The organism is Mesorhizobium sp. IMUNJ 23232 (assembly GCF_044326205.1).
Lineage (GTDB): Bacteria > Pseudomonadota > Alphaproteobacteria > Rhizobiales > Rhizobiaceae > Kumtagia.
On record NZ_JBIRCY010000010.1, the window covers coordinates 115,344 to 173,014 of the forward strand.

Sequence of the window (57,671 nt, forward strand, 5' to 3'; positions counted from 1 at the left end):
TCCGTTCCATCGGAAGCAAAAAATCTTCTTTTGGAAGCGGGCCTTCCGATTCCGATCGAGGCCGTCGGTGCGTCGTTGCAACTGTCCGTCTCGGTCTATTCGCAAGAGCGCCAGCATTTGCGGAAGGCCTTGGCGGAGATCGCCCTGTTCCGGGTGAACAAGGCGGGACGCCAGGCCCCGCTCTTACGTCTGTTCGACACCATTCTGCGCGAGGAGGGCGCGGATGAACTGAGGGTTGAGGCTGCGGTTTCCTGGCCGCTGCGAGAGGCCGAGCATATCGTGTCGCTCCGATTCAGGGCGGGCACGCCGGTTTTCACGATCTCGCGGATCGTCGTCTCGGTGGCATCGCTGCCCGTCGCGAAAACCACAGTGCCGGTGCGGCGTCCCTGGCCAAGCGGCGGATCGGCGCCCGCGCAACTGCGCGCGGCGGTCGTCACATGGGAAGTCGGCGACAATCCGTTCGGCCGTGCCCACACCCTCGCCGACATGATCGCGCGCCGGCATGGCGTGGAAATCCTCGGCTCGGCCTTCACCAGGCCGGGCCAGGGGATCTGGGCGCCGCTCCGGGACACGAACCTGCCGGTGCGCAGCCTGCCCGGCGCGCCCATGGGCGAGTTCCTGCCCGCCGTTCAGGCGTTCGTGGACAGCGCCACCTGCGACATCGTCCACCTCTCCAAATACCGCTTCCCCGGCATGCTGATGGCGTTGCTTCTGAAGCACCGCTTGGCGTGCCCTGTCGTGCTCGACCTCGACGACCGCGAAACCGCTTTCTTTCCCGAGGGAACCACGACGGCCCGTCTCGAAGAGCTGGCCGCCGCGGGGGAGGCGCCGGCCGATCTCGACGCTCCGAACGGCGCATTCTGGACGGGGATCGCGGAAGGGCTGATACCGACATTCGAGGATCGGACCGTCGCGAACAAGACGCTGGCTGATCGCTTCGGCGGTCTCCTGGTTCGGCATGCGCGCGACGAGACCGTTTTCTGCCCCGATCCGGCCCGCCGTCAGCGCGTTCGCTCCAAACTGCAGTTGGCGCACGAGGATCGTGTCGTCCTCTTCGCCGGCACGCCCCGGCGCCACAAGGGCCTGGGGCGTTTGCTCGCCGCGCTGGACAGGCTTGCCGATCCGCGCCTGCTGCTCGTCGTCGCCGGCACCATCCACGACCGCGGTTTTGCGCGCGAACTGAATGCCTTCACGAAGGCGCGGGTCAAATTCCTGCCCGACCTGCCGTTTTCGGAGTTGTCGGATCTGCTTCAATCGGCGGACGGTGTTTGCCTGCTGCAGGACAAGGAATCGCCGATCTCGGAGTTCCAGACGCCTGCGAAACTGTCCGACGCGCTGGCGCTTGGCATTCCGGTGGCGATGTCGCCGATTGCGTCGGTGGCGGACGCGATAGCGCAGGGGCTTGTCACGCCGGTTGCCGGCGACGACGACGTCGAGGCCTGGCTGCTCGCCGTCGCCGAAGGGCGGGACACCCCGGCAGATCGGCAGCGCCGCCTCGACGGATTCGACGCCGAGTTCAGCTACGGCGTGAACTGCGCTCGGATCGAGCGCGCCTTCTCGCGGGCGCTGTCGCGGCCGGTGACATGGAACGATGAGTGGACGCGCCTCTTCCGCGAGATCAATCGCCGTTTCGGTTCGGCGTTGCCGGAGGATCCTCCCGTCTGGGCGCGCAAAGGTGGCATTACGGCCCCGGCCGTGCGTCGGAGGCGACCGATCGATCTGGTCTGCTTCTGGAAGCAGAATGACACGGGCATCTATGGCCGGCGCCACGACATGTTGCTGAAATATCTGCGCCAGAGCGAACATGTCGGCACAATCGTCCAGTTCGATGCGCCGGTGCGGGTGGACCGCCTGCGCAACGAGGAGCGTGCGGGCGCCGAATCGGCCTACCACCACGGCAAGCTGATCGCCGACGCCACCGCCCGCCGCTTCCTCGAGATCGACGATGAGCCGGGTCTGGTGAAGCGGACCTTCGTCTACGGGCGGGAACCGGGCGTCAGCTATCTCGGGCGCGGCCTGCCGAGGAACGAGGATTACCAAAACTATGTCGCCGATACGATTGCCCGCCATTGCAGTGGCAACGTCGTCGGTTGGGCCTGGCCGGTTGCGCCGATGTATGCCGACATCGCCGAAGGTCTCGGCTTCGACCTCAGCGTGGTCGACCTAGTCGACGACCAGCGCGTGATGGCGCGCGACCAGGAGCGAGCCGATGAAGCGGAAGCTGTCTATCGCCAGACGCTGGCGCAGGCCGATCTCGTCTTCGCCAATTGCGGAGCGGTGGGGGAGGCGTTCACGCCGTTGAGCCCGGCGCAAATCCATGTCGTGCCGAACGCCTGCGAGTTCTATGCGGCAGGCGGCCGCCGCCCCCGCGAACTCGAAGGCATCGAGGGGCCGATCATCGGCTATGTCGGCAACCTGCGCTCGCGCGTGGACGTTACGCTGCTGGACGATCTTATCGGCCGGCGTTCGTCCTGGACCTTTGTCGTGATTGGTTCGGCACATGGCACCACCGACATTCTCAGCCTGCGCCGCCACCCGAACCTGCGACTGCTCGGGCCGAAGGTCTATGACGAGGCCGTGGCGTTCATGCGCTGCTTCGACGTGGCCATCATGCCGCACCTTCACAACGCCGTCAGCGAGCGGATGAATCCGCTGAAGCTTTATGTCTATGTGGCGCTCGGTTTGCCGGTGGTGGCGACCGATGTCGCCAATATGGACGACCTGCGGGGCCGCATCGACATCGCCGCTGATCCGGCGGACTTCCTTTCCAGGCTGGATTCGGCCGTGGCGCGGCGCGCCTTCACCGGACCGCACCAGCCGCGCTCGGTCGAGGAGCTTTGGCCCATCTCCTGGCCCAAGCGGGTGGCCGATATGCTCGATCTCTGCAAGCAGGCGCTGAAAATGTGATACCGACGGCCATGACGATCGACCGTTGTCGGCGTTGGTCTGATCCTGAAGTGGATGGATAAAACACCACGGCCTGCATCGCCAAGCGCATGGCGCAAGGCGTTCGAACCTCCAGGACCTTGAACCCGCATCCGGCGGTCACGACGTATCGATGCGACCCGCCGCGCGGAGGGCCATCACGCACCGCGCCGTCGCGAACTGGTCCCATCCGAGCATTGGCGCGTGTCGTGTTAGACGTCCGCCCGGCCCGCCGCGAAACAGCCACCCCGCGTGCAAGCCGGCGAAGACCAAGGCCAGCGCGCGCAGGCAGCGGGCAAGCCGCAAAGCCTGGGCGCAGTTGTCGCAATCCGGCCCCGGAAACGCTGCCGAAGGCATGGCCAGCGCGCCGCCGGCCATCTCGGCAGCCAAACTGCGTGCGACGGCCTCGCAATAGCGCATGAGCGGCAGCAGCAGAAAGCGGAGCGGGAGCGGCAGGACGCAGAGCAGTTCGGCCAGAATGGCCAGCCGAAGCAGCATCACCGCGATGCTCTTCAGCCTCTCCTGCTCGTCCTGGCGTTCGGTCCTGTCCACTCCAGCCTCCATTCGACGCGCATGATAGCAGAGACGAGAGAAAGATCAAGGTATTTTTTCCTATCCCCTGTCGGCGCGCATTGCATCGCATGAAAGAGGGGAAGCCCGCGGCTTGGAGCGAACGTCTCCGATATCCTATTGACGGTCGATCATTCCGGCCACCGGTAAGGCTCCCGGGTGGAGCCGACGCCAAGTCGGCGGCTCGTAAAGCTCCCGGGGCATTTTGGGCAACCGACGCCTCGGAACCGCCTCCTGCTGCAGCCATCAGCCTGACGGCGTATCCGGCGAAAAGGAACCGGTCAGTTCCCGGTGCAACGCGGGCGTGAGCGTCAGGGATTGCAGATTGGCCTCATAGAGCGTGCGCGCGTTATCGAACTCACCTTGCGCGGCAAGCAATCGGACCAGCCTGACCACGGGCCAGGGGTTACCGGGATGTTGCGCCTGCAGGCGGGCGAGGCGCGCACGGGCCGATGCCGCATCGCCCGAACGCTCCAGCCATTCGGCGTCAAGCAAGGCAAGCCGAAGGCTGTTCGGCCAGCGGGCCAGGGCGGCGGCGATGCGGGCGCCCAGATCGACGTCGACGGATACGCGCAAAGCGGCGGCGATCGATTGGGCTACCCGATCCGGATCGTCGGCCGCGGCCACGTCTTCGGTCAGCGCTTGATTCAGGCTGGTCCATTCCCCGAAGGGAGCATCGGCGGAGGAAACGGCGGAGCGCAGGGCGGCGCGGCCCTCGACGGCGGACGGCGCGGGCTGAGAGGTCATCAACCGACCGAGCCGAGTACCGTGATCGTCGATCAGCCCGTCGGCCGCGTCGAGCCTGTCGAGCAGCGGCGGCGGCAGGGGCTGGAGCAACGTCGTGGCCGCACGCTCTGCATCCTCCCAGCTTTCCTGCAAGCGGTAGGGTTCGCCGAACTGTTCGAGCAAGCCCAGGAACTTGACCATGCGCGTGCGGGCGATGGCGATTCCGGGCCGTCGATAGGCGAGCGCGGTGATCAGCCCGTGCATGGAGGAACCCACATAGGCCTGCGCGTGGGCGATGAGGCCGGCGATCTCCTTTAATCCGCGCGGCCGGTCGACCACCAGTACGTCGCCCTCGAACAGGGAGGATGCCTCGCGAGCCAGGGCATCGTCGCCGTGGCAAGGGCCGATGGCCGCCAGCACCGGCATGGCGCCGAGGGAGGCTGCGATGCGTCCCGCGACGGTGCAGGCGGCGGGGAGGCCGGAACCGATATAGCGGTCGTTGAGGTGAAAAACGATCCAGCGCTCCGGCACAGCCATGCCGCGGATTTCGAATGCGGTCCGCGCCTGATCCCGGAGCGCGGCCGCCGGCCACACCGCGCCGAGCTTCAGGACGGTGTCGGGCAGGACGTCAATATCGAACCTGCCGCCGCTGAGGTAGACCCGGCTCGCCTCGTCGCGGACCGAGAGGTAGTCGGCGGCGCCCAGAGCCAGGTCGCGCAGGCGGCGAGCCCACGCCCCTTCCAGAGGCGCGGGCACGCCCGGCGCATTCCAGGCGAGGGCCGCGCCGGTGCGCGCCGCGAGGATGGAGGCGCCGAGCCAGAGCGAGGCATAGGTGAAGCGGGGATCCGCGAAAGCGCCGGCGTAATCGGGCAGCGGCGTCGGGTTCGCATGGATGATGTTGCCGCCGCCGATCAGGCACAGCGACGGCGGCGGGTCTTGGCTGAACGCCGTGACGGCGCGGGCCACGACGGTGTCTTCCCAGTCCAGCGCGCCGCCGCGTGGGGAATAACAGCGCAGATCGCCGGGCGACATGCCGAGCAGATGGGCGGCGACGTGGGGGAAAAGCAGATCGCCATAGTTAGCGACGTCGAACGTTCCGAAAAGGGCGACGCCGTCCGTCGGTAAGCGGTTCATTACGCACTTCGTTTTCGGTACGCGCGGCGGTGCTCGCGCTTGGCGTAGCCGATGTCGAGCTTCGTATAGTCCTCGTCATGGTCCATGAAGAGATCGCAGATCAGCTGGACATGCGCGGTCTCGATCTGGTCTTCCGTGTAGAGTTCGAGAATGCCGGGATATACGGAGGGCCTCAGGGTCGGCGAGACGGCGAAGGACCAGTCGTAGTCGTCGAACAGGATGATGCCGCCCGGCTTGAGCAGTTCCTTCAGCAGCATCGCGGCCGGCGCGTCGTGGTGAAAGGCGTGGCCGCCATCGAGGAAGGCGAAATCGAAGACCGGCGCCGGCCCTCCGGAAGCACGGCGGGCCTGCAGCATCTTCGCCAGCGCCCAATTGTAGCTGTCGAGTTTTCGGCGCGTGTTGCCGTGATAGACGACGTTATGGAAACCGAGCCCGTCGAGATCGGGTTTCAGATCGTCCAGCCGGCTCGAATAGTCGAAAAGGTGGAACTCGCCTCGATTGTCGAGCAGCCGGCAGATCGCCGAGGTGGTGGCGCCGATGCCGATGCCGACCTCGCACAGAACCGGGTCGGGATTCTGCGCCAGAACCTGCGTCAGGAGATTGAGCGCGTGCTCGTTCGGCTTGGAAATGTGGAAATTGGCCGGGTCGGTAAGTTTCTCCAACATGATCTTCCAACCCGCCTGATCGCCGTGAATCCTTTCATTCGACTAAGGCAGCCGAAGAGAGGCTGTCAACCCGATGGGAAGCGGGGTAGTGGGTCAGTTTGAAATCACGCGGGGCGTATCCCAATCGGGCTGAACCAGCTTCCCGTCGATCATAACCGCAGCACCGGCTGTGTTTCCTGGATAAATTTGCAATCCGCCATCGAAGGGCTGGATGGTAAAAGGGACTCCCTCGGGGTCGGCCTCGATCATCATCTCTTCACCTGGTTTAAGAAGATAGCGATCGGGATTAATCTCCACCGAGATTTCCATAACCACATTGGTTGTATTGTAGATCACAAGAGGGGGAAGAGCGGTTTGTGCGGCCATGGGCCGTCATCCTATCAGGCCGTCCGCTTTTTGTAAGGACCGCGCATGGTCGGGTAGTGGGTCAGTTTGAAATTCCGCCCCGGCTAATCCTTAATCTTCGGCAAGTTCCAATCGAACGCGCTGCCATTCTTCCCAACAATTCTCCGGATCAATATCGAGGTAGCCTCGCGACTCGTCCACTCGCCGAGCGTCTTCCTGGGTGAGCGCGATCGCCGGACAGCTATCGCGAATTTGGATGACCTCCTCCTCTGTCAGCGGGCTTCCCTTGGCTCTCTCTCGATTGAGCAAAGTCGCGACAAGGCTTGGGCTGATGTAGATAATAAGCTCGCTCATCGTGGCCCCTTGGTTGGCAGTCCTCTTGCTGACATTTGCGCTATGGTACCAATACCGGAAGCGGCGGTCGTTTGCGATCCTTTCGATGGGTTCGCTCGCGTCGGCATCTTGCGTGCAGCGCCGATCGTCCGTAGCTGACTTGGCATGACTGAAATCACTTTGACCCGTCTGCAAGCGCCGTTTCGGATGAACGAACCGGAGCCCCTCGTTTCACCTTTGGGTCAGCTTCCGCTGCGATTGAGGACGTTCCGCTGGCTGCTCTCCGATGCCTGGCCGCAGGCTGAGGGAAGGCGCCTTGTCGATCTCGGCGCGGGTCCCGGCCTGTTCGCGCGGATCGCGAACCGCCACGGCTTTTCGGTGACGGCTGTTGACGCCAGGATGCCGTGGACGACGGCGGACATCGAGGCTGGCCAAAGTTCCTCTGGATCCGGACCCGGCTTCAAGGATGACGAGTTCGTCTTCATCCAGAAGGATTTGCGCGACGTCGATGACATGTCCGGCTTCGACGTCGTCGCCTGCATCGGCGTGCTCTATCATCTGCCCTTTGCGGACCAGCGGGATCTGCTCGCGCGCTGCGCCGGGCGCGCGATGGTGATCGACACCGAAATCTATGACGCTTCCCGCATTCCCGAAGTCGAGGCCGACCGCTTCCAGCCAACCACGGTCGAAGGGGGCTATTCGGGAGCCTTCTGCCGCGAACAAGGCCAGGTCTACTCATCCCACGGCGATGCGTTCAGCTTCTGGTTCGACCAGGACAGCATCCTGCGCTTCTTCGCGGATGCCGGCTGCTCGCGCGTCACGATGGTGGAGCCGCAGTATTTTTCGGCTTTCGGGCCCAGGCGCTGGTTTGTCCTGAACGGCTGATCGGACAACGACATGCAGCATTTCCGCCGAGGCGGAACCCGCCGGGGCGGCCGTCATATTCCGGAGCGTTGCGCGGTGTCAGCCTTCGATGAGTTGCCGCAGAAACAGGTCGAACGCTCCCGTCGCGATCAAATGCGACATGACGTAGTGATGATCGCAGCCGCTCACGCCATGACGCCGGAAATTGGGCAGGTCACGCAGGGTCTCCACGACCTGAGCGTCTATCTGATGGCCTTCGCCGTAGAAATGGTGGACCTCGGTTGCCGGAGACGCGGCGATCATGTCGACAAGGCTGGTTTCCACGTTGGTAAAGGCCGAATACATGGCGTTGCGCAGCCTGGAGCGGCTGACTTCGCTGTCGTCGTCGCCGGTCCCCGCCGCGCTCCATTGCAGAGGCCCGGCGAAGGACAAGGCAGCCTTGGCGCCGATAAGGGAGCCGAGCCGGACAGCGCTCGCACCGCCAAGCGATGCACCGAGCGTAATCGTGGGCACGCCACCGAGTTGCGCAAGCATGTCTTTCAGTGCCGCGACCGTCGCCGCCTCGTCCGGTCCGAGGCTCGCGACACCACCCGTGAAAGCGAGTTCGCGCCGGTCCTTGAGGTAGATGACATTGGCCGGCAGGGAAGTCACAAGCACGTCGGCATGCGAATAGGGGAGGTAGCCGAGGCCGCCCTGCACGCCGGCGAGCACGATCAGCGTCGCGCGCGCATCGGGGACGCGGCGAAGCTGCACGTCTTCGGCCGGATCGTTGGAAACGCCGCGCGGATTGCACCATGCCTCGTCCGGCCGCGAACCCAGCGCCGCCAGCAGTGGCTCCGACATATGCGCCACCGGGCTTTCCGGCCTGAGCCGCCGCAGGATCGCCAGGGCACGGCCGGTGTCTTTGTGCCGCAGGCAGGCCAGCGCAAACTGGAACATCCACCGGTCGTCCGCGGCAAGAGCGTCCGCATGCGTTCCGAGCTTCTGGAACAGGGCGTGGTCGAGATCGAAAGGGCAAAGGGCGCGGTTGTACCGGAACACCAGCAGCCAGTCGTTCGGCCAGCGCTCGAGCGCGTCTCGCAGCAATGGGACGAGGACATCTGTTCGCCGGGCGAGCCGCGCGGCGAGGATGGCCCGACGCGCCACGTCGAGGCGATCGGGGCGGGCGCGCAGGATCTCGAGTGCTGCCGCGAGCGCGTCGTTGGCGCGGCCGGACACCATCAGCAGTTCCAGGTGCAAGGGGCCGGCCTCGGCAGGGAGCGGCCCCAGCGCCGCGGCGGCGTCGAACAGGCGCGTCGCCTCCGCGCGGTCGCCTTCCCGGAAAGCGAGCGATCCGAGCTTGACCAGGACGAAGCGGTCGGAGGCGTTTTCGGCGAGAAGGCTCGTCAGAAAGGCCCGCCGCGCGGCGTAGCCTCGCAACGCCGACGCGATGTCTGACAGCGCGCCGACGGTTTCCGCCTCCGCAAGCGTCGAGTTCCAGACGCCGGCGACAAAGGTCGCGGCGGCCTCCTCTGTTTCACCCTTGGCGAGAAGAACGCGAACGATGCGCAACGCCACCCACGGGTTGGCCGGATGCGCCTCCTTCAACCCGCGCAACATCTCCAAAGCCTGATCGGTTCGGCCGGTCTTCGCCAGCAGGTCGCCCTGCGCGAATTTCAGCCTGATGTCACGCGGCCGCTGCCCGATGGCGTGGTTCAGCCGCTGCTCGATGTCGGGCGTGATCGGGCCACGGACCAGCTCGACGAGGGCGGCGGTTTCGTCTGGAGCAGAACTGGTCAAATTCATGATTCCATGTCGGCGCGGAATTTCATCGCTGGACGGTCTTGCTGGCCGGGTCGTACAGCCAGCCGAGCGTCCGCACCGCTGAAAAAGGCCGCCCCCGGATGCGAAAATATTCGCGGCTCATCGCCTTGCCAGCCTCCATCAGGCCGCCGCCGCCGCTCGTCGATACGCCGCCATGCACCTGGTGAAACGTACCTTGCCCGAGAATCCGGATCAATTGGACATCCGGCAGTTCACAGGCGCGAATGAACATGTCTGGGTTGACCGCGCCGCCACCCGGGCTGACGAACGCTTCGTCGGCGCCGCCGAGTTCGTCCCAGAGCGCGCGCGGCATGAACAGCGCGCAGCTCTCGATCATGGGTCCGGTCACTCCGCCCTTGGCGTCGAGCGTGGAGATTTCGAACAGGCGCTCGCCGTTTTGCGGCCAGCCGATCGAGTCCAGCAGCGCGTCCTCCGCTTCCCGCGTATGCTCTTCGGCGGCGCTGAAATACTGGAGCCTGCGGCCGAGATGATAATTGAAGGTCGCGATCACCGGTCGGGGATGCAGGCGGACCGCTTCGACGCAGGCGCTTACCAGGCCGGGCGAGGCCATCCGGGCAGCATCGACCCAAAGCCCGATCAAAGGCGCGCGCGCAAGCCGCAGGCCGCGATTGATCGCCGGCGCGGGGGAGACTGTGGGGTTGTCCACGGTCTCGACGATGACATCGAGCCCCTGCCCGGCCAACGTCTCGGGGTCGACAGGAGGGACCGAGCCATTGTCGACGATGATGATCTCGTAGTCCGAAGGCGCGATGCCGCGCTGGTAGGGCGGCGACAGCGAGACGAGCGTTCGCGGCAGTTCGCGCTGCATCTGATAGCAGACGAGCACGAGGCTGGCCGCGAGTCCTCCATCCGCGCGTTCGCTCATGTCGCGAACGTCACGTCCAGCCGCTGCAGGCGACGGAAGGAAACGTGCCGTTCCCATTCCAGCTCCGGCTTCACCGGCACCATCGGCGCTTCGTCCAGCATGGCGTCGAGAAAGATCCTGGCTTCGAGACGGCCGAGGGCGGCGCCGAGACAAGCATGCGCGCCGACGCCGAAGGCGATGTTCGGCGGTCCTTGACGGCTGATGTCGAACCGCTGCGGCTGCTCGAAGGCGGCGGGGTCGTGATGCGCCTGCTCGAGGTCGACCAGCAGCATGTCGCCTTTCTTGACGGGATGGTCGCCCACCGTCGTATCCGCCATTGCGAGGCGGGGCGCGGCCTGCCGCATCGGGCCGGCATAGCGCACCGCCTCCTCGACGAAGGGCGAGACCAACTGCCGGTCGGCGGCAACTGCCGCGCGCGCGCCGGGGTTGAGATGCAGCAGGAGGATCATGTTGCCGAACAGCCCGGTCAGCGTTTCCACGCCCGCCAGCACCAGAAAGAACACGTACCGCGCCAGGGTCCGGGTCGGGAAGCCGAAGCCTGCATGGTTGAGCTCTGCCAACGCCGCCAGCGCGCCTTCGGCTCTGGACAACTCGTCCAGGATCGCGCTTTCCGCAGCGACCGCGTCGGCCTCCAGTTCGGCCAGCACCGTAAGCGGCAAAGCGCGCGCGTAAACCGGGAAGATCGAGAGCGAAGCCTTGCGGATCGCCTTGATCGTATTCGCCGAGATGCCGAGCGCATTGGCCATGACGGCGGTGGGAATGGCGCGGCAGATGTCTTCCATCGCCTCGACCTGGCCGGCCCGGCGCGTGGCGGCGAGCCGGTCGCGTACGACCGCCGACACGACCTCCGGGGCGAAGGCCGGAGCCGACTGGGCGAGTGCCTTGCGCACGAGCGTCCGGAGGCCCGGGTGATCGGGGTCGTTGGGGCTGAACAGCATGCCCTGAAGCAGGTTCGCCAGCCCGGAAAAGTCGCGTCCGGCGCGCTGCCCGACGCGTGCGATCGCAGTCCAGGGCTCGGTCGGCCCGACAAGCGGATTGCGCAGGACAGACATGGCGTCGGCATAGCGCGTCACGAACCACGAGTCGCCCCCCGGCGCCGGTGTGAGCGGCCCGTGCCGGGGCACGATCCAGGTGCGTTGGAGCGCTGGCGCGCCACCTGTGACGAAGGCGTTCATGCGCCTGTCCCCGCCGCCGCCTTGCTTGCGGTCGGCGTCCGCCATAGCCTCTCGACGCGGTCGTTGACAAGCGGCGCGAGCAGTGCGTCGAAGCCGTTCCGGCCCAAACTGTTTGTGACGGCTCGCCTCAAAAACCCGACCCGCCGTGCCCGGCCGGGTTCCGGATCGTCGATCGCCCTGACGATCTGCTCCCAGTGGCGATCGAGGGCGGACGCGACCGAACTGCCGAGGTTTGCCGAGGTGTTTATGCGCAGGGCGGCACGCTCCAGGGCGTCCGGCCAGTTCCGCGCTACGTCGTCGGCTGCGTCGATCTGACGGGCGAAGCCGACGAACTTATGGAATGCAGGCCGCGCCACGATCACGCCGGGCGTGCCATAGCAGGCGGCCGCGACATAGCCGTGCATGGAATTGCCGACATAGAGACGGGCGCCTGCGATGGCCGCCGCCATTTCGCGCAGGCCCGCCGGATCGTCGAGCAGGACATGGCGGATCGGCATGGCCCTGGAAAGCTGGCGCAGAACCTCGACATCGCCGAGGGATGGGCCGAGCGACAGAAGCAGCGGTGTCAGGCCGCGCGGCCGCGCGAAGTCGGTTATCATCGCCGCCAATGCCTCGGGCGAAACATTGCCGAGCCCGCCGGGTCTCGCCTGCACCGCGAACAATGAGTCGTCGGAGGTGATACCTTTTCTCTGGCGCAGCGCGTGAAGGTCCGCAGCCAGCGAGGCCGCCGGCCACACGTTGCCGAGATCGGCGACCGTATCGGGAACCTGGGCGGCCGTGCCGCCTTCCGGCTGGAGAAAGCGGAGGCTCGCTTCGTCGCGAACCGATACGTAGTCGGCAGCCGCCAGCGCCGGATCGAGCGCGGCCTCCCGAATGGTCGGGGAAAACGGCGCGGGAGCGCCCGGGGCGTTCCAGGCGATCGGAACGTCCAAAAGGGAAGCCACGAACGTGGTGCCGTACCAAAGAGCGGGATAGGCCTGGTTCGCTTGCCCGGCCCGGACATATTCGGCGACGAAGTCGGCCGGGAAGGCGTGGACAATCTCGCCGCCGCCGATCAGCACGGCGTCGAGTCCGCCGCCACCGATCGCGGACGCGAGCGCGATGCTTGGCGCCGCGTCTTGCAGACCGGACGCTCCATCGGTCGGCGATGCGGCCAGGACATCCCATCCGAACGGACGCAGGCGATGGGCCGCGACGATCGGGAACAGCAGGTCGCCGAAATTGCCCACGTCGAACGTGCCCGAGATCAGCGCGGTGCGCCGGCGCTGCGGCCGGGTATCGGAGCCGGAAGACGTCATGCGTTTTCCCGCGGCGAAGACACCGGCCGGCGGGGCGTGAAGCGGGCCAGCACGGGGAGTTCGCCCTTTGCAAGGCGTTCCGCCGTACGGGCGCGCTGCAGCTTGCCGCTCAGCGTGCGCTCGATGGCGCCCGCGGGCACGAGAAAGAGGTCGTGCGGCAGGAAGCCGTGCGCATCCGCGACGGCGCCGGCCAGCCGTTCGAGAAGCGGCTCGGGATCGACGGATGCACCCGCGCGGCCAGCCTCGCACACGATCGCCAGACCTTCGGTGACCGTAGGGTCGGCCGCCACCGGCAAAGCGGCGACGGCGCCGAGCTGCGCGGCTTCAGGCAGTTCCCTGACCGTGAGTTCCACGTCTTCGGCGTAGATGTTCGCACCACGGATGATGGCCATGTTCTTCAGCCGCCCGACGACGTGAAGTTCGCCTTCGACGATTGCCCCGAGGTCGCCCGTTCGCAGGTAGGAGCGGCCGGCGACAGCGACCGTGCGGTCCAGGTCCGGCTCGACACCGCCGGCATCCGGATCCCAGAAACCCGGGCTGACCTGGTCGCCGCTCACCGCGATCTCGCCGATCTCGCCCGGCGGCACGGGACGGCCGGCATCCGGCTGGAGCAGCAGCACCGAGGCGCCATCGCGCGGCATCCCGCAGGAAACCACGGACACGGGAGCGCTGCCGTTTCGCACGATCTTGCGCTCGCGCACCCCGGTTCCGGGACGGCCGCCGGTGACGAAAAGCGTCGCCTCGGCAAGGCCGTAGCAGGGATAGAACGCCTTTTCGTTGAAACCATGCGACCGGAAGCGCTGCGCGAAGCCGGCCAGCGTCGCCGCACGGATGGGCTCGGAGCCGCAGAACGCGAGCCGCCATCTGGACAGGTCGACCTCCGGGATCTGGTCGTCGGTGATCATGCGCGCACAGAATTCATAGGCGAAGTTCGGCGCGCCGGCCGTCGTCGCGCCGTAGCGCGCCATCGCCTTCAGCCAGCGCGCCGGGCGCTGGAGAAAGGCGATCGGCGCCATGAGGATCGCCTGCGCGCCGAGATAGAGCGGTTCCAGCACGCAGCCGATGAGGCCCATGTCGTGATGCAGCGGCAGCCAACTGACCGTGCTGTCGCTTGCGACCTGCCCGAAGGCGGCCTTGATCATGGCCAGGTTGGCCATGATGTTGCGATGCGTGATGGCGACGCCCTTCGGCCGGCTCGTGGAACCGGAGGTGAACTGCAGGAAAGCCACGTCGTCGGGCGGAGGATTGCGAAGGTCCTTAGCTACATTGCCGCGCAGCAGGTCGCCGGCGCTCAGGAATGCCACCTCGGGATGACGCTCGCGCAGGCTTGACCAGCCGCGGCTTTCAAAGGCTTCCGACGGCGCGATGACGGCGGCGGGACGGGCGGCCTCGACGATGCCGGCGATACGCTGCGCTGCGCGAGGGTCGTTCAGTCCCGGCGTCGGGATGGCGATGGCGCCGGCATAGACGCAACCGAAGAAGCAGCGGACGAAATCGAGCCCCTGGGGCAGGGCGAGCAATAAGGGGCCGGGGGCCAGGCTGGCGGCCGCGAGGTTGCCGGCCACGATCGCCGCGGCCTCGTGAAGCGCGCCGTATGTGGCTTCGTCGCTGACCTCTTCGCCGCGGACGAGAAAAGACAAAGCGGGGCGCGCGCCGTCGCGTTGCGCATGGTCGCGCAGCATCGAAAGCAGGGAAGCGGCGGGCGCGCCGGTCATCGCCCGCCCGCTCCCGCGGCAACCTCACCCGGCCCTCCGCCGGTCATCAGGACGGCATTTTTCGACGCGTCGAAAACCCATCCCAGCTTTCTGACCGGCTTCAGCGGCTGCCCGCGAAGCCGCAGATAGAAGCGGCTGCCTTCGTCCAAAGTTTTGAGCGCCAACGCCGCGCTGCTCGTCGTCATGCCGCCGTGGATCTGGTGGAACGTCGCTTCGCCCATGATGCGGATGAGCTGGGTTTCCGGCAGCGCACAAGCCCGTGTCAGCGTGTCCGGATTGACCATGCCGCCGCCGGGCTCGGTGAATGCGGGATCATAGCCGCCGAGTTCGTCCCAAAGGCTTTTCGGCATGAACAGCGCGTTGCTTTCCAGCATCGGGCCGAAGGGCGGATTTTTCATCTCGGGCGTCGCTACCTCGAACAGTCGGTAGCCGTCGCGCGGCCAGTCGATCGAACGGAGCAATTCGTCTTCCCGCGTGCGATCATAACCTTCGGCGGCGCTCAGATGCTGCCGCTGGAAGCCGAGCTGGTAGTTGGTCGTCGCAACGATGGGCCGGGAGTGAAGCGAGGTCGCCATCGTCGCAGCGTGAAGCAGGCCCGGCGACGCAAGCCGGGCGCCGTCGATCCAGGCGCCGACAAGTGCTCCACGCGCCGCGGCCAATCCTTCGTTGAGCGCCGCGACGGGTGAGGGCGAAGCGCTACGGCATCGCAAAACGCGCAGCGTCAGTCCGAGGTCCGCGAACTGCCTTGCATCGGGAGGCTCGGTCGATCCGTTATCGACGACGATGACCTCGTAGTTTCCAGACGAGACGCCGCGCTGGTAGGCGGGCGAAAGCGATAGAAGCGTCCGCGGCAATTCGCGGGCCATTTCGTAGCAGACGACAACCAGCGAGAGGTCGGGATGCATCGGTGCGCTCAGCCGGTTTTCTCGCCCGTCAGGGATTGCTCGGACGGCTTTGCGTAGGTCTGGACGAAATCATCGATGGTGTGGTGCTCGAAGAAGAGCATGGGATCGACCTGCACGCGGAATTCCTCCTCCATCACGCCCGCCATCACCACCGCCTCGACCGAATCGAGGCCGTAGGTCGTGAAACTTTCCGACGTATCGAGCTTGCCTTCCGGCAGGTCGAGCACCGTGGTGATGTACTGGATCATCCAAGCGCGCAAAATATCGCCGTCGATGTCCTGCAATGTCGTGGCCAAGGACTTGCCTCCTTCTTGGTTTCAAGCGGTTACGTCGCGCCGCAGCGATTTCGTTCCCGATGGGCTGAGGAATGGTGCAAGTGCCCAACTCGGCCCCCTGTTGTCGAGTCCCATTCGCAGCACGTCGCGCAGGAAGTCGCGACGCCCGGCGGCGCCGCGGTCGGGTTCGTTGACCCCCTCAAGGATGCGCGCCCAATGCTCATCGAGCCGAGCGAGAACCTCGGCGGAAATCGGCGGCGCGTATCCGGCGGGCTTCGCCGCCGCCTTCTCAAGAGCAGCATCCCAGTCGCGCGCCATGTCTTCCGATCGCCCGGTGTGTTCGAGAAAACCGGCGAACTTGCGATAGGCGGGCCGCGCCACGAGGACGGACGGAACCTGGTGCGCCACGCAAGCCACATATCCGTGCAGCGACGCGCCGACATAGAGCGCCGAATGCGCGAAAACCGCCGTCATCTCGCACAGGCTCAGCGGATCATCCAGCAAGACATGAGGCTGCTCCAGATGCCTGGCCAGCCGGTTCGCGGTCTTCGGGTCGTCATGATTGCGGCCGACGGCGACGAGGAGCGGGGTCAGGCGGTGCTCTTGCGCGAAAGCGTCGATCCTCTCCGCGAGAACCGCCATGTCGAGGCCGGCGACCGACCGGTCGCGCAAATGAAGGGTCATGTAGCGCGCCGTCCGGTCCGCGCCCTTGCGCTCAAGGAATCCTTGGTAAGCGGCTTCAAGCTGCTGCCTTGACCACAAGGCGCCTAGCCCGGCGATGGTATCGGGAACGATGGCGACGGGCAGGTCCGGCGGCGGGGAAAGCAGCTCGGCGGCGCCGCGGTCGCGCAACGAAACATAGCTGGCGGCCCGCACGGCCGACATCGCCAGGGGATGCACGCCCCGGCCGAGAAGATGCGGAACGCCGGGCGCATTCCACAAGACCGGCACATCGGCCAGGGCGGCGGCGAGCGTCGCACCCAGCCAGAGCGCGGCGGACGCCCAGTCGCTAACCTCGTCATTGATGTATTCGGTGAGAAAGGTCATCGGGTGATTGTGGATGAGATAACCGCCGCCGATGAGCACGGCGTCGAATTCCTCCTCGCCGGAAAGCATCCTGGCGGCCGGGATGGGAGCGATTGCGTCGGCCAGGCCCGGCGACCGGCCGGTCGGCGCGACGGGCACGATCTCGATGCCGTGCCGGGCGAGCCGTTGCCGCGCCACGAGCGGAAACAGCAGGTCGCCGTAATTCTGCATGTCGAACATGCCGGTGATCAGCACGCGCCGCTCGCCCGACCGGGTCATGATGGCATCGCCTTGTTGCTGGCCGGCGCGGGCGCGGGCATGATCGGCATCGAAACATTGCGGCCGCGGCGGGCGCGCGAGGAATGGAAAAAAGCATGCGACCTGACGAGGCGATGAAAGCCCGGTTCGAACGCGACGGCCTCGTGTTCCCGATCCCCGTACTGAAAGCAGAAGAGGCGGCCCGATATCTGAGCAATTATGAGGCGATGGTGGCCGCAAGAGGCGGACGCCTGCCCAAGGCGTTCAACGCCAAGACGCATCTGCTGGTGCCATGGCTCTGGGATCTGGTCCACGATCCCCGCGTGCTGGATGTGGTCGAGGAGGTGCTCGGACCGGACATATTGTGCTGGGGCACGAGCTTCATCACCAAGCACGGCGGAGACGGCCGTTACGTCACCTGGCACCAGGATGCCACGCATTGGAAACTGTCTTCGCCCGAGGCGGTGACGGCCTGGGTGGCGCTGTCGCCGAGCGACCGCAGCAACGGCTGCGTACGCGCGGTGCCCGGAACGCATCAAGTGCAACTTGCGCACGATCACCCGGAGGACCCGAACAACATGCTGGGCCGCCGCGAGCAGGTGGTCGCCGACATCGACGAGGAAAAAGCTGTCGACATCGTGCTGCGGCCCGGTGAAATGTCGATCCATCACCCGCTCATCATTCACGGCTCCGAGCCGAACCTGTCGAGCGGTCCGCGCGTCGGCTTCGCCATCCGCTACATTCCAGCCAGCATCCGCCAGCTCGACGGGCTGGAGAATTCCGCCACGCTGGTGAGGGGCCGCGATCACGGCACCTTCGTTCTCGAACAACAGCCTGAGGGCGAGTTCCACCCCGAGGCGGTGAAGCGGCATCGCATGGTGCTGCGGCGTGGCATGAGCGTGATCTTCGGCGATGCGGCGGAAACTGCTCGAACCAGCGGCGGTGCGCTCCAAGAGGGGCAAAAGCTCGATCCTTCCGTGTAGCCATCGAGCGGGATGCACGGGCGCCTCGGCAACGCCTGCCGGCATCGCTCCGGACCGAAAGTCGTGGCCGGTCCGATCCCTTTGCTCCGTGCAGCCACGCCGCGTTCCCGCGAAAGTCACGCCAGGTCTTTTGTTCGATGCCATCAGGCTTGCGCCTCGTGGCTCCGTTTCACGGCGGGATACACGATGCTCATCCAACGCCGAAGGCTCTCGGCGTGATGGCGGACTGCTTCGGGGGCGAACTCGCTCGCGGGCGCCCGCTCCAGATCGAAGGTTCCGTGATCCCGTCCGCTGACCAGGGTTGCCGATCCTCTCATGGAGCCGATTTGCGTCAGATCGCCCGCGATGTAGCGGACGGCGAAACCGAGGCGGCGCGTGCCGGACGTGTTCGGCTTCGACCCGTGAATCAGCAGCAGATGATGGAGCGACATCTCTCCGGGAGTCAGATCGACGTGAACCGCGTCGTCCTCGTCGACATCGACACGGATTTCCTCGCCGCCCGCCAGCAGATTGTTCTTGGAGGCCGACGGGCCGTGCTCGTGCTGCCGAGTGTGGCTGCCGTAAACGACCTGCAGCCCTCCATTCGTTCGCGTCGACGGCGTAAAGGCGATCCATGCCGTCAGCGCATGAGGAGCCGACAATCCCCAATAGGTTGCGTCCTGGTGCCAGGGAACCTCGCTCGGCTCGCCCGGACGTTTGTCGAAGAAGCTCGAGGCCCAGCACAGTACATCGGGACCAAGTACGTCGGCCACCGGTGCAACGACCCGCGGATCGGTGACGAGATCCCAAAGCCACGGCACCAGCAGATGCGGCTTGAAGTTCAGCGTCGGCGGCAGCCGGCCCGCCCGCTTCCGTTCCATCTCCTCGATGCGAAGCAGCCGGTCGGCCGCTTCCTCGCCCGACAGCACGCGGATCGGGAACACCGCGCCGTCCTGCTGGTATCTGGCGGTCAGCGAAGGGTCGATGCTCATCAACACGTCATCTCGAATTCAAGCCTCGACTCGTGCGGCAAGAACGGGGTCGCTCCCGTCCAGGCCTTCGGAGACCTTCAGATTGTCATGATCCGACAAAACCGCAGCATAGCTTTTTTGGGCGAAAGCGTGTGCAAGTCAACGCCCACCTAGGTGTTCAAAGCACGTTGCGATCCTTGGGGACACGGTTCATGTTGTGGAAGGTGTGGGGGCGCCCGGTGCCCCTGGACTGCCGACCACAGGCATGCGCGACAACGAGGGATCGGAGTTTGCCCATCGTGCGGATGAATTCGTAGGGAACGGAGAAACGGATTGGATACTTCGGTTGTCACGGAGGAATACGAGGGCGAGTGCAACATATGCGGAGCTTCGAACCTCTTCAAAAGAGAAAATTTCAGGACACGGGAGACGTTTCTGTGCTCTTCGTGCCGCGGTTCGCTCCGCTATCGGGCGCAAGCTGATGCGGCTTTGAGGGAGTACGCGGCGGAAGGCGTGTCTTCGATCAAAGCCTTGATCGAATCGGAAATGTTCCGGCACATCAGATTATATGAGCCCGGTATTGTCGGGCCATTCAGAAAGTTGTTTCGCAGCGTGAGCAATTACGAACAGTCATTCTATTGGGAAGACGTGCCCGAAGGTGCCAAAAGGGACGGAATGGTCTGCCAAAATCTTGAACGACTTACCTATGACGACGAGTCATTCGACCTTGTTGTTACTTCCGACGTTTTCGAGCATGTCCGCAGGCCGTTTCAGGCATTCGCCGAGGTACGAAGGGTTTTGAAGCCAGGCGGACGTCATATCTTTTCCATTCCGGCAAACGACCCCCTCCGTGCCGATTCGGTTTCGCGCGTCGATACGAGCTCGGATACCGACGTTCTCCTCCTGCCTGCCGTGTATCACGGCAACGGCACCGCCGGTGGGCGGTCTCTGGTCTACACCGATTTTGGCTCTGACGTGCTGGGCAAGCTCGGCGAAATCGGCTTCCCGACCGAGATTTCCTACTATAGCCCGGCTCCCGGGTTTCCAAGGCAACTGACGTTCGTTTCCCGTCGCGCCTGACGTTCATTCCTGACCTTTCGGCAAAGCCAGAAGCCGCTTTCTCAGAGGCCGTTGGCGAGAATGTCTCGCACCAGAATCGGCAGCCGTTCACGCCAGGGTGCAGGTTTCAGCCCGTAGTCGCGCTCGATCCGCGCCGTGGAGAGTATCGAATTGGCCGGCCGGCGCGCCGGCGTCGGATAATCGGCCGACCCGATCGCCTCGAGTTTTGGGACGGGATAGCCAGCCTCCCGGCACGCGGCAAAGATGGCCGCCGCAAAATCGTGCCAGGTGGTCGGGCCTTCGTTGGTGAAATGGAAGACGCCAGTCGGAGCATGGCGGTCCGCGATCATGCGCATCGCGATTACTGACAGCGCCTCAGCCAGGTCGGCGGCGAACGTTGGAGAGCCGCGCTGATCATGGACCACCCTTACAACGTCGCGCTCAACGGCGAGGCGAAGCATTGTCCGAACGAAATTCGAGCGGCGGGCGCTCACGACCCAACTCGTGCGGACGACCGCCGAGCGCGGATTGCCAAGCCTGACGGCCCATTCGCCCGCGGCCTTGCTCGCGCCGTAGACACCAAGCGGATTGAGCGGCGCGTCGACCTCGTAGGCCCCAATCGCATTTCCATCGAACACGTAGTCGGTCGAAATCTGGATGAGCGGGATGCCAGCCAAACACGTCGCTTGCGCGAGTGCGGCCGGAATGAGCGCATTCGCCGCGAAGGCCGCCGCGACGTCTTTCTCCGCCTTGTCAACCGCAGTATAGGCAGCGGCATTGATGACCGCGGAAACCGCGTTGTCCGCAATCAGCCTGCCGACTGCTACGGCATCGCATAGGTCGAGTTCTCCACGGGCGGGCGCGACGACAACGACGTCTTCGGGCCAGCGCACCGTGACAAGTTCATGCCCCACTTGCCCGGTACTGCCGGTAATAAGGATGTTCACCCGAGTCCGCGCCGCGCGAGCGCGCTGCGTTCCTCGTTTGCGATCAAGGGCGCCCACCAATCTCGGTTAGCAAGATACCAGCGCACGGTCTTGGCGACTCCGCTCTCGAAAGTCTCCTGGGGCCGCCAGCCGAGTTCCCGCTTGATTTTGGAAGCGTCTATTGCATATCGCTGGTCATGGCCTGGCCGGTCCGCGACGAAGCGGACCAGTTCCCTACGGGCAAAACCCAGAGACGGCGCATAGTCATCCAGCAATTCGCAGATCGTTTCGACAACCGCAAGGTTGGTCCGCTCGCTGTCGCCGCCGATGTTGTAGGTTGCGCCCGGCTCGCCGCGCTCCAGTACAAGGCTGAGAGCGCGAGCATGGTCCTCGACAAACAGCCAGTCCCTGACGTTTGCGCCGTTGCCGTAGACCGGCAGCTCCTGCCCCGTCAGCCCACGCAGGATCATCAGCGGAATGAGCTTCTCAGGAAAATGATAGGGACCATAATTGTTCGAGCAATTGGTAACAATCGTCGGCAGCCCGTATGTCTCGCGCCATGCTCGGACGAGGTGGTCCGAAGCGGCTTTCGATGCAGAATAGGGGGAGTTCGGTCGATAGGAGGACGTCTCGTCGAAGCGACCCTCCGGACCAAGCGATCCAAAAACCTCATCCGTCGAGATATGATGAAGCCGAAATGTCGAGCGCTCGGATGACGACAGGCTGCGCCAATGGCGCAGTGCCTCCTGCAGCAGGGTGTACGTGCCCACGACATTGGTCTCGATGAAGGCGCCGGGACCGTCGATCGAGCGGTCCACGTGGCTCTCCGCCGCGAGGTTCATGACGGCCGTTGGCCTGTGACGCTCAAAGACGCTGCGCAATGCCGCGCTGTCGCGGATGTCGACCCTCTCGAACGCATAACGGATGTGCTCTGTCGCCCCGGGAAGCGAGGTTAGGTTCGCAGCATAAGTCAGGGCGTCCACGTTAACGACACGGGCCGCGGAGTCAGCCAGCAGATGTCGGATAACTGCCGTCCCGATGAAGCCTGCGCCACCCACGACCAGGATCGTTGCATTCGCAAAGCGGGGGGGCATCAAAACAAGTCCTTCGCTTCCGCCAGCCTCGGTGCCGCCGAGTCCCTTGCGGAGAGCGATGTATCTTCGGGCCGGCACGGCCAGTTGATGCCCAGTGCCGGATCCGCCCAGAAGATTTCCCGGTCGTATTCCGGCGCGTACGGCTTCGACACCTTGTATTGGATGATGGTGTCATCCTCGAGTGTGCAGTAGCCGTGTGCGAAGCCGACAGGCACGAATAGCTGGTTGCCGCGCTCAGCGCTGAGCACGATCGAGACATGACGCCCAAACGTTGGAGAGCCGCGTCTGATATCGACAGCCACGTCGAAAACCGAGCCGGCGACAACGCTGACAAGTTTCGCCTGCGCCATCGGCTCAAGCTGAAAGTGAAGGCCGCGCACGGTTCCCGCTTTTTTGGAGCGCGCCTGGTTTTCCTGCACGAACTCCGCCGGGACGCCGGCCGCTTCGAAAGCGGACCGCTTGAAGGTCTCGGCGAAGTAGCCGCGGGAGTCGCCGAGCCTCTTAGGCAGGACTTCGACGACGCCTTGGATAGCGTGTTGAAAGAACTCCATTCCCCCGGTCCGATGCGTTCTCAGATATGTTGACAGAATCGCATTCCCTGCCACAAAAAGTCCAGTAGCCGAAATGTTTTGCCACGGAAATTCGGGCAGTCGGATCGCTTGGAAATCCGGGCGATAACCTGTATGCGAAATTGGAAGACGGCCAAAAATCCACCGCCATGCCGAGGACGCGAAGTGAAGGGGATCATACTGGCGGGAGGGAGAGGCACACGCCTGTACCCGGTCACCAAGGCGACGTCGAAGCAACTCCTGCCAGTCTTCGACAAGCCGATGATCTACTATCCGATCAGCATTCTCATGCTGGCCGGCATCCGCGACATCCTCGTCATCTCGACACCTCACGATCTTCCACAATTCCAGCGTTTGCTAGGCGATGGCGGGCAACTCGGTCTTAGGATTAGCTATGCCGTGCAGCCCGAACCGGGCGGCTTGGCGCAGGCCTACCTGATCGGCGCCCCTTTCATAAATGGCGAGCCTTCTGCCCTCATCCTTGGCGACAACATCTTCCACGGGCACGGTTTGGTTGATCTTCTCGTTAAAGCCAGCGGACGTCAGCGCGGAGCGACCATCTTTGGATATCAGGTGAGAGATCCGCAGCACTATGGGGTGGTCGAGTTCGACGCCGAGGGCCGCGTTCTCTCGATAGAGGAGAAACCGCATGTTCCGCGGTCGGAATGGGCGGTGACCGGCCTGTATTTCTACGATGGCGATGCACCGGAAATCGCGGCCAGGCTAAAGCCTTCGGCGCGTGGTGAGCTTGAGATCACCGACCTCAACCGAGCGTATCTCGTGCGGGGCGATCTTCATGTCGAGAAAATTGGCCGCGGGTTCGCCTGGCTCGATACCGGCACGATGGACAGCCTGCTGGAGGCCGCGACCTTCGTCAGGGCTCTTGAGCGGCGTCAGGGCTTAAGGATAGCGTGCCTGGAAGAGATTGCCTATCGCAATGGCTGGATTTCTCGCGAGGACCTGCACGCCCTCGGGTTGAAGTACGGAACAAGCGAGTACGGGGCCTATCTGTCTCAGATTGCATCTACAGAGTAGTTCGACGACAGCCGGACTTGAGGAAAAAGACAACATCCGTTTCCGGGGCTGCCACCGATGAAAACCATAAAATACGGGGACATCAATAAGAAGGTGACGCACCAGTTGCGCGGTTGGGCATTGGACCCAAGCGCGGCTCTGAGCCGCGCGTCCATAACAATAGCAATCGACGATCAAAAACTTCCTCCAGTTCTTGCGAAGGAGTTCCGGCCAGCGATGGTTGGTCGTCACGGAAGTGACGGCTATTGTGGTTATTCAGTTGTCCCGTCGCTATCATTCTTCGATGGGCAGGAACATAACGTTAATGTATCCATTTCCGGGGCAGGAAATACTATATATTCCGGCTCATTCAAGTTCGATGATTTGCGTGTCGGCGACAGAGAAGCGAACATATTTGGTTCGGTCACCCAAATAAATGCGGATGGTGTTCGCGGATGGGTGCTCGACAACGACAATCGCGACAGATCGATAAGCGTGTCCGTGCATATCGACGGGGCGTTTCGTTTTGAAATTGCCGCCACCGATCCTCCCGCTGGCGGACCGGCCGAAGCAGCCAAGCACGGTTTTGGTTTCGAATTCCCCAGTGATTTATACGATGACCGTGAGCACACGGTGGCGGTCTATGCGTCTGGTTCGGGCGCCATCCCCTGTTTGGTCTCTCCTGCCATAGTGCTTGCGTCGGTCGACCGGCCACGCGTCGAGCTCGAGGTACAGGGCTGGCGTGACGGGAAGCTGCTTTGTATCGGGCGTGAGACAACCAGACCCGATGGCCCCGTGCCGCCCCTCATGCTGGTGGCGGGTGACAAAACGATCAACCCAGAGGTCCGCAGGGCAAGTTCTATCGGGGCGGCTCAGCAATATGAATACTACTTCGACCTGTCTTCAGTTAAGCCGTCATCGTTGATCTCATCCGGCGCCAAAATAATCAACGCGCGATCAAGAGAGTTACTCAAGGATGTGCCTGCGAACATATTGTCTCAATGTGCTCGCCTTGAAATTGAAAGAGCCGATCGTGGTGAGGCACATGCGTCAATCTCTTTCGCATATCGGCCGCAAGAGCAGGACAGTTTTTTTATTTTTGTCGATGGCAAATTGCAGTGTTCGATAAGCACTGCGCAGGCGCGTGGTGGTGACAAGTTGTCGGTGCCGTTATCCCATATCGTTGAGGATCCAAGGCGCCCGATCGAACTGGAAGTGCGTTATTCCGACGAAGCAACTCAAATCACCGACTCGCCGCGGCGGGTCAATTTGCTTCGAGGCGAAGATCTGGTGACGAACGGCAGTTTGGTGCATTGGACCGGAACCGTCCCAGACGACTGGAATGTTCATCTGGACGCCGGGGTCGCGCTTTTCAAAGCACGTTGCCCGGGATTTGATTTCGCGCGAATGGCAAACGAAACGGCTGAGCCTGCCTCCGTTCGCTTTGCGCAGGAACTCACAGTCGACCCGGATGAGAGTGCGCTTGCCGTGGTCTTGAAGGGGCGTTCTTCCGAAGCCACCAGTGCCGGCCTTCGGGTAGCGCTGGTGGGCGCTGGAATGGTCGTCGAAGAATCTCAGTTCAAGTCTGTTCCGCTACAGCGCGCTTGGTCGGTGCAGACCATGCGCATCGGACTCCCCCTTTCTTCGGACACTCATCGGGTGAGATTGGTCATCGAAGCCATTTCGCCGGCCGCCGGTTGGATCGACATAGCGCAGATAGCCGCAGGCGAGCCCGGCTTTGTGGCCGGTTCCCGCCAGCACCTCGAAGCCGACAGTTCCGAGGAAACCGACCTCAACGCAGTGACGAACGGAGATTTCAGCAATTGGGTCGGCCCATATAAACGCGCAGCATCATCTCGCGCCTCCGAGATCGCGGACGGCTGGACCTTTCGCTGCAAATCCCCCAGTTCCGCCTTAACCGTTGCGCTTTGCCAGGGAAATCTGAGAGACGTCACCCTGCCTGAACGAGGCCCTCTCGCCTATGGCGTCGCCATTTTCGGTCAACTCAAGGAAGGCTACGCCCGGCTGGAAACGAAGCTAGACAAATATCGGCTCTCGATATCAAGATCGCTTAATTTAGCATTTTATGCGCAAAGTGCCTCTGCTCTCGGGTTTGAGAATAACGCGGCAGAAGTCAAATACGAAATCGATCATATAGGCGTCATTGAGCGCAGCTACGAGAACCGCGATGGAGTTCGCTCCTATAAGGACCGCCGACTTTTTGTGATCAAACGCCGGGTCACAGTTACGCGGACAGGGCGACATTTTGAGCTGATCTTAAAACCGGACGACGTTGCGGCGTTGTGCCGGCAATCTCGCTTGAATCTCGATAACCCCGACAAGGAATACCATCTGCATTTTGTTTGGACGGATAATGTTGATGTTGCGCTGTTTTCTGTCCGATTGGGAACGCGCATCGTTCGACCGGATGCCGAATACGCGTCGAGCAGATACTACGCCCTGGAAGACTCGAATATTGCCGCGCAGCTTAATCGCACTGCCGGGTTAGCCTCTTGGGCGAGCCAAGAAAGGGCATCTGTACCTTTGTCGATAACCTCTCCCGCCAAAACTCCGGTCAAATGGAGTTGGGATCAGAGCCATGCCGCCGAGACAACCGAGATTGTCATACCGGTCTTCAACGCGATTGATGAAACACTGGATTGCATTTCATCAATTGGTTATGCGACCGATCGTCCGGTATTGGTGACGCTGGTCGATGACGGGTCGACAGAGCTGAATCGCGAACGTTTACGCCACTTCGTTGCCGATGTGCCGTGGATCAAGCTTGTCGAGAACGACCGGAACACAGGCTACACAAACGCCGCGAACAGAGGAATGAGCGAGGCGCGATCCAAATGGATCGTCCTGCTGAATAGCGACACGATCGTCACCAGGGGCTGGCTCGATGGGTTGCTGGAGGCTGCACTCGCTCGCCCGGACGCGGTGATGATCGGGCCGCTCTCCAACGCCGCATCGTGGCAATCTGTTCCCGATGTCAGGGACGCCAAGGGTGGATGGAGCACGAATCCTCTTCCTTCCGGTATTTTGATTGAGGACGTAGCCGACAATGTCCGCAGGCTCTCCGAGAAGGCGTTCCCCTATGTCCCGCTCCTGAATGGATTTTGCACCCTTATCCGGCGGGATGCCCTCGAAGAAGTCGGATATCTGGATGGCAACTCCTTTCCCATGGGGTATGGGGAGGAGACGGATTTATGCATAAGGATGGCCAAGTCAGGTCATAAGCTCGTTCTCGCCGACCATGTGTACATATACCATCAGAAGTCAGCGAGTTTTGGCGAAAAGCGCCGGTCCGTTCTAACGAAGCAGGGCAGCAAGGCGTTGGCCAGCAAGCACGCGGATGTGAATCTCGTCGACCTTCAGCAGAGCCTTGCCGAACTCAGCTCCCTGATCGGAATCAGGAAGGCCCTGCGAGAGATCTATCGAGCGGCGAATACGAACACCTGAATTGAGATCGCGACCCGTGGCGAAAGTACCCTCGGTTATTTTTGTGTTGCCTGTAAAAGGGTCAAGCGGCGGAGCCAACTCCGTCGTGCAGGAAGCCCTTGGGCTTTCGGAGCTGGGCGTAAGATGTGTCGTAGCAGTCGATGCCAAGAACTGGGGCTCATTCATAGACAACTATCCCGAGCTCATGGGAAAGGCTGTCGCACTACGCTCTTATGACTCGCCTAAAGCGCTGGCGGAGTTGATGAAGGATTGCGATGTTGCAATTGCGACGACCAATGTGTCCGTAACGGAGGTCTCGACCGCCCTTGAAACGCTGTCGCCGCAAGAGCGGGCGGCCTTGAAGCTAGCCTATTATGTTCAGGACTATGAGCCTCTTTTCTACCATCCCGAGAGCGAGGGCTGGCGTATTGCCCACGCATCGTATGGTGCACTGAAGGATGCAACGTTTTTTGCCAAGACGAAGTGGCTTTGCGATATCGTTTATCTAAACCATGGAATCAAGGTGAGGAAGGTTACCCCGTCGATCGATCACGGTATCTACTATCCCGATTTGTCACTGGAGAAAGACTACATATGTGTCGGCGCCATGTTGAGGGTGAGGACGGCTAGGCGCGCGCCACAAAGGACCGCAAGGATACTTCAAATCTTGCGTGATACCGTGCCGCAGAAGATTATGTTTCAGGTATTCGGTTCCAGCAGTGAGGAGCTTGAATCTGCAGGCATCGCGACATCGGATGGGATTTTAAATCGTGGACGCCTGAAGCGCACCGAGGTGCCCGCATTCATGCGGGCGTGTGACCTGTTCCTCGATTTGTCCGACTTCCAAGCCTTCGGCCGAACGGGACTTGAAGCGATGGCTTCCGGGTGTATCCCCCTCGTTCCGGCGCTAGGCGGGACCGACGAATACGCTGTCCATGGCAGGAACGCCCTTGTTGTGGATACCAGAAGCGACCGCGACATTCTCAAGGCGATTGAAATGTTTCTGGACCTGCCGGATCGTGAGCGGCGAACGATGCAGCAGGCGGCATTGGAGACAGCGGCGAATTTTTCGATCCGAAAGGCCGCACTTTCTGAACTCCGCTTGTTCCAGGAAATGTGCTGGCAAAACGCTTGACCACGTCAATTGCCCGCCATGTCATCTTCTGGCGCGGCCGGCCCGCCGAGATCGGCTCCGACGACGGCACGGAAATGACCTCGATGGCGGCCTTGCGGTGGCGCCAGCAGGCATCGAATGGCGTTACATCGCCCCGGAAAGACGATGCATAATGCCTTCGTGGAGAGCTTCAACGGTTGCCTCAGGGACGAGTGCCTCGACAATACGCTGTTCTCGTCGCTGCCAGAGGCCCGCAGCGCCATTAGCCCGCACATGTGAAGAGGTGCACCTCCCTGCTAGAAACGCATACTTATATTCAGTAGCTCTGCCCAAAACCTGGTCGCTTTAGATAGGGAACATTTTACCTGGTTCGTAATGCGGCAGGCCGATGCAATTCTATATGTACGATCTGGATCGGTGGCTAGCGACTGTAGAGCGCTCAACCACTCATCTTCGGTGTTGCCCACCAGCAAGCCATCAATTCCATGATCAACTATCCCTCGATACATTTGGGCGTTGGTAAAGATTCCGGCGGCTCCCAGCGAGCTTGCGTCACAAAACTTTACCCGGGACTTTCCTCTATTATAGGCATTGTCAAGCAACGGAGCCACCATTATATGGCAGGGCCGATTTTTGGCAAATTCCTTATATTCATCCCATGGCAGAGGGTCCATTACATTTACACGATCAAGCCCACGCGCCATTTGCCGGATTGCTTTATGACCGAATAAATCAAACTCGACGCCGGGGTTTGCTTCACTGAATTTTCTTATCATAGGAATGAGGAATTCCAGATCGCGATAGTGAGTACTCGACCCATGATACCCTATGCGCAGTGTGCTGCCGTCCAAATGGTGGTTAAGTGATTCACTCTGACGTATCGAAGGTGGTTCGAGTAAATGCGTCTTTGCCGTATTGTAACGTTTTGCCAAGATCGGCGATGAAACGATTACCATATCGGAAATATAAAACATGTACTGAAAATCACAAGAAGTTACATCAATCAAACGGCGCCTATATGTGGCCGGCAACTCGATGGTATCCACGGCGGCTGGAATGTCATCATCAAATAGATAAACGATTTCTGCGTGACCCTTGCACTTAACCAGTTCGTCCATCCAGATTGCGGAAATGTATCGTACAACAATCACCATATCCGTATCGTGAAAAAGACCGGCGTCTGGAGGTTGCAAAGTGGTATCCGCTACAACGAGCTCACACAGTCCCGATGAACACAATTGAGCAAGGGGGGCTGTCACATAGATTTCGTCAGTGGGTAGCGGACGAGGCCGTAGCAATAAAATTCGATACTTGGTGCGTGAGTAATTTGCTCGCTTGTCGCTCAAGGACGTAACGGCAATCGGCTGACGGAACGCCGCCGGTGCGTCCTTGAAGAAAGTCCTGGAATTTCTGACGGAAGCTTTTCGCTTTTTATCTCCTTCAGTAGGAGCATATGTATCTGAGCGTATCTCGATGTTTAATATGTCAGCGTCATCTATTTCGATCGGAACACTGTTTTGACCAGAGCGTGCATGGCAGCGCCATCCATCATCTTCCACCGTTATCTGGATGGGCACTGCATTACGAATGGTGTCTCCGGAACTAAGGCTGATGTCGCAGTGCTTTTGTGATCGGAGCGCCTCGCGGAATAGTTCGAATCCGGGCGATCTCCAGCGCCAAAGAGGCAAACGGATAAAGGCGCCATCGTGGGCCAAGACTTCGAGGACAAGAAGCGATTCTCGGGTCTTAATGCGACCTCGGTGAACATGCGAAAAAGGTGTAGGCAGGAAGTCGATTGCGTCCTGTGCTGGTCGGCCATTTATATATATCTGATAGTCGATTGGGCATTTCACATCGAGTTCAATGCAATTGGTGACATAGCCGTCACGCTTGATCACATCGCATTGAAGCGAGCGATTTTCGACGTAAAGCGGAACGGCGTTGACTGTGCCGCAATACACTTGGTCATCGCCGGTCCGAAGCCATGCATGAACGGCCGCATGCGATTCCGACGTAATTGGAACGTCCCATGTGCCATCGCTCAGGACGTTGCAGTAGGAAACCAGCCGACCGAATGACCAGAGTTCTAGCGTAAGTGGACGCAGATGATCGGACCGAGCAAGTCCCTTTAACCGGTGCCCGTCGGATTCTGTGGGAGCGAGTGCAAAATAGACACTCGGGCAATGTGGTTCGGGACGACTCAGCATGTGCTCAATCTCCCCTAAAATAACGAGGACGGGAAGGCGCGAATACGCCTTCGCAGAACCGGAGGAAGTGCCGCTGGCGAGATAGGGAAAAGGTACATGCAGGAGCCAAAGTGGGGCGCCCAACCGGCATCGTTGCGAAGCTTTCGCCGGTCGCCGTCAATCGATGCCTTTGGCCGGGATTCCACTGGACCTGGTTCGCGAAGCAATGAAGGGAGTGACACGCTGGCCTCGCCCTCCAGCACGATGTTTGGGCCTGCTCTTCGAGCGAACTTGCGTCAGTACAGACCCCGGATGGTCTGCCTCCAGTTGGCGGAGACGTTCATGATCGCCATCAGCACCAGAACCCTAAAAGCCGGGGGATGAGGTGGCCTGCTCTATTTTGCGATACATCCTGGTACGCGAAGCACCTTGGCTCCCGACCCACCTTGTCGTAGCCTCTCGCTTCACAACGCAAGTGGATGCGGGGGCATTTGAGATGCGGGTTCCAATCTGGATTCTTTTGGCCCTCCTTATCCTGCCGACGGGGTTCTCGTTCAATGCGCTCGCCGGCAGCGCCGATCCCAAGCTCACTCCTCTCGTCGCGGAGATCATCGCTTCCCCACACATGGTTCCTGGCTCGGACGGCGCGCGTCACCTGGTCTACGAACTGGCGGTGAACAACGTCACCGGCGGGGACGTTCGTTTCGAGAAGCTCAAGGTCATTGATCCTGACAGCGGAACGACGCTTGCCGAGCTTGGTCCGGACGACTTGGCCAAACGTGTCACGCCGGGTGCGAACCGCAGCAACGAAACGCGCGAACTGACAGCCTATCAGTTTGCGGTAATCTTCCTGCATGTCACCCTGGCGGAGGGCGCGACTGTTCCTGCTCGGATCACTCACGAGATCACTGCGCATTTCGCAGTCATCGATGCGGACATGACCCTGACGGTCGGCGAGAGTCCTGTTACGTCCACACCACCCGTCGTGCTCGGACCGCCTTTGCGCGGCAACGGCTATGTCGCGGCTGACGGCTGCTGCGATTCCATCCGTCATGTCCGCGCGCTGCTGCCGCTCGATGGCAAATTTTATCTCGCCCAGCGCTTCGCCGTTGATTGGGAGCAGATCGACGAAAAAAACACCCTGGTCGCGGGCGACCTCAAGGTGCCGGCGAACTACCACATCTACGGCAAGCCGATCCTCGCGGTTGCGGACGGCACGGTGGTTGGGACTCGCAATGACCTACAGGACCAGGTGCCGGGAGCGTTGCCCGCAAACCTGCCGCTCGACGAGGCGGATGGCAATTTCGTCGTTCTCGACATCGGTTCCGGCCTGTTTGTCAACTACGCCCACATGCGGCCAGGCAGCGTGAAGGTTAAGCTCGGCGACAAGGTGCGGCGCGGGGATCAACTGGGTGAGGTCGGCAACACCGGCAACAGCCAGGCGCCACATCTGCACCTGCATGTCATGGATAGTGCTTCTCCGCTCGCTTCGAACGGCCTGCCTTACGTCTTCGACAGCTTCGCCATCGCGGCGGTAGACGAGGCCGGCACCGAAGATTTCGACAAGGCGGAGGCGACCGGCTCGTCCCTTACGCTAACCCGACGCGTGCCGCCGCAGAAACTTGAAAACGTCCTGCCACTTGATCTCTCGGTCGTGGACTGGCCACAATGACCGCCTTGCAAAGGGCGACGGACAGCCCGCTTTGATTTCCAGATGCCGAGGTCGATGCCGATGACCACAACCCGCACGATATCTTTGCGCCTTTTCCTGGCCGCTGCCGCCCTTGTCTTCGCAAGCCCTGGAGCCGCCGACCCGCTGCTTGATGAATCGGTCGAATTCACCGGTACGTTCGCTTTCATCAGTTCGGGCGCGCCGGGTCTCGTGATCGCCGCCGTCCGCAACGGAGAGACCGCGTTCGCCGGTTTCGGCGAAACCGCTCGCGGGTCCGGCGTCGCGCCGAACGCCGACACGATGATGCGGGTCGCATCCATCTCCAAGGCCTTTTGCGGAGACGTTCTCGCCAGCCTGCTGGTGAAGGGAGAAATCGGTCTGGCGGACCCGATCCAGAGGCATCTGCCCGACGGGTTCGTTGTCTCTGAGAAAGACGGACGAACCCTGCGTATCATCGACCTCGCGACGCAGACCTCGGGCCTGCCGCGCGAGATGGCGCAGGCCGGTGGAACACCCAACGATCCCTATGCCGGTCATACCCAGCAGGCGATGATCGCGGCGATGAAGGATTCGCCGTTTCTTTTTCCTCCGGGAACTGGCGCGCTCTATTCGAACCTCGGCTTCGACCTCCTCGGGCTGGCGATAGGCGGAGCGGCCGGCAAGCCCTACGCCGCCGTGCTGGAGGAGCGCGTGTTGCGGCCGCGGGGCATGAAGGACACGGTCTTCAATCCGAGGCCGGGTGACGAAAGCCGGTTGATGCAGGGCCACAACTTCGACGGCGCACCGCTTCCCTTCGTGCCGACTCCGGTGACGATGGAATGTGCCTCGGGACTCTACACGACGCCCAACGACATGCTGAGGTGGATCAGTTGGCATTTGGCGCAAGGCGGCGCCGAGGATGATGCGCGTCGCCTCATCGACCATGCCAGCCTGGTCCGGCGCGACGGGCTCTCGCCGGTGCTGGGCCTCGACGACGGCGGTGCGCCGATGGATGCGATGGGCCTCGGCTGGGTCGTCGTCGAGGCTGACGGCAACCGTCCCCTGGTGCTCCACAAATCCGGCGGGCGGCAAGGCATGTTCACCTATGTCGCCATCGCGCCGACACGGGGGGTGGGTGTCTTCGTAGCGATCAACCAGTTCAGCGCCTCGGGCTTTGAAGCAATGGTCCATGCGGCAAACGAGTTGATCTATCAGCTTGCGCCCCGCTAACAGCACCTAAGCTTCCGAAACCAGATTCAGGGATATTCCAATGACAGGTCAATACTGCAGGCGGCTCCTCTTTTCCTTGATGGCCGCTTGCGCCATTGCGACGCCTCATGTGGCCGCCGCAGAGGATCGTCTTCTTGAGGAAGCCGTCGGTTTCGCCGGCGGCATAGCCTTCCTGGGCTCCGGCGCTCCGGGTCTCGTCATCGCCGCGGTTCGCGACGGCGAGACCGCTTTCGCCGGCTTCGGCGAGATCCGAAAGGGATCGGGGCAGACGCCTGACGAACACACGCTGATGCGGATCGCTTCTATCTCCAAGACCTTCTGCGGCGACCTGATGGGTTCGATGATTGTGGACGGGACCGTCGGCGCTGCCGATCCTCTCGCCAAGCATCTCGGCCAGGGCTGGACCGTGCCGGAGCGCGAGGGGCGGACGCTCCGGCTCGTCGATCTGGTGACGCAGGCCTCCGGCCTGCCCCGCGAGGTGCCTAACCAGACCGGGGGCACGGCGGAAAATCCCTTCGCAGGCAACACATTCGAGCTCAGCCGCGCCGAGTTTGCGAAAGCCGATCCTTATCTGTTTCCCCCGGGCACCGGCGCCTTCTATTCGAATTGGGGCTACGACCTGCTTGGTCTTGCGCTCTCCAATGCCGGGGGCAAGGCTTATGGCGATCTGCTGGCCGAGCGGGTGCTCAAGCCGCGTGGCCTGACGGATACGAGGCTCAACCTGGCGGAGGGCGATGCTGCTCGCACCATGCAGGGCCATTTCTTCGACGGCACGCCGATGCCGCTGGCGCCCTCGCCGGAAACCATCGGATGCGCGGGTGGGCTCTACTCCTCCGCCGCCGACATGATGAAGTTCATGGCCTGGCATCTCGGCAAGGATGCGGCCGGCGACGCCGAGCGCACGATCGACCACGCCGGCTGGCTATGGCGCGACGGCCTCTCGCCGGTCAGCGGCATCGACGATGCGGGGCCGATGGGAATGATGACGCTTGGCTGGGTCGGCGTGCTGCCCGACAAGGACAAGCCCTTGATGCTCAACAAGACCGGCGGCCTGCAGGGGCAGTTCAGCTATGTGGTAATGGCGCCGACGCGCGGCGTCGGTGTGTTCGTTTCGATCAACCAGTTCAGCGTTGCCGGATTCAACGGAATGGTAGCGGCAGCGAATGATCTGGTCGCCGCTCTCGCGCCAAGATGAATCCGCATTTTTGCGCGAGACAGCTCGCCATGCGACTCAGTACGCACTGACGAGCTGGAACAGGAATCGTGTGCCGGTGTCAGTCAGGTCCTGGCTGTCCCTGAATGGTATCGCAACAAGCGCTCTTGCGTTTAGGTGTTCGCCGAACACGGCTCTTGCGCCAAGGCCGGCAGATCCGAGCTCAGCCTCGGTGTAGTCCACGCCGGTATCGTGGTTCCAGATCGAACCGTAGTCCACAAACGCAAACATGTTCAGATTCGAGATGGGCAAATCTTCCGGGAGTTCGATGTCGCGCCCCAATTCGAGCGAGGCTGCTATCCCGCTGTCGCCGGAAGCCGCGGAGCCATCGAAAGCCAGTCCATAGGGATCGCCGCCAAGCACGAGCTGCACCGACGAAGGAAGCGCAGTCGGCGCATATTGGGCGGCCACGCGAAGACGAGCGACCGCCAGTGAAGCGATCTCCTTGCTGAGATCGAGGTCGGCGCGGAAATATCTGTAGTCGTCCGGAACACCAAGGCGGGGTGCGAGGGGGTCGGATCTGCTGCTGGCGCCAAGGCCGTCGAGACCCTGCCCGAAGGTGCCCGTCAACGTGACAGCGCCGTTCTCCAACTCGCCAGTATATCGAAGCGACGCAGCCAGCCACCGGAGGTCCTCGGCCGTCTGCCTCTCGCCACCGGCATCAAGCGCGTTGTCCTTCAAGTTCAGTTCCAGGCGGCCAAACACGCTATGGTCGATTGTCCGCAGCAGCGGATACTGGGCATAGGCCGAGCCGAACGTCGAGGTTATGTCCAGGTCGAGAGGCGCGAGGTCCGCGCCCGGCTGGGACGAAACATATCCAAAATTGTATCCCACATGCAGGCCGTCATAACCCAACGGGATGTCCTGCGAACCGAGAACGAACTTCAACTCGTCGGGACTGTCCGGAATGGTCATTGCAACGATGTTTGCCGCATCGAACAGCCTGAACGTGTCGTTGAGAGTGCCTGTGCCGGTCAGTTCATACGGGCCGACGGCATCGCTGCCAAAGTTGTCGATTATTCCATTCGCGCCGGCGCGCTTGAAGCCGATGTCGAGCTTCAGGTCGCCTCCGGCAGAAGGGGTCTTGGGGCGAATGACCGTGCCTTCGATGGTGAGGCCGGCGAGATCGCTCATCAGCAGGAGGACACGCTCGACTTCCTTGATGCGGATCGGCCGCATGGCGACGATCCGGTCGATATACGGCTTCAGCCGCCGCTCGATGTCGGGAATGTCACTGTTGATGATGACGCGCCGCACATAGGATTCGTAGAGGACGATGACGACGTTGCCCGACGAAACGTCCTGCTCGGGAACGACAGCCCATGAGAAATATCCCGCCCGCTTGTATATCTCGTCGATACGCTCGGCGATGGCGTAGAGGTCGGCCAGACTTATCCTGGTGTTCAAGTCCTTGGCCCATGCCCGCTGAAGCTTGGAAACAGGCACCGTCACGGCGCCACGGACGGTCACCGACCTCAAGGTGAAGACCCGTCGTTTGGCTTGTTCCAGCGGCGCCGCCTCGCGCAAGTCCGACACTGAAAGGTCAACCGTGCCGGGCTTTCTTGGCGCCGTATAGCGACGGATGATCTGGTTCTGATCCGAAATCACGGAGTCGACTTGCTCGGGGATCGTCTGGGCAAGGCTTGAACCGATCGTGCATCCTAAAATCGCAAGAACCAGCAATATGCGCCGCATCAAGTCGGCCCAAGAGGACTGCCCCTTCGTCATCGGCATCAAGCGAACTCGCAGAGCTGGCGTGTTCAGAAATCAGCGGTAGGTTATATCGGAGTGCGGCAAACTCAATCGGGGTCCCTCACTCTAGGGCAGCATATCAACGTCAAATGCACGCTCAACGGCCCATCAGCGCGCAAACCGCTTCGGCCTGTACTTTCCTCAAGCGATCGAGCAGCGCGCCGTCCGGCGCCGGGATATTCAGCGTAGTGGTGACGGAACGCGTTCCGTCGGCGGTTGACGCTGCCCACTGCGTGTAGCCCGGGAAGTTGCCGGTGTGGCCGTAAACGACCCCGCAGGGTGTAGTGTACCGGAACAGCCCGAGACCGGACTCGTTCAATCCGGGTCCGGGCGGGCTGGAATCACCTGAAACGAACTGCATCTGTTGCACCTGCTGGGCCGGGCCGAAGAACTTCATCCCGAGGTCTGCCCTTATGAACGCGGACAACTCGCTTGGGGTCGACACGATGGCGCCAGAAGCCCACGCCCCGCTGGGGCTGAGGAAGCTCGTCACGTCGTTTGGCTCTGATCCGGGCTCGACGACGTAGCCGCGGATGGCCGGCGACGGCAACGAGATGTCTGTCGTCGGAAAACTCGTGTGAGTGAGGTTGGCAGGGCCAAACACAATGTCCTGCAGCAGCGCTCCATAGGACTTCTTAGTAACCGCTTCGGAGATCAGGCCGACAACGATGTTGTCGGTATTCGAGTAGGCGTATTGAGAGCCGGGGGCGAAGTCGAGCGGCTCTTCGCGAACCCAGTCGATGATCTGGTTGGGGTGCACGTAGCCACGAGGGTTCGATGCCACATAGTCGGCGATGCCTTTGGAGCGCAAGTAATCAGGCAGTCCGCTGGTATGGTTCAGCGCCTGGCGAATCGTGACGGCCGACCACGCCGCAGGGAGATTCGGAAGGTGCCGGCCGATGGTGTCGTCGAGGGTGAGTTGGCCCTCTTGGACCAGATGAAGCGCCACAGCGGCGCTGAATGCCTTGGTGATGCTGGCGATGCGCATGTACTGGTCGGCTTGCGGCGTATCGTCTGACATGACATCCGCCCGACCTGCACTCAGAACCGTCAAATCTCCATCGCGAAATAGGGTGACGATAGCGCCAGGCGGTCCATCCTCGGCTTCGACAAGTTGCTGCAGGCCACGTTGCACTTGGGCATCGGCCGTCTCCGACTGCGCCGAGACCATCGACGTTGCCATAAGCGCTATGCATATGGTGCATCCTCGTAGCGTACAAGACGCGAGATCGATCATCTGACTCTCGCTAGTTAGGCAGCAGGATGAACCTAGTTCCACATTGCCCGAAGAATGTCCACGAAACTGTCAATATCATTTATAGACTGGAGAAGCACCGCCTCGCGCGTCGATCGCCGGCCAACCTTCCGTCGACTGTAGGTCCCAGAGCATGGGCGAATTTCTGTTCGACCATGTGATCTTCTCGATCGCCACAGCAGCTTTCCTCCTATCACCTAAAGAGCAGATGACGGAATTCGAGCTTGCTTTTTTCACTCGGGCAATACTCTGCCGCGGCTTCGAACGTCGTGAGCGAGGATCGACCCATCCGCCGAGGCTGACGTCGCAGCCCTTCGCTTTTGAACCATGTTTGGCGGTTTCAGCGCCACCGGTCGCTGCCCGATGGTCGCTTAGCCATAAATTAGCCTCTCCAGTCTGTGGCGGTTTCTGTGTTGCACAGATACGCTTTCCATTCCCAAAATTCTGGGATTTCCGAAAACTGAAAACCTAGCGATTTCATGGGATTAGCTGGTGCCCAGGGGCGGATTGCGCTCGGAAAGCCCCATGGCATTGATATATAACGGGTTTTAGCGTCGTCGTCTAGGTGTTGTAACACAGTGATGAAACACATGCTCGAAACGTTAGACCGTCAGAGAGCTAGTTCTGATTTCGCTTGCTCGCCATCTCATATATCATCGAGGTGGTGACGCTAGCGGCGGGGCAATGATGGAAACGCGAGAAGATGTGACAAGTGTCGCACCGATTCCGGACACAGATTTCGGGCAAAAAGTGTTCGATAATTTCCAGGAAGTTTACTTCAAGCCTGAGCTTAACCGACGCGTCGCCGCCGGAACGGTGAAAACTCCGATGAGGGTCACAGCGGCACAAGTCTTATTCCCTTCGGACGGCGGAGCCATAGTGCGCTTCAATGAAGAAGTGCGGCTGGCGGCCCGACTCAAAACGCCTCTCCAACCGGAGGAGCTTGGTCAAACGCGTCCCTTCGCACTTGAGGAAATCGAACGCTTTGATTTGCCTGAAGACGAACTGGATCATGGACATTTTACGGTAATGCGTTTGGGCTCTGGCTGGCGGATGGCGTTCAGCTTCATTTACGGGCGCAAATCCGCTCGCAGCAAAATTGATCGTGCTGAGGAGTTCTTGATGGCAGCAAAAGAAGCAAATGCCCGAGGACACACCGCAGTCGCACTCGACAACATTTTTAGTGCGTCCGAACTCCTGTCCCGTGTCCATCTCGAACTTCATACAAGTATCAAAAAGGGTTCTAAGAAGCACGCCGCTATTGCAAGCGGAATCAATCGATGGGGAAAATTAGGAAATATTCCACGGGCGTTTACAGGACTTTTCAATCGCGCATCAAACGCCAGGGACGGCGCTCGCTACAGGGCGGTTGCCAACAGCGAGTTCGCAGGTCTTTCGCAGGCGGAGATCGAAGTCATCGAACGGGAAGTCATAGTGCTCCGCGATCAATGCGCTGGCGTCGAGGAGAGGGCTACTGACCCGCAGGTTAACGAATGAACGCCGGCAGGTCCCAGCAATCTCAGCATTATTGGACTGCTGATTCCAATCAGGGTGATGAGTGATGACAAGGTTGCATGCGGTTAGCCCTGATCAAGTGATCGAAGACTACCGCCTTGGGTTTGCGGGCATCGTTTCGGTCGACAGTTGGGTCCATTATTTGTCGGGCGTTCGTGCGGCACAAAACCCGAATTTCACTATGACGCCTGTGCAAAAGCGAAATATCGGATATCGCTTTCAGGCCTTGGAATTTTACGCAGGTCTGCTTTTGCACAATCGAGAGGTGCAGGTGGCCAATCCTGGAAGATCGACGCTGCACGGAGGACTATCACCAATTCTCATCCATCAATTTTGTACAACCGCACATTCGATCCTGGAAGGAATCGGTTCGTATCTTGTGAGAGCCGACTATATGGCCAGAAATGGCGTCGCCTTTCCTCGCGATACAGTTGGCACTCCCCAATGGCGAAAGCAGGTTCGTATTGAGGCACTTCAGGGCGCAAATCCTCCAGCGATAAGTAAGGCCGAACTAGCCGCCCGTCTTGAGCGGATAACAAACTTGCGGGATAAAGTTCATCTTGATCGATTTGACGTAGGCCAACATTTGCACTATCACGAATTCGAATACAATCCTGCATTCATTGAAACTTATAGAACTTTTCAATCTGTGCTGCTTTCTCTGAATCCAGACCTACCTCAGTGTTGTCTCGACGAGCCTTTGTAAATCGTATCAAGACTAACGATCAGGTCGATCGATGCGCGGCCTCCGTGCATATCGGATGACGAACAGCGCAAATATGACAACGAGAACGGCACCGATGATGCCAATTGACCCTTCAGCTCGTACCTGAAGACCCCAGACCGCGACTTCGAGCTTGTCCATGGTGGCCTCGTTACCCCATTTCTCGGAGGAGACGCATTTGGCGCTTCTCCCTCAGCGACTTTTCGGCCAAAGGGATGAGTTTTTCTTTCAAGGGAGCTAGGTCAAAGAAGATTTCGCCTTTTGCCGTACGGCATTTGCGTATGAACCCCTTTCTTGCCAACGAACTAATGATCCGTTGTACGGTTCGCTGGGTTACGTTCATTCTGCGGGCGATCGTCGCGGCACCTGGAAACACGAAATCTTGCGAGCGCCACCAGTGGGCCGTGAGATTGAGCATGACGTTCAACTCGGCGCTGGTCAGTCCAAGCTCGCTTTGTCTGAGTATCAAGACATCCGGCACCGCTTGGTAGCCAATCTCGGCAACTAGCCCCCATCGTTCCGAAATTCGAAAGCCGACAAGCGGACCGTCATTCACGATTGTGGCAAGCGATTGTGCGTTCATGCCCTGTTTGCTAGCACTTATCTATCTTAAGGTTAAGTCTGTTTATCTTGCGGTGACAATTATGTCGCGTTTTTTGGGTTGTGTTCATTAGGCCGGGGAACCTGAGGTGCCTTTGGGCGGTGCCGCCATGAAACGCATCACGAGATACCGCCGAGGCGTAGGGTGATCGGCCGCAGAAACGGCAAAAGCGATTTTAAAGCGGTTTTCCACGTCTTCCGCCGCTGGTTCATCCGCAAGGTTCGCGATGCCCGGCTTGCCGGTGCCTAAGGCTTTGATGAGTGGACCCTAACGTGGGTGGTCGGACACATAGGCAGCGAGCCGGAGGCGCTCGACCTTAGCCAACATGGCTACGCTGGGGGTGGACGCGGAAAAGGCTAACCGGGCCTTGGTGCAGGCCGTGAAACTGCCTCCCGCTGTTGCATCCGCCAACTAGCGTCCGCACGCCCAGATGGCTAACTGCCTGGCCTCTTAACGCCGAGGCAAATCAGGCGGGGTTGGGACTGGACGGAGACTCAACAATTGGCGCGTCTCTGTCACAAAGCGTTCGGCATACCGTTGCTCACGAATGTATGAGATATGGCGCTCCGCCAACCCCTCAGCAAGGAGGGTGGTCATTCGACCGATATCGATCAGCAACCTCTCGGGCGACACATTGCCTAGATCGATCGGCGGCAAATCCGCACCTATTTCCTGCCCATCGACTCTCATCTTGCTAGTCATAGCATGAGATACGAAGCCGCGATGAAATGGCAGAATGAGGAAGAATCCGGAAAGGACTACTAGCTTGAAATGGCCGAACGTCTCCGAAGTGACCCACAATCCCGAACGTCTGAAAATCACCGGATCGAGCGAGGTGTCCGTCACCACGACATGGTAGAACAGAGTTGTCCGTCCTATGTCGATAGGATACAAGAGTATCACGGTATCTTTCGGACGTTCTTTCATAATATAGTGTTCAGGGCGCAATGTTGGACACGCTCTAGCAAACACCATGGTTGAAAACGATTCGCCCGCTCTCCATCTAAGTTGTGACGTTCGTATAATCTGGCCGCCTTCAAGAGCAACGGTCCTCATTAGAGTGATGGCGGGTGGAGTGCTGTTGAGGCTGCGATGGAAGGAATAGCGGTGTTCTAACGTTTTTTCGCTTCGACCATCGAGGAAGTCGTAGAACGGCGGGGCTTTGAAAAAAATTGACAGGTCGCCATTGTCGAGTTCCCGAACGGAGAAAAGTTCACGCTTCGCACCTTCAAAGATCACACCAAAGCGGGTTTTTGGCTTGGTTCCCAAGTTCACGCTCCCAGCGATAGGATCAACCAGCCCGTGTCGACCGGCAAGCGCCCATATGCGTTGCCGCCAGATGCGAGATAATGGAAGTATGCTCGCTTGATAGCCAAGTGAAGGGGGAACTCACAAGGTCGCTCACACAGCAGCCACAAACTTCCTTTTATCCACTTGTTCAAGTGCTGCTTGGGCAGAGCCGTTATGTGGCCTTTGAGCCGAGGTGCCAACTGGAAAATGGGGTCGCTCATTTAAGAGGTGGACCCATCAAGCGCGGCGGTGACAACCCCCCCGTGCCACCCCTCGCGCTATAGAAAGCCGGGGGAACGATAACCTCGCGCTAAGAGGGCCTGTCTCACATGACCAAGCCCGTGTGAGTCCGCATGAACGCACCGAAATTAGTCTCACACAAGTAGTCTCTTGACGTTTCGCTCACAAGTCTCGCATAATGGTCTCACATGATGTTTCTCAATGGAGACCTCTACCATGTCCGCTCCCGTCCTCATCGGCTATGCCCGAACCTCGACCGCCGACCAGAAAGCCGGGTTTCAAGCCCAGCTTCGCGACCTCGCCGGCGCGGGCTGCACGAAGGTGTTCAGCGAGGAACTATCCTCAGTCGCCGCCACCCGCCCCCAGCTTCGAGCCGCCCTTGAGTGGGTGCGGGAGGGGGACATCATGGTAGTAACCAAGCTTGACCGCCTAGCCCGTTCCGTAGCTGACCTCATCACCATCACCGGGGAACTGAGGAGGAAGGGGGTAGAGCTTCGCATCCTCGCCATGAACCTCGATACGGGGACACCCACGGGGAAGCTTATGATGAACCTGCTCGCCTCCATAGCGGAATTTGAGCGGGAGCTAATGCTTGAGCGCCAGCGTGAGGGCATTACCAAGGCCAAGGCAGACGGCAAGTATAAGGGTCGCCAGCCTACCGCCCGCGCCAAGGCGGAGATGGTGATGAGGTTGCGGGCAGAGGGTAAGTCCGCAAATGACATAGTGACGGCGCTAGGGATAAGCAGGGCAAGCTACTTCCGCATCGTGGCGGAGAATGGGCATGAGGAGGCCGCGTAGGAAGCCGGCAGTCCAGAGCCTCCCAATTCAACTGCGGTACGCCAGGTGATACCAACGGATTGTGCTCCTCTTTGGGGTGCCGGCATTGCTACCGGCGACTTGTCCCGCTTAGCACCCTTTGTTCTGGTCATCAGTCGGCGAGCTACAATGCGCTCCTGCCAGTGTTTGCCCGGCCAGGTCCCAGCCTCCTCTGATAAGAACGCTCGATCAATGTCGCTAACTCAGGTTCATAGTCTGGGAGTTTGGGCAAAACGCCTTCAAGCTCTTCCACCAGTCTTTGTACCAGCGTTCGATATTCAAGTGCCTCGCCGGGGGTAATGGGACGCTCGGAATGCACGGCTGCGTTACGCGTGACCCTCAGTTGATAAAAAAGCTTATAGATTTCGGATGTGATAGCACCGACTTTGCGCAATGAATCCATGACAACCACCGAGGGGAAGCGCCGCCCTAGTTTATCATTCAAGGCCTCGAAAACGCGTTCTATCTCCTTGTATGAGTTCATTACGGCTGCCTCGGGATAATTCTTCGCAAGCGCCAAAAACGGGTCGTTTTCTTCCAGACCTGGTGCTGGAGGGGGTAGTTGTGTCTGAGGAGCATGTTCGGCAGCATCGCGGGTCTTTTCCAGTTCGTCGGCGAACGTGGCTGTAATCCCTGCTGGTCCGCTAAGGGCAATTATTCGTCCCACTAGCTTCACCAACTGTTTACGGAATACAAGTACGACGACGACCACGGCCACTGGCCACGCGATAGACCCCACGAGTGTTACGAAGAGCGTTAGAAAATCGAGCACGCTATCGTTGGTAGCCGGCATAGGCGGCGGCTCTGGCGGATTTCCGAAGCGAAGTTCAAACATCGTGCTTCCTTCAAGGCGGCGGTCGCATTGTGAATAGCCTCACGGCCATTCCGTGAAGATATCGTTGTCTCCACTCGCTTGGCGAGCGTTCCAGTCGCCTCATATTCAGCCCGGATCGCGGCATCGGGGTGCGACCTTGGGCGTACTGGGCTGTGGAGGATTATTAAACCGTCCTATCCGGGATACGCTTTTGAATATACGCAGCAAGCAGCAGATCGATTCTCCGCGCAATAGCTCATAATTCATTCATCAATCCCCCATCGCTAGCGCCAGACGACGATAGACGAGTTAACGAGCACTGCGTAGGCGATAGGGAGGCTCCATGACACCATCCCGAAACCTGCCCTGACCCGTCCCTATCATGTCTTGATGTAACGGAAACATCTGCGGAGGTGGAAACGTCTTGAAATGTGATGCTCCCATCTCAGACCAGATTAAAAGAGTCCCATTTTCACTTGCATCGGAGCGCAACATATATGAGATTGCAATCGCTGGTGAAATTCTAAAGGGATGCTATACGATGCTTACAAATGGAGAATGGGCAGTAGGTGCGAACGAGTCCATCACGCCGTATGAGATTGGCGGAGGGTTCCCAAATTATCCTGTTATTACTGTTCATTGCTCCAAGGGTGACGTTGAAGTAAAATTCATCACCGACGGAGCCGACGGAATTCAGGACGGTACATCAGGGACCGTTACTCGGCGGCTAGAGAGCGGGAACGACATAACACGGAAAGCTCGTGCGTTTATTGTTACGGCCGGCAAAGATGAAGCCAACGGCACCTACACGGTAGAAAAGTAAGTGCGCTGACATCGGAGCTTCATGGCTGCGGTCATTTTGCGGCTACCCTACACCCGGCTATTGCGCAACTTTAGGGGGATCAATGATCCATTGGACCGGATCGTCATCGTTTAGCACCCCCGCCAGAGTCACGCATTTCGGCAACTGTAGGCAGGCCCGGACTGCGGCGTCCTTTGCCTCGCCTAGCTGAGAGGTGGTGGACCAGTGTTCTTGGAGCAACGTGCCGCCCCAAAGTCCGACCGCAAGCGTGATCGGGTAGCCGTACCGGCGTGCCAGACGTTCGGCATTTGCGCGGCGGCGCTCGCCGTCCTCCCCATCGAAGCTTTGGTTGATCACCACTATCGTTCCTAGGAAGAACACGACGGCAATTCCTATCCGCCATTTCCATTCCACGGACGTGATCACTTCGCGCATAGTCCAATCGACCGCAGTTGCAACGCCCAGCGCGAATGCCACCATGCCGACATAGAGGACCAATAGCTCGAAAAGCCCTCTCATTGTTTCGGTCTTCGGGTCCCACTCGACCTTTGGCCTCAACTTCGCAAGGATCATCTGCCGCTCCTCCTCGTCTGCCGGGAACGGGCGGTCAATCCTGTCGTCTGCCATGGCGTTCCCCCGTTGAGGCATTTGCCTGCGGTACGCCCCCGCAAGCTTGCCTCCCTGACCCTGATCGGGGAGTTGGAAAACCGAGCCTAGGCTGGTCCCTGCGGCCTTTAGTTCAGAGAACCTGGACATACGCCACAGGCTCCCCGACCAAAAGTCGAGGATCGATGTCATTCCGGTTGACACCGTACCGCTAGGCTCAGGGTTTCCACGCCCCGGAACGCCGCGTCTGCGCTCGCAGTGATCATAGCGGGCGTCTTTGAGAAACGCCACTGGCGCTGTCGAAATAGGCTGAAAGATCAAAGCGATCTCGCCTATTGCTGCGGCGCACTATGTGTGGCATGATTTGCTTACTGCAATAAAAGCAGCCCCTAGCTCCTTTGGAGCTTGTTGCGCCTTAGCGCACCCCCAAACCGGCGACGCTCTGCCGTTCGCCACCTCCCGCTCCAGAAATATGGAGAACCTTATGTTCACGAAATGGAGTTCGCTCCGTGGCCATCCTGTTGGCCGCAACGCCAAAGGCGCTTGATCTACAAGCGTCTTCCCCCCAGCGGTGCCGTATGGCGCTCGCCACGTCCTCTTGCTTCCCTCCCTTCCCACGCCAAAAGGGCGTTACGGTATCCTCCGTCACGTTTGTGGAAGGCTCGCTTGAGGACCCTCGCCCCGGATCGGACACGGTCCACGGGATCAACACTGAGGCAAATTGGACCCATTGGATCGGGTACATCGAAGCCGTTCGAATGGCAGTACAAAGTTGCGAAAGCGGGGATGACCTCACAGTAGGAATCTCCCTTCTCGACCTGGTGAACCTTTTCCACTCGGACTTCGCAAACTCAAACGGCCGAGATTCCAAGTGTGCAGCCGCCGGGCGAACCGTTCTCCAACTCGCAAACAGTAAGGACATTCGGCTGACGGTGGTCCATGCGCCAGAAGAATCCATAGCCAAGGCCATGAAGAAAGCGGCCAAGACGTTGGGCTATGCCAAACTCCGTGAGGCAGGCCAGTCGTGAAAGGAGATCGTTTACAGGGACCCCAGGGCGCAACGCTCTGGGGCAACCCTCAAGCACCCCGCCGTTGCGCAATCTTCGGCTGTGGTCGGCCCGTAGCCGCCCCAAAGCACCGGCCTGTCCAGCAATTCCATTGCACCTACCATGTCCAGCGAAAGGCACGGCACGGCTCGCATTGGCACCCCGGCTATCGTGCGGCTGACCTCAAGCCCTACGTGAAGTGCGCCGAAAGCTGGCTCAAGGCCAATGACGGTCACCCGATTGTTTTCGCGGCATGGCAAGAGATCAACGTGAAGCTAGCCATGTCCGGCCCCGTCGATCCGGCGAACAACCTTAGGGGCCGCTCAGCCGCCTACAAGGCTCAGGTCGCCTTCGCCCGGCTCAGGGAAGCTAAGATATCGCCAGACCGCATTATCGCCATCTATCTGGCCACGGCGGCGCTCATAGAGGATGACCAGGGCAGCCATCGGGTCCGCGAGTTCCGGATCGTCCAAGCCGCCAAGGCCGTCCACAGGCTCGCCAGTGGCACCCATCGTTCATGGAACATTGAGACTCGTGACGGTCGGATGGTGCCCTACGCACTGCACGCCTATCCTCGCTCATCAGGATTGGTCCTGCGGCGCATTGGGGAGACCCTGGAGAAGGCTTGCGATGGTCTGGCATCATTTTCCACCGCCATCATCGACGCCAGAAGGGAGCGCTATGGCCCGCATCCGTCGCACTTGCCGGGTTGGCGACATGCGACGATCGTGCTGCCAAGGAGGGCGGCTCCGACATGAGCGAGGTGACCACTCGTACGGCTGGTCTAGGGCGGCCTTCCGCATCAGCATATGTTCACATCGCGGCGGCTCCGGGCGGGGCGGGAAGCATCGTTACGGCAGCATCGAACAGCAGCCAAGCGGCACCGTTGAGCCGCCAATCGGCATCATCCTTAGCCCGCCGCATATGGCTTCTGGTGTCCCTCCTGGCTGGCTCAAAGAGGCCGTAGCTTGAGCGACCTTCAAGCGGTGGAGGATGAGGGAGGTGATACCGATGATCCCTCCCCAGACTTCTGGTTCAACTCTTGGCTGGCCTGCGATGGGCCGCTATTGGCAACCGTGGTGGACCGCATCGCAACGCTCTATCTTGAAGCCCAGCCGAGAGCGCGACGCCCCAAGGCTGACCAAGTGCATAGGGTCGCAACGGTCGTCTCCACCATCATCGCCAACCTCTATCGGTTCCACCGGAGCACCCACAAAGCCGACCGCATAGCCGTGCCTGTCGAGCACGCGAAGTCCTCCCGGTATGAGCGCGAAGGCTTCCGCCAAGTCGGCCCGATAATCGACTGCATGGCCGCGCAAGGCTTCCTCATCAAGCACCCCGCACATTTCCATAAGCGGCGCACTGGCATTGTCGCCAAGGGGGATCTTCTGGCTGCATTGAGCAACCCTGAGATTCGCCATGCTGACATCAAGGAGCTTGAAGGCCGCGAAGTGCTGATCCTCAAAGCCCGCATGGGGCGGAGCGAAAGGGGCAAGCCGCTGCGCTCCGAATTGGTGGACTACGAGGATACGGCAGAGACCAAGGCGATGCGGGAGGAGGTGATGGAGATCAACCGCTTCCTCTCCCGCCAGTGCATCGAACTTCATGGCGAGCGGCAAGCCAACGTCACGCTGTCCCGGCGCTTCCTCCTGCGCTCCTTCGATGCGCCTCACCGGTTCAATCTTCACGGGCGGCTTTATGGTGCCTTCTGGGTCAACTTGCCGAAAGTAGACAGGGCTGGCCTCCGCATCAACGGGGAGCCGATTGTTGACTTGGACTTCGCCAGCATGTTCCCCCGGCTGGCCTATATCCATCTTGGCCTTGAGCCCCCGGAAGGCGACCTCTATGCAATTCCGGGTCTGGAGAAGCATCGGGCTGGCGCGAAGGCGGGGCTTTCGGCGCTCCTATCGACACGGCAGGAAATGCGGAAGCTGTCCTCAGAGGTGAAAGAGAAGCTTCCTCCGGGATGGACCGCAAGGCGGCTTCGCGATGCCGTCACCATGAAGCATCCGGCCTTAGTGCCACTCTTTGGCGCGGACTTCGCGCTGAACCTCATGTTCACTGAGAGTCGTATCATGGTGGCCGCTTTGCTGAGCCTCGCACGTCATCGGGGTATCCCTGCGCTGCCCATGCATGATGGGATGATGGTGCCGGCGCAGAGGGAGGAGGAGGCGCGGGAGGCAATGAGAAAGGCGTGCTTAGATGTTACCGGGAAAGAGATATCGGTGGCCGTGAAACTGTAGGCCTGCGATTGTAGCGCATTGAGTCTCAGGCGGCGGATGGGCGGGAATGGGAGAACTCATATTCAAGTATGCGCCTCATACAAAATTCTTCGGAAATGGCCTATTTCGCTTCACGCAACCGAGCGCCCTAAACGATCCGGAAGAAGCCCTCCCCGTTGTGCTCTTTGAGGATTATGCGCCAGAAGACTTCGCTGTCGCACGTGCCCGCATGGCGGGTAGTGTTGTCGCGAAATCGCTCAACGATGATGAGTTCGTCCGCCGGTTCGCATTGATGCCTTTCGGCCATCGCATGGATCACCGCACGGTTCCCGGACTTTGGCCAGCGAAGGTGCCTGAGCTTCGTGAGGAAGCCTTTGAGACTATCGAGGAGCTTGATCGCGCCTACGCCGACCGCGCGGTAAGCCTTGCCCGTCAACGTGCGGATGAGACGTTAGGCATCTTTAGCCTATCAACAAGCACGGCCGAGCCGATGTGGGCTTACTATGCCGGCGATCACAGCGGCGTATGTGTCAGATTTCATAAATCTCACCCATTTTTCGATAGTCGGCTGCGACCGGTGGAGTATTCTGAAAAGTCGATTTACGTATCAGTCAATCAAGGCATGGTACGTTTGGCAGGAATTAGCCTATCGAAAGACCAACTCCGCAGAGGGATCATCGCAGATATCCCGGACGCACTTTTGTTCCGGAAGCGCTCCACATGGGCGCACGAATGCGAATGGCGAATGATCGAAAAACTAGTAAACGCCGATACGCAACCGCATGTGGGAATTTTTCTTTTTAAGATTCCCCCTGACGCTTTCCACTCCATCGTCTTCGGCTACAAGGCAACCGAGGACACCATTGCCGAGGCTGTCAGTATCGCAGCGGGGGGACCATTTCGCCACGTTCCAATATACAAAAGAACCCGAGGGCAAGGGGGAACAATGGCTGAATCTCTCGTCGCTCTTACGTGAGGCGTCACCATCGCGCGGGCAAAACTATCGAAGCGCCACACTGGGTCGGCTGGACCCCAAACTGTGAAGTACGGCATATTATGACCGACCACGAGCTTCATATGCAAGTCATCGATCTCCTGCTTGGGGCGTACTTTGTCGAGCGGGCGGCTGACCGTATGATGGAATACGTAGAGACGCGCGTGGTCCCCCGATGGAACGTAAGTCGAGCGTTTCAGACCCTTGTCTTCCTCAAGCCCACTGCACTCACGCCAGCCGCCCTAGTGCTTCGAGAGGCTGGTCCAAGTTATCTCGCCACAATTTCAATAGGAGGCGTGAAGGAGCGACTTCGAGCCTTCTTCCGGGATCACTATCATCTGATTTCGTCGGAGCGGCTTCACGACCAAAAATTCAGCGAGTCAATGGCAGTGAAGATGTCCAACAGCGGCAAGCTCGACTTGGCCGCAGCACTTGCGGTCTCCGAAATTTTCAGACCAAAGGGTCAGCTTTTGGTGTTTCCTGTAACCCCGATGAGTGTTGCCGACGACTTCATTTCGGATGCCTTTTTCCTCATCCGCCCCCAGGCGCTTCCGGACCACCTGCCTACGTGGTTGGATTTGAAGAAGATAAACTCGGAACAGATGCCACCATTTACGGGCTCCCCGGCGTCCAAGAATGATGTCGGTGCTTGGCTTGGGGTCGAAGCAGCGGTCGAGGAGGCGGCGAAAAAGACTAAGCGAATCGTCTTGGGAGCGATAGCGCTCGCACCTATTCAAAGAGAGCGATGGAGCTTTACGTTGCGTTCTTGCGTGCAGAACTATTGCGGGTTTTCCGACAAAGCTTGGACGGCTTCCAGCAGTCCGCACACCCCCCCGATTGGTGCCAAGATCGTAATTCGTGCGGACGATAAACCGTGGTTGTTGGAACTGGCTAGGATCATCGATTCGCCGGAGAAGCCCGACCGGCACAAACGAAACGCGTTGGAATATTTCTTTCGAGCGTGGTTCCTAGACAAGGTCGAGAGGTGCCCGGTATTGTTTATGGCGCTGGATGCTATTTACGGGCAATCCGGGGCTGGTGCCGCAACCGCAAAGATGAAGAATGGAATCGTAGGAACGATTTGTAACCTAAATATTGAGGCGAACATTGATTCAATGATGGTGTTACGGAATCTCGTTCTCCATGGCGCGGTGCCAGACGTTTATTTGTCGAGTAAATATCGCGATTACTACCGAACGTTCGACCGTGATCTAATGGACGACCTCGAAGCTATCACTGTAAAATGCCTTAGAAAGCATATCTTCGGTGATCTTTTTACCCCCCAAGACGACCCATATGCGGATTTGATATCGAAGCACGAGGGACTTGGAACCATCCCGTCGATGGGGCTGGGACCGATTGTGGCCGAATGGCCATGACGCCATAATGCAGTTTGAAAAATTTCCCGGCGCACCGCAAATGTCGAAGTCCTCGCTTCGGCGATGGGAGTGGGGAGCGACACTTGAACAGCCTGTAGCTATGATTTCGTCACGGGTTGAACCGCGTCCCAACCGATGGCGCTGTGGGCTATCCGAAATGGTGCTGCCTGTGGGCTGGTGCACGGGCCACTACTTGACAACGAACCTAGGGAACTTCGCGAAGGCATCACGCTGCGCCTTCAAGCTCACCCCGCCGTAACTTCCGCCAACACTGGAAGGGGCGTGGCCGCAGATACCATCAAGCACGCTGTCTGCTATCCCGTTCTCTCGGCCAATCGTTTTGAAGAGATGCCGCCAGCCGTGATTCGGTGCTACCGCCGGATCGTCCACAACCTCTCTGGCGAACTCACTGAGGCGGTTCTTAACGCTACGCCAAGCTCCTCTGATTTCGCCAGTCTCGTTTGGTCTGAGGAAGAGATGGCCGTGCTTTGCCGCCTTCACGAAGTCTGGAAAGCCTAAATCCACAAGGTGGCCGTGAAGGACAACCTCCCGCGCCTCCTTGTCCTTCACCGTGCCGGCTTCCGGGGTGATGGTGACAATCCAGCAATCTCCCTCTCGCCTAACGTCCTGCTTCCGAAGCTGCACCATCTCCCCTAGACGGGCACCTGTATAGGCGCATAGCCACGGCACCCAGCGCTTAGCGGCGGCCACATGGGCGCTTTCCTGCCCGCGTTGGTGGTCGCGGCTGTGTCGGAGGATTGCTTGAGCTTCTTGCTCCGTAAATCCCTTCGACCGTATGCGGACCTGCTTGGCCCGTTGCACCTTCACATGGGCGGCGGGATTGGTGACGAGCTTAAGATTGTCGACCGCCCAACCGAACAGCCTGCGAAGCGCCGAAAGATCGCTATCACCAACCGTCTTGCTGCTAATTCCGTTCGCCAGCCTGTGGTCTTTGAAGGCCACAATATCGCTCGGCTTCACGGTTGCCGCGTCGTCATGCTTGAGGAAGTCGGCCAGCCGATGGGCGGCGCTACGGTAGCTTTCATAGGTGCTGATAGACCGACCGGCTGCCTTCGCCTCTTTCCACCAATCCTCCGCCAATCCGATGATGGAAATCTTGGGTACGCTTTGGCTGCGGCGTGAGGAAGCAACAGGACTCTCCCATTGCGGAAACCGTGTGGCCTTGGCATCCGGTGAGTAGTCGCCACTGGCGTTGCGCTGCCGGTTCTCTGCGGCGTCGATAAGCGCCTTGCGGAATGCCTCAAGGATCAGTTGCCGACTCGTGGCGGTGACCTCCGCGATGCCGCGCTGCAAGAGCATCCTGTCGATGATAGACCCGAAGGAGCGTTCAAGCTCAGAAGCCCGTTCGGCTTCCCCCAAGTCTGCCATATGGTCGATCACAGCCTGCCACTCTTCGGGCACGTTGTCCGGCACTTCATCGTCAACATGCCAGCTACCATCCGGCAACTGCTGGACAGAGGTTCGGCGCTCCCCCCGCCCATCGGCCCATGCATGATAGAACTCGCCAGCTAAGGCGGTTGCGTCACGCTGACCTAAGGAGACTGGCCCTTTCGTCCGCATGGCTTCCCAAACACCTTCAACGTAGCCCGCCACCTGAGCCTGTCGGTTTTTCACCTCGGATGGCACTGAGGTGCGCAAAGACAGCCGGATTGCGTCCATCTTGGGGGAGATGGTGATGGGGACAAACTCTTCGCCAACTGGCACCAAGAGCTTCCTACCCACCACAAGGGCTTTGAGGTCAGCCGGGATGCGTTGGACGAACTGCTGCCGGAGCGTACCCTTGCGCTTCATAGGGCGAACCAGTCGAAAGAGCATTGTTGCACACCTTTGTAACACACATTGGCGAGCGCAACAGCTTGAAAGGGCTTAACTAATTGATCCGGCTGGTTGCTCAGATCAAATGGTGCCCAGGGGCGGAATCGAACCACCGACACGCGGATTTTCAGTCCGCTGCTCTACCAACTGAGCTACCTGGGCATCTGTCCCGGGAACCGGATGACATACCGGCCCCGCAGGATCGCCGGGGCGAACCGACGAAAGCGGCTGGGTTATAGCATGGGATTCTTGGCTGTCCAGCACCTGTGATGCCGAGAACCCAACTTAGCCGAATTTCCTGTTTCGCTCAGTGTTCGACCGGCGGATGCGCGGCTGGAGCCGGCGCATGCTGCTGTCTTCGGGTACCGTCAGCCGGCACCTTTTTCGTCATTCGGCCCGCCGTCCTCATCCTCGTCGTCGCGTGCGCGGATGACATAGGCGCCGGTAAGCCAGCGGTTGAGGTCGACGTTCTTGCAGCGTGTCGAGCAGAACGGGTAGGTGTCGCGTACAGACGGCCGGCCGCATTCGGGGCAGGGGCGTTTTGGCCGGAGCGGCGTGATTTTTCCGCCGTCGGTGGTCATGCGCCGCGTCCCGACAGCCAGTTGAAGTGTACGTTGAAACCGTCGGCGGTCAGAAGCCCGACTGTCTCGTAGAGCGGCAGGCCGACGACATTGGTGTAGGAGCCGACCATTTTCACAACGAAGCTTCCCGCCAGGCCCTGCACGGCGTAGGCGCCGGCCTTGCCGCGCCATTCGCCGGAGGCGAGATAGCTCTCCAGGTCCTCGCGCGAAAAACGCTTGAAGCGCACGCGCGTCTCGACCAGGCGCTGGCGGATCTTGCCTCCCGGCGCGATCAGGCAGACGCCGGAATAAACCCTGTGAGCCCGCCCCGACAACAGCTTGAGGCAATTGGACGCCTCCTCGGTGATCTCCGCCTTCGGCAGGATGCGGCGGCCGACGGCCACCACCGTGTCGGCGGCAAGAATAAAGGCGTTCGCCAGTTCGACGTCCTCCTTCAGCGCCTCGAACGCCTTCTCGGCCTTGGCGCGGGACAGGCGTTTGGCCAGCGAGCGCGGATGCTCGGCGCGCTGCGGGGTCTCGTCGACATCGGCGGGGAAGATACGGTCCGGCTCGATGCCGGCCTGCTGCAGCAACTCGATCCTGCGCGGCGAGCCGGATGCGAGCACGAGCTTCTGGAAAGTGCTCATCGCAAAGCGAAGCCGACCGGCAAGGTCACTTGAAACGGTAGGTGATGCGGCCCTTGGTGAGATCGTAGGGCGTCATTTCGACCAGCACCTTGTCGCCGGTCAGCACGCGGATGCGGTTCTTGCGCATGCGGCCCGCCGTATGGGCGATGATCTCGTGTTCGTTTTCGAGTTTCACCCGGAACATGGCGTTGGGGAGCAGTTCTGTGACCATACCCGGAAACTCGAGGACTTCTTCCTTCGGCATTCGCTACCTTTGCTTGGATTGTGCGTCCGGGCGGCTGGCCCGGAGAATTGCGCGGAACCTATATGATTATGCTTGCTTTGTGAACACGCATATTCCGCCGGCAAAGCCGGTTGTTCACACGCCGAATCTGGCCGAAATACGAGTCTTGAGCCGCTCGCGCACGTCGCGGTAGGCGGCCATGATCTGATCGCGAGTTCCCGTCGCGGTTGTCGGGTCGGGTGTCGGCCAGTATTCGACATCCACCGCCAGCGAGCGCGTCAGTTCCAGCGCCGCGTGGTGGGCTTCCGGCGCCAGCGTGATGATCAGGTCGAAATAATCGTCCTCCAGATCGTCCAGTGTCTTCGACCGGTGGCGCTCCGTCGGCAGCCCGTCCTCGGCCAGCACCGCGTCGACGAACGGGTCCGGTTCGCCGCGGCGGATGCCGGCGGAGGCGACATAGACGGTCTTGGGAAGCAGGCGCCTCGCCTCGGCCTCGGCCATGGGCGAGCGCACCGCATTCATGCGGCACATGAACAGGATCGAGCGGGGAAGGGTGCTCAACGCGTCGTCTGGCCCCCTGGGCGGGCCGACCGCGGGACTGTCAGCCCCCAAGTCATGCATTGCTCTCCTCGCTGAAGGCGAAGCCTTCGCCGCGACGCTCGACGCGATGAATGCCGGTGATGTGGCTTCCGGCGATGAGCCAGTTTTCGCCCGCCGCGGATTCCAGCGCATGCCGCCGGCTTCGCATGGCGAGACCGGGGTCCTGATCGTAGTTGAACCCGACCGCCGGATCGGCGAGCTGCAAGGTGTCGAGATGGACGACGTCGCCCCAGACCAGCAAGGTTTCCGGATCGCCACGGATGAGGAAACCGCTATGCCCGGGCGTGTGCCCCGGCAGGTCGATCGCCGAAAGGCCGTACAGGACCGGGCCGGGCTCGAAGGCCTCCACCCGCTCGCCATAGACTTCGCGCAGTTTTGCAACCGTCCTGAAACTTGACCGCTTTTCCGGCGGAGTAGCGTCGAGAATGGCGCGGTCGCCGTAATAGGCAAGATCGCCTTGCGGAACAAGGAGGCGCGCATTGGGATAACGCGCCTTGTCGCCCTCGAAGAGCCCGAGCGCATGGTCGCCGTGGATATGGGTGAGCAGTACGATGGACACCTCGCCGGCGGAAAATCCGGCGTCCCGCAGCGCGGCGGGCGCCTTGCCGTAGGCCGGTCCCCAGGCTGTGCCGGCGCCGGTATCGATCAGCCACAGGCCGTGGGGACCGTCGAGGGCAAAACAGTTCACGTCGACTGCGAACTCCGGCCTGCCCCAGGCGTCGAGCGCGGATCGCCGAGCCTCTTCGCCGCGCGCATGGATGACATCGCCGATCGGCGCGCGGTAGATCCCATCCTTGAGGATATGCACCTCGAAATCGCCGATCGAAAGGCTGGGAGCGTTCATCGGATTCCTCAACCCCGCCAATGCAGCACGCAGATCAGCGTGAAGACGCGGCGCGCCGTGTCGAAGTCGATGTCGACCTTGCCCGCCAGCCGGTCGAGCAGCGTCTGCGAACCGTCATTGTGGAGACCGCGCCGGCCCATGTCGATCGCCTCGATCTGGCTCGGCGTCGACGAGCGGATCGCCTCGTAATAGCTCTCGCAGATCATGTAGTAGTCCCTGACGATCCGCCGGAACGGCGTCAGCGACAGGATGTGGGTGACGACCGGCTCGCCGTTTTCGCGCGCAATGGACAAAGCGAGCCGCGCATCCACCAGCGACAGTTTCAGGCGGTAGGGGCCGTGGCCGTCGTCGTTGACCGGCTGAAAACTGTTCTCCTCGATCAGGTCGAAGATGGCGACGGCGCGTTCGTGCTCGATGTCGGGCGTCGAACGGCCGATCGATTCGTCGAGCTCGACGTCGATCAGCCTGGATGTATGGCGGTCGCGCTTCGGCCCACCCATGATCCGCTCAACCGTTCAGCCGGATCGCCACGGACCGCCCGTGCGCCTCCAGCCCTTCAGCCTTCGCCAAAGCGATAGCGGCGGGGGCGAGCGTACGCAACTGGTCGGGGCCGAGCTTCAGGATCGAGGTGCGCTTGACGAAGTCGAGCACCGAGAGGCCGGATGAGAAGCGCGCCGAACGCGCTGTCGGCAGAACATGGTTGGAGCCGCCGACATAGTCGCCGATGACTTCCGGCGTATGGCGGCCGAGGAACACCGCGCCGGCATTGGTCAGCCTGGCCAAAAATTCCTCCGCGCCGTCGAAGGCGAGCTCGACATGTTCGGCGGCGATACGGTCGGCGAGCGGCAAGGCCTCGTCGAGCGCGTCGACCAGGATGATCGCGCCGAAGTCGCGCCAGCTCGCGGCTGCCGTGTCGGCGCGCGGAAGCAGTTTGAGCTGCCGCTCGACCGCGCTCTCCACCGCCCTGCCGAAAGCGGCGTCGTCGGTGATCAGGATCGACTGCGCCGCCGTGTCGTGCTCGGCCTGCGCCAGAAGGTCGGCGGCGATCCAGTCCGGATCGTTGGCGCCGTCGGCCATCACAAGGACTTCCGAGGGGCCGGCGATCATGTCGATGCCGACCGTGCCGAAGACCTGGCGCTTGGCGGCGGCCACATAGGCATTGCCGGGCCCGACGATTTTCGCGACAGGGCGGATCGTTTCGGTACCGTAGGCGAGTGCTGCCACTGCCTGCGCGCCGCCAACGCGAAAAATCTCGTGGACGCCGGCGAGATCGGCCGCCACCAGCACCAGCGGGTTGATCTGTCCGCCCGGCGCCGGCACGACCATGACCAGCCGCGGCACGCCGGCGACGATCGCCGGCAGGGCGTTCATCAGCACGGAGCTCGGATAGGAGGCGGTGCCGCCCGGCACGTAGAGGCCGACCGCCTCGATCGCCGTCCAGCGCGTACCGAGCACGACGCCGATGGCATCGGTGTAGCGGTCGTTCTTCGGCTTCTGGCGGCTATGGTGCGCAAGAATGCGGTCGCGGGCGAATTTCAGCGCCTCGACCGTCTTCGGATCTGCCTCGGCATAGGCCCGTTCGATATCGCCCTTGCTGACCGCCAGTCCTGATGCGCGAAAATCGGCCCGGTCGAATTTCAGCGTATAATCGAACAGTGCCTCGTCGCCGCGTTCCCGGACATCGGCGATGATCCTGCGCACGGCGTCGTCGACGTCTGGCGAGACTTCGCGTTTGGTGGTCAGGAAACGGGCGAAGCGTTGCTCGAAATCGGCGTCGGAACTGCGAAGCGTGATGGCCAAGGCTGCTCCTCAGATCCTGTGCCGGGGACGCGACGAGGCTTCCCACGCGCCGCCGAGATCGGACAGTTTTGCCTCGATGCATTCGACATCGAGGCGCAGCGTGCCGCCGCCGGAAAACACCAGCTCGACGATGCCAGCCGGCGCTTCGGCCGGAGAAAAGCGCATCGCCAGCAGCGACAGCGTCTCCAACGGCTTGTCGCGGGGCAGGCCCGCGGCTTTCGCGGAGTTCACCCGCTCGAAATGCAGGATGCTGTTGCGGCGCTCCGGTTTTCCGGGAAACAGGCCGGTCTGGGTTTCCCAGGCAAAGCGGTTCATCGGCACGACGAAACGATGCTCGCGCGCCAGGAATTTCAGGTCGCCGATCCGCGTGACGGCGTCCTGTACATGCGCCGAGACGATGTTCAGATCGTCTTCGTCGAGGGCGACTAGTTTTAACTGATCCATGGTCTGTTGGGCGGCTCCGGCAAGGTGTTGCCTAACTATGCGCTCTTGCCGGGGCGCGCAACCGGCGGCGCAGCGACGGCTGTGGTCGTTCCGCGGGAAACGCCCGGGGACAGTTACCTTTTATCCCCTTGCGCCAGTCCGTCTGGCGACGGGTTCTTCCGGGCCTGCATCCAACCTCCATCGTTGCCACGCTGCGGAAATCCGCCCTGGCCATTGTCAAAGAGTGCTCCCTGCCTCGGAGGGAGAAGTTCGGGAAGACGGGCGACCGCAAGCTCGCTCATCTAGTAAGTAATCTGCGACCTTGCGGCCGCCCGTCCGGCACGTT

Annotated in this window: 52 protein-coding genes, 1 tRNA gene and 1 pseudogene; 19 read left to right on the top strand and 35 right to left on the bottom strand. The window is 61.0% G+C overall.

Translation table 11 applies throughout. The features are described from left to right. Window positions 1-75 precede the first annotated feature (75 nt). Window positions 76-2,907: a glycosyltransferase gene (locus ACH196_RS09965; protein WP_396646731.1), complete on the top strand. Its 2,832-nt coding sequence runs from the start codon at window positions 76-78 to the stop codon at window positions 2,905-2,907. A gap of 138 nt (window positions 2,908-3,045) precedes the next feature. Here the strand turns inward: ACH196_RS09965 and ACH196_RS09970 are convergent, their stop codons facing one another. The 5 genes from ACH196_RS09970 to ACH196_RS09990 all read right to left on the bottom strand — a co-directional run bounded on the left by ACH196_RS09970 (window position 3,046) and on the right by ACH196_RS09990 (window position 6,719). After that, on the bottom strand, window positions 3,046-3,477 hold the full coding sequence (locus ACH196_RS09970) for a hypothetical protein (protein ID WP_396646732.1): 432 nt from the start codon (window positions 3,475-3,477) through the stop codon (window positions 3,046-3,048). 264 nt (window positions 3,478-3,741) lie between these two features. Next, window positions 3,742-5,355, bottom strand: coding sequence for a polysaccharide pyruvyl transferase family protein (locus ACH196_RS09975; protein WP_396646733.1), 1,614 nt, complete (start codon window positions 5,353-5,355; stop codon window positions 3,742-3,744). After that, entirely contained in the window at window positions 5,355-6,020 is a 666-nt protein-coding gene (locus tag ACH196_RS09980) for a class I SAM-dependent methyltransferase (protein WP_396646734.1), read from the bottom strand. The genes ACH196_RS09975 and ACH196_RS09980 overlap by 1 nt, the downstream gene beginning before the upstream one ends. A gap of 93 nt (window positions 6,021-6,113) precedes the next feature. Next, window positions 6,114-6,386, bottom strand: a complete 273-nt coding sequence (locus tag ACH196_RS09985) for a hypothetical protein (protein ID WP_396646735.1) — start codon at window positions 6,384-6,386, stop codon at window positions 6,114-6,116. A 90-nt stretch (window positions 6,387-6,476) separates the two neighbouring features. After that, on the bottom strand, window positions 6,477-6,719 hold the full coding sequence (locus tag ACH196_RS09990; protein WP_396646736.1) for a hypothetical protein: 243 nt from the start codon (window positions 6,717-6,719) through the stop codon (window positions 6,477-6,479). A 216-nt stretch (window positions 6,720-6,935) separates the two neighbouring features. Between ACH196_RS09990 and ACH196_RS09995 the strand changes: the two genes are divergently transcribed. Continuing rightward, window positions 6,936-7,583, top strand: a complete 648-nt coding sequence (locus tag ACH196_RS09995; protein ID WP_396646737.1) for a class I SAM-dependent methyltransferase — start codon at window positions 6,936-6,938, stop codon at window positions 7,581-7,583. A 78-nt stretch (window positions 7,584-7,661) separates the two neighbouring features. Here the strand turns inward: ACH196_RS09995 and ACH196_RS10000 are convergent, their stop codons facing one another. From ACH196_RS10000 to ACH196_RS10035, 8 genes are read right to left on the bottom strand one after another with little or no spacing between them, the layout of a single operon-like run. Next, window positions 7,662-9,347 carry a tetratricopeptide repeat protein gene (locus tag ACH196_RS10000; RefSeq protein ID WP_396646738.1) on the bottom strand — a complete coding sequence of 562 codons (1,686 nt, stop codon included), beginning with the start codon at window positions 9,345-9,347 and terminating at the stop codon, window positions 7,662-7,664. Between the two features lie 22 nt (window positions 9,348-9,369). After that, complete coding sequence (locus tag ACH196_RS10005; RefSeq protein ID WP_396646739.1) at window positions 9,370-10,251, bottom strand: glycosyltransferase family A protein; 882 nt, start codon at window positions 10,249-10,251, stop codon at window positions 9,370-9,372. Next, on the bottom strand, window positions 10,248-11,426 hold the full coding sequence (locus ACH196_RS10010) for a cytochrome P450 (protein ID WP_396646740.1): 1,179 nt from the start codon (window positions 11,424-11,426) through the stop codon (window positions 10,248-10,250). Before ACH196_RS10010 ends, ACH196_RS10005 begins: the two co-directional genes overlap by 4 nt. Further along, entirely contained in the window at window positions 11,423-12,724 is a 1,302-nt protein-coding gene (locus tag ACH196_RS10015) for a polysaccharide pyruvyl transferase family protein (protein WP_396646741.1), read from the bottom strand. Before ACH196_RS10015 ends, ACH196_RS10010 begins: the two co-directional genes overlap by 4 nt. After that, on the bottom strand, window positions 12,721-14,439 hold the full coding sequence (locus tag ACH196_RS10020) for a fatty acyl-AMP ligase (RefSeq protein ID WP_396646742.1): 1,719 nt from the start codon (window positions 14,437-14,439) through the stop codon (window positions 12,721-12,723). Before ACH196_RS10020 ends, ACH196_RS10015 begins: the two co-directional genes overlap by 4 nt. Continuing rightward, window positions 14,436-15,344: a glycosyltransferase family 2 protein gene (locus ACH196_RS10025; RefSeq protein ID WP_396646743.1), complete on the bottom strand. Its 909-nt coding sequence runs from the start codon at window positions 15,342-15,344 to the stop codon at window positions 14,436-14,438. The genes ACH196_RS10020 and ACH196_RS10025 overlap by 4 nt, the downstream gene beginning before the upstream one ends. 8 nt (window positions 15,345-15,352) lie before the next feature. Continuing rightward, entirely contained in the window at window positions 15,353-15,640 is a 288-nt protein-coding gene (locus tag ACH196_RS10030; protein WP_396646744.1) for an acyl carrier protein, read from the bottom strand. Window positions 15,641-15,661: 21 nt separating this feature from the next. Further along, window positions 15,662-16,924 (bottom strand): polysaccharide pyruvyl transferase family protein, encoded by a 1,263-nt coding sequence (locus tag ACH196_RS10035; RefSeq protein ID WP_396646745.1) that lies wholly within the window; start codon window positions 16,922-16,924, stop codon window positions 15,662-15,664. A gap of 95 nt (window positions 16,925-17,019) precedes the next feature. Here ACH196_RS10035 and ACH196_RS10040 point away from each other — a divergent pair, with 95 nt between their 5' ends. After that, window positions 17,020-17,886 carry a phytanoyl-CoA dioxygenase family protein gene (locus tag ACH196_RS10040; RefSeq protein ID WP_396646746.1) on the top strand — a complete coding sequence of 289 codons (867 nt, stop codon included), beginning with the start codon at window positions 17,020-17,022 and terminating at the stop codon, window positions 17,884-17,886. 143 nt (window positions 17,887-18,029) lie between these two features. Here ACH196_RS10040 and ACH196_RS10045 read toward each other — a convergent pair whose 3' ends face one another. Further along, window positions 18,030-18,857, bottom strand: coding sequence for a phytanoyl-CoA dioxygenase family protein (locus tag ACH196_RS10045; RefSeq protein WP_396646747.1), 828 nt, complete (start codon window positions 18,855-18,857; stop codon window positions 18,030-18,032). A gap of 312 nt (window positions 18,858-19,169) precedes the next feature. Between ACH196_RS10045 and ACH196_RS10050 the strand changes: the two genes are divergently transcribed. Further along, complete coding sequence (locus tag ACH196_RS10050) at window positions 19,170-19,916, top strand: class I SAM-dependent methyltransferase (RefSeq protein ID WP_396646748.1); 747 nt, start codon at window positions 19,170-19,172, stop codon at window positions 19,914-19,916. 41 nt (window positions 19,917-19,957) lie between these two features. Here ACH196_RS10050 and rfbD read toward each other — a convergent pair whose 3' ends face one another. Genes rfbD through rfbC form a run of 3 tightly spaced genes read right to left on the bottom strand, consistent with a single transcriptional unit; the run spans window position 19,958 to window position 22,520 of the window. Next, window positions 19,958-20,842: a dTDP-4-dehydrorhamnose reductase gene (gene rfbD, locus ACH196_RS10055; RefSeq protein ID WP_396646790.1), complete on the bottom strand. Its 885-nt coding sequence runs from the start codon at window positions 20,840-20,842 to the stop codon at window positions 19,958-19,960. After that, window positions 20,839-21,915, bottom strand: a complete 1,077-nt coding sequence (rfbB, locus tag ACH196_RS10060; protein WP_396646791.1) for a dTDP-glucose 4,6-dehydratase — start codon at window positions 21,913-21,915, stop codon at window positions 20,839-20,841. The genes rfbD and rfbB overlap by 4 nt, the downstream gene beginning before the upstream one ends. Next, complete coding sequence (gene rfbC / locus ACH196_RS10065; protein ID WP_396646749.1) at window positions 21,915-22,520, bottom strand: dTDP-4-dehydrorhamnose 3,5-epimerase; 606 nt, start codon at window positions 22,518-22,520, stop codon at window positions 21,915-21,917. Before rfbC ends, rfbB begins: the two co-directional genes overlap by 1 nt. Window positions 22,521-22,649: 129 nt before the next feature. Between rfbC and rfbA the strand changes: the two genes are divergently transcribed. The 4 genes and pseudogenes from rfbA to ACH196_RS10085 all read left to right on the top strand — a co-directional run. Further along, window positions 22,650-23,519 carry a glucose-1-phosphate thymidylyltransferase RfbA gene (gene rfbA / locus ACH196_RS10070; protein ID WP_396646750.1) on the top strand — a complete coding sequence of 290 codons (870 nt, stop codon included), beginning with the start codon at window positions 22,650-22,652 and terminating at the stop codon, window positions 23,517-23,519. 57 nt (window positions 23,520-23,576) lie between these two features. Then, entirely contained in the window at window positions 23,577-26,963 is a 3,387-nt protein-coding gene (locus ACH196_RS10075) for a glycosyltransferase family 2 protein (protein WP_396646751.1), read from the top strand. A 16-nt stretch (window positions 26,964-26,979) separates the two neighbouring features. Next, entirely contained in the window at window positions 26,980-28,077 is a 1,098-nt protein-coding gene (locus ACH196_RS10080) for a glycosyltransferase family 4 protein (RefSeq protein ID WP_396646752.1), read from the top strand. Between the two features lie 23 nt (window positions 28,078-28,100). Further along, window positions 28,101-28,320 (top strand): annotated as a pseudogene (locus tag ACH196_RS10085) (transposase); the annotation flags it as partial. Between the two features lie 32 nt (window positions 28,321-28,352). Here ACH196_RS10085 and ACH196_RS10090 read toward each other — a convergent pair. Then, complete coding sequence (locus ACH196_RS10090; protein WP_396646753.1) at window positions 28,353-29,954, bottom strand: glycosyltransferase; 1,602 nt, start codon at window positions 29,952-29,954, stop codon at window positions 28,353-28,355. A gap of 784 nt (window positions 29,955-30,738) precedes the next feature. Here ACH196_RS10090 and ACH196_RS10095 point away from each other — a divergent pair. From ACH196_RS10095 to ampH (ACH196_RS10105), 3 genes are read left to right on the top strand one after another with little or no spacing between them, the layout of a single operon-like run. Further along, a complete protein-coding gene (locus ACH196_RS10095) occupies window positions 30,739-31,914 on the top strand; it encodes a M23 family metallopeptidase (protein ID WP_396646754.1) in 1,176 nt (391 codons plus the stop codon). Between the two features lie 60 nt (window positions 31,915-31,974). Beyond that, window positions 31,975-33,123, top strand: coding sequence for a D-alanyl-D-alanine-carboxypeptidase/endopeptidase AmpH (ampH, locus tag ACH196_RS10100; RefSeq protein ID WP_396646755.1), 1,149 nt, complete (start codon window positions 31,975-31,977; stop codon window positions 33,121-33,123). A 40-nt stretch (window positions 33,124-33,163) separates the two neighbouring features. Continuing rightward, complete coding sequence (ampH, locus tag ACH196_RS10105) at window positions 33,164-34,318, top strand: D-alanyl-D-alanine-carboxypeptidase/endopeptidase AmpH (RefSeq protein WP_396646756.1); 1,155 nt, start codon at window positions 33,164-33,166, stop codon at window positions 34,316-34,318. A gap of 36 nt (window positions 34,319-34,354) precedes the next feature. Here the strand turns inward: ampH (ACH196_RS10105) and ACH196_RS10110 are convergent, their stop codons facing one another. Both ACH196_RS10110 and ACH196_RS10115 read right to left on the bottom strand, forming a co-directional pair. Then, entirely contained in the window at window positions 34,355-36,070 is a 1,716-nt protein-coding gene (locus ACH196_RS10110) for a ShlB/FhaC/HecB family hemolysin secretion/activation protein (RefSeq protein WP_396646757.1), read from the bottom strand. Between the two features lie 115 nt (window positions 36,071-36,185). Next, window positions 36,186-37,259 (bottom strand): serine hydrolase domain-containing protein, encoded by a 1,074-nt coding sequence (locus tag ACH196_RS10115; protein ID WP_396646758.1) that lies wholly within the window; start codon window positions 37,257-37,259, stop codon window positions 36,186-36,188. A gap of 771 nt (window positions 37,260-38,030) precedes the next feature. On the opposite strand from ACH196_RS10115, the gene ACH196_RS10120 reads away from it, so the two are divergent. Both ACH196_RS10120 and ACH196_RS10125 read left to right on the top strand, forming a co-directional pair. Beyond that, entirely contained in the window at window positions 38,031-38,840 is an 810-nt protein-coding gene (locus tag ACH196_RS10120) for a hypothetical protein (RefSeq protein WP_396646759.1), read from the top strand. A gap of 64 nt (window positions 38,841-38,904) precedes the next feature. Beyond that, entirely contained in the window at window positions 38,905-39,564 is a 660-nt protein-coding gene (locus ACH196_RS10125; RefSeq protein ID WP_396646760.1) for a hypothetical protein, read from the top strand. Between the two features lie 12 nt (window positions 39,565-39,576). On the opposite strand, the gene ACH196_RS10130 is transcribed toward ACH196_RS10125, so the two are convergent. The 3 genes from ACH196_RS10130 to ACH196_RS10140 form a co-directional block, all read right to left on the bottom strand. Further along, on the bottom strand, window positions 39,577-39,723 hold the full coding sequence (locus ACH196_RS10130) for a hypothetical protein (protein ID WP_396646761.1): 147 nt from the start codon (window positions 39,721-39,723) through the stop codon (window positions 39,577-39,579). Window positions 39,724-39,733: 10 nt separating this feature from the next. Continuing rightward, a complete protein-coding gene (locus ACH196_RS10135) occupies window positions 39,734-40,165 on the bottom strand; it encodes a helix-turn-helix domain-containing protein (protein WP_396646762.1) in 432 nt (143 codons plus the stop codon). A 468-nt stretch (window positions 40,166-40,633) separates the two neighbouring features. After that, complete coding sequence (locus ACH196_RS10140; protein WP_396646763.1) at window positions 40,634-41,452, bottom strand: hypothetical protein; 819 nt, start codon at window positions 41,450-41,452, stop codon at window positions 40,634-40,636. Window positions 41,453-41,929: 477 nt separating this feature from the next. Between ACH196_RS10140 and ACH196_RS10145 the strand changes: the two genes are divergently transcribed. Further along, the gene (locus tag ACH196_RS10145) at window positions 41,930-42,511 is read left to right on the top strand and encodes a recombinase family protein (RefSeq protein WP_396646764.1); all 582 of its coding nucleotides are present in this window, start codon (window positions 41,930-41,932) and stop codon (window positions 42,509-42,511) included. 142 nt (window positions 42,512-42,653) lie between these two features. Here ACH196_RS10145 and ACH196_RS10150 read toward each other — a convergent pair whose 3' ends face one another. Next, on the bottom strand, window positions 42,654-43,364 hold the full coding sequence (locus tag ACH196_RS10150; RefSeq protein WP_396646765.1) for a hypothetical protein: 711 nt from the start codon (window positions 43,362-43,364) through the stop codon (window positions 42,654-42,656). Between the two features lie 403 nt (window positions 43,365-43,767). Between ACH196_RS10150 and ACH196_RS10155 the strand changes: the two genes are divergently transcribed. Next, the gene (locus tag ACH196_RS10155; protein ID WP_396646766.1) at window positions 43,768-44,166 is read left to right on the top strand and encodes a hypothetical protein; all 399 of its coding nucleotides are present in this window, start codon (window positions 43,768-43,770) and stop codon (window positions 44,164-44,166) included. A gap of 57 nt (window positions 44,167-44,223) precedes the next feature. Here ACH196_RS10155 and ACH196_RS10160 read toward each other — a convergent pair whose 3' ends face one another. Continuing rightward, a complete protein-coding gene (locus ACH196_RS10160) occupies window positions 44,224-44,772 on the bottom strand; it encodes a hypothetical protein (RefSeq protein WP_396646767.1) in 549 nt (182 codons plus the stop codon). A 1,219-nt stretch (window positions 44,773-45,991) separates the two neighbouring features. On the opposite strand from ACH196_RS10160, the gene ACH196_RS10165 reads away from it, so the two are divergent. The 4 genes from ACH196_RS10165 to ACH196_RS10180 all read left to right on the top strand — a co-directional run bounded on the left by ACH196_RS10165 (window position 45,992) and on the right by ACH196_RS10180 (window position 50,392). Next, the gene (locus ACH196_RS10165; protein WP_396646768.1) at window positions 45,992-46,555 is read left to right on the top strand and encodes a hypothetical protein; all 564 of its coding nucleotides are present in this window, start codon (window positions 45,992-45,994) and stop codon (window positions 46,553-46,555) included. Between the two features lie 210 nt (window positions 46,556-46,765). Next, a complete protein-coding gene (locus ACH196_RS10170) occupies window positions 46,766-48,040 on the top strand; it encodes a hypothetical protein (RefSeq protein WP_396646769.1) in 1,275 nt (424 codons plus the stop codon). A gap of 46 nt (window positions 48,041-48,086) precedes the next feature. Next, the gene (locus tag ACH196_RS10175) at window positions 48,087-48,995 is read left to right on the top strand and encodes a DUF2971 domain-containing protein (protein ID WP_396646770.1); all 909 of its coding nucleotides are present in this window, start codon (window positions 48,087-48,089) and stop codon (window positions 48,993-48,995) included. A 101-nt stretch (window positions 48,996-49,096) separates the two neighbouring features. After that, entirely contained in the window at window positions 49,097-50,392 is a 1,296-nt protein-coding gene (locus ACH196_RS10180) for a hypothetical protein (RefSeq protein WP_396646771.1), read from the top strand. 189 nt (window positions 50,393-50,581) lie between these two features. Here the strand turns inward: ACH196_RS10180 and ACH196_RS10185 are convergent, their stop codons facing one another. The 10 genes from ACH196_RS10185 to ACH196_RS10230 form a co-directional block, all read right to left on the bottom strand. Next, window positions 50,582-52,204, bottom strand: a complete 1,623-nt coding sequence (locus ACH196_RS10185; RefSeq protein WP_396646772.1) for a site-specific integrase — start codon at window positions 52,202-52,204, stop codon at window positions 50,582-50,584. 110 nt (window positions 52,205-52,314) lie between these two features. Next, window positions 52,315-52,390 (bottom strand) — tRNA-Phe (locus ACH196_RS10190). Window positions 52,391-52,596: 206 nt separating this feature from the next. Continuing rightward, a complete protein-coding gene (gene yacG / locus ACH196_RS10195) occupies window positions 52,597-52,809 on the bottom strand; it encodes a DNA gyrase inhibitor YacG (RefSeq protein WP_396646773.1) in 213 nt (70 codons plus the stop codon). Then, window positions 52,806-53,435 (bottom strand): Maf-like protein, encoded by a 630-nt coding sequence (locus ACH196_RS10200; protein ID WP_396646774.1) that lies wholly within the window; start codon window positions 53,433-53,435, stop codon window positions 52,806-52,808. The genes yacG and ACH196_RS10200 overlap by 4 nt, the downstream gene beginning before the upstream one ends. 25 nt (window positions 53,436-53,460) lie before the next feature. Beyond that, on the bottom strand, window positions 53,461-53,679 hold the full coding sequence (infA, locus tag ACH196_RS10205) for a translation initiation factor IF-1 (protein ID WP_308060069.1): 219 nt from the start codon (window positions 53,677-53,679) through the stop codon (window positions 53,461-53,463). Between the two features lie 114 nt (window positions 53,680-53,793). Then, window positions 53,794-54,189: a low molecular weight phosphatase family protein gene (locus ACH196_RS10210; protein WP_396646792.1), complete on the bottom strand. Its 396-nt coding sequence runs from the start codon at window positions 54,187-54,189 to the stop codon at window positions 53,794-53,796. Window positions 54,190-54,271: 82 nt separating this feature from the next. Beyond that, window positions 54,272-55,102: an MBL fold metallo-hydrolase gene (locus tag ACH196_RS10215; protein WP_396646775.1), complete on the bottom strand. Its 831-nt coding sequence runs from the start codon at window positions 55,100-55,102 to the stop codon at window positions 54,272-54,274. Between the two features lie 8 nt (window positions 55,103-55,110). Beyond that, window positions 55,111-55,602 (bottom strand): UPF0262 family protein, encoded by a 492-nt coding sequence (locus ACH196_RS10220; RefSeq protein ID WP_396646776.1) that lies wholly within the window; start codon window positions 55,600-55,602, stop codon window positions 55,111-55,113. A gap of 7 nt (window positions 55,603-55,609) precedes the next feature. Beyond that, window positions 55,610-56,902 carry a histidinol dehydrogenase gene (hisD, locus tag ACH196_RS10225; RefSeq protein WP_396646777.1) on the bottom strand — a complete coding sequence of 431 codons (1,293 nt, stop codon included), beginning with the start codon at window positions 56,900-56,902 and terminating at the stop codon, window positions 55,610-55,612. 9 nt (window positions 56,903-56,911) lie between these two features. Then, a complete protein-coding gene (locus ACH196_RS10230; protein ID WP_396646778.1) occupies window positions 56,912-57,346 on the bottom strand; it encodes a DUF2948 family protein in 435 nt (144 codons plus the stop codon). Window positions 57,347-57,671: the final 325 nt, after the last annotated feature.

Excerpts from the sequence above, each read along its gene's own strand:
- ACH196_RS10005 (WP_396646739.1), bottom strand. The coding sequence starts at position 10,251 with ATGAGCGAACGCGCGGATGGAGGACTCGCGGCCAGCCTCGTGCTCGTC.
- ACH196_RS10130 (WP_396646761.1), bottom strand. The coding sequence starts at position 39,723 with ATGGACAAGCTCGAAGTCGCGGTCTGGGGTCTTCAGGTACGAGCTGAA.
- rfbB (WP_396646791.1), bottom strand. The coding sequence starts at position 21,915 with ATGCCCCCCCGCTTTGCGAATGCAACGATCCTGGTCGTGGGTGGCGCA.
- ACH196_RS09985 (WP_396646735.1), bottom strand. The coding sequence starts at position 6,386 with ATGGCCGCACAAACCGCTCTTCCCCCTCTTGTGATCTACAATACAACC.
- ACH196_RS10200 (WP_396646774.1), bottom strand. The coding sequence starts at position 53,435 with ATGAGCACTTTCCAGAAGCTCGTGCTCGCATCCGGCTCGCCGCGCAGG.
- ACH196_RS10095 (WP_396646754.1), top strand. The coding sequence starts at position 30,739 with ATGCGGGTTCCAATCTGGATTCTTTTGGCCCTCCTTATCCTGCCGACG.
- ampH (WP_396646756.1), top strand. The coding sequence starts at position 33,164 with ATGACAGGTCAATACTGCAGGCGGCTCCTCTTTTCCTTGATGGCCGCT.
- ACH196_RS10015 (WP_396646741.1), bottom strand. The coding sequence starts at position 12,724 with ATGACGTCTTCCGGCTCCGATACCCGGCCGCAGCGCCGGCGCACCGCG.
- ACH196_RS10035 (WP_396646745.1), bottom strand. The coding sequence starts at position 16,924 with ATGACCCGGTCGGGCGAGCGGCGCGTGCTGATCACCGGCATGTTCGAC.
- ACH196_RS09975 (WP_396646733.1), bottom strand. The coding sequence starts at position 5,355 with ATGAACCGCTTACCGACGGACGGCGTCGCCCTTTTCGGAACGTTCGAC.
- yacG (WP_396646773.1), bottom strand. The coding sequence starts at position 52,809 with ATGACCACCGACGGCGGAAAAATCACGCCGCTCCGGCCAAAACGCCCC.
- ACH196_RS10160 (WP_396646767.1), bottom strand. The coding sequence starts at position 44,772 with ATGGCAGACGACAGGATTGACCGCCCGTTCCCGGCAGACGAGGAGGAG.
- ACH196_RS10180 (WP_396646771.1), top strand. The coding sequence starts at position 49,097 with ATGCAAGTCATCGATCTCCTGCTTGGGGCGTACTTTGTCGAGCGGGCG.
- ampH (WP_396646755.1), top strand. The coding sequence starts at position 31,975 with ATGACCACAACCCGCACGATATCTTTGCGCCTTTTCCTGGCCGCTGCC.
- ACH196_RS10185 (WP_396646772.1), bottom strand. The coding sequence starts at position 52,204 with ATGAAGCGCAAGGGTACGCTCCGGCAGCAGTTCGTCCAACGCATCCCG.
- ACH196_RS09990 (WP_396646736.1), bottom strand. The coding sequence starts at position 6,719 with ATGAGCGAGCTTATTATCTACATCAGCCCAAGCCTTGTCGCGACTTTG.
- ACH196_RS10020 (WP_396646742.1), bottom strand. The coding sequence starts at position 14,439 with ATGACCGGCGCGCCCGCCGCTTCCCTGCTTTCGATGCTGCGCGACCAT.
- ACH196_RS10135 (WP_396646762.1), bottom strand. The coding sequence starts at position 40,165 with ATGAACGCACAATCGCTTGCCACAATCGTGAATGACGGTCCGCTTGTC.
- ACH196_RS09980 (WP_396646734.1), bottom strand. The coding sequence starts at position 6,020 with ATGTTGGAGAAACTTACCGACCCGGCCAATTTCCACATTTCCAAGCCG.
- ACH196_RS10150 (WP_396646765.1), bottom strand. The coding sequence starts at position 43,364 with ATGTTTGAACTTCGCTTCGGAAATCCGCCAGAGCCGCCGCCTATGCCG.
- ACH196_RS10025 (WP_396646743.1), bottom strand. The coding sequence starts at position 15,344 with ATGCATCCCGACCTCTCGCTGGTTGTCGTCTGCTACGAAATGGCCCGC.
- infA (WP_308060069.1), bottom strand. The coding sequence starts at position 53,679 with ATGCCGAAGGAAGAAGTCCTCGAGTTTCCGGGTATGGTCACAGAACTG.
- ACH196_RS10175 (WP_396646770.1), top strand. The coding sequence starts at position 48,087 with ATGGGAGAACTCATATTCAAGTATGCGCCTCATACAAAATTCTTCGGA.
- ACH196_RS10010 (WP_396646740.1), bottom strand. The coding sequence starts at position 11,426 with ATGAACGCCTTCGTCACAGGTGGCGCGCCAGCGCTCCAACGCACCTGG.
- ACH196_RS10210 (WP_396646792.1), bottom strand. The coding sequence starts at position 54,189 with ATGTGCCGCATGAATGCGGTGCGCTCGCCCATGGCCGAGGCCGAGGCG.
- ACH196_RS10220 (WP_396646776.1), bottom strand. The coding sequence starts at position 55,602 with ATGGGTGGGCCGAAGCGCGACCGCCATACATCCAGGCTGATCGACGTC.
- ACH196_RS10125 (WP_396646760.1), top strand. The coding sequence starts at position 38,905 with ATGACAAGGTTGCATGCGGTTAGCCCTGATCAAGTGATCGAAGACTAC.
- ACH196_RS10110 (WP_396646757.1), bottom strand. The coding sequence starts at position 36,070 with ATGCCGATGACGAAGGGGCAGTCCTCTTGGGCCGACTTGATGCGGCGC.
- ACH196_RS10230 (WP_396646778.1), bottom strand. The coding sequence starts at position 57,346 with ATGGATCAGTTAAAACTAGTCGCCCTCGACGAAGACGATCTGAACATC.
- ACH196_RS10215 (WP_396646775.1), bottom strand. The coding sequence starts at position 55,102 with ATGAACGCTCCCAGCCTTTCGATCGGCGATTTCGAGGTGCATATCCTC.
- ACH196_RS10040 (WP_396646746.1), top strand. The coding sequence starts at position 17,020 with ATGCGACCTGACGAGGCGATGAAAGCCCGGTTCGAACGCGACGGCCTC.
- ACH196_RS10000 (WP_396646738.1), bottom strand. The coding sequence starts at position 9,347 with ATGAATTTGACCAGTTCTGCTCCAGACGAAACCGCCGCCCTCGTCGAG.
- ACH196_RS10045 (WP_396646747.1), bottom strand. The coding sequence starts at position 18,857 with ATGAGCATCGACCCTTCGCTGACCGCCAGATACCAGCAGGACGGCGCG.
- ACH196_RS10115 (WP_396646758.1), bottom strand. The coding sequence starts at position 37,259 with ATGGTCTCGGCGCAGTCGGAGACGGCCGATGCCCAAGTGCAACGTGGC.
- ACH196_RS10075 (WP_396646751.1), top strand. The coding sequence starts at position 23,577 with ATGAAAACCATAAAATACGGGGACATCAATAAGAAGGTGACGCACCAG.
- ACH196_RS10120 (WP_396646759.1), top strand. The coding sequence starts at position 38,031 with ATGGAAACGCGAGAAGATGTGACAAGTGTCGCACCGATTCCGGACACA.
- ACH196_RS10145 (WP_396646764.1), top strand. The coding sequence starts at position 41,930 with ATGTCCGCTCCCGTCCTCATCGGCTATGCCCGAACCTCGACCGCCGAC.